The 56,301-nt window shown below is 71.7% G+C and carries 50 protein-coding genes and 3 pseudogenes (2 of these 53 cut by a window edge); 27 read left to right on the top strand and 26 right to left on the bottom strand.

Annotated elements, in window-relative coordinates; translation table 11 throughout:
- Window positions 1-90: the 3' end of an FAD-dependent monooxygenase gene (locus ACFY6S_RS25045; RefSeq protein WP_388814859.1), read on the top strand. 1,440 nt of this gene lie to the left of the window's left edge; the window shows 90 of its 1,530 coding nt (coding positions 1,441-1,530); its start codon lies off the left edge, out of view; the stop codon is at window positions 88-90.
- A gap of 119 nt (window positions 91-209) precedes the next feature.
- Here the strand turns inward: ACFY6S_RS25045 and ACFY6S_RS25040 are convergent, their stop codons facing one another.
- On the bottom strand, window positions 210-1,619 hold the full coding sequence (locus ACFY6S_RS25040; protein ID WP_388814861.1) for a cation:dicarboxylate symporter family transporter: 1,410 nt from the start codon (window positions 1,617-1,619) through the stop codon (window positions 210-212).
- Between the two features lie 135 nt (window positions 1,620-1,754).
- Between ACFY6S_RS25040 and ACFY6S_RS25035 the strand changes: the two genes are divergently transcribed.
- The 5 genes and pseudogenes from ACFY6S_RS25035 (at window position 1,755) to ACFY6S_RS25015 (ending at window position 5,585) form a co-directional block, all read left to right on the top strand.
- Window positions 1,755-3,365: an ATP-binding protein gene (locus tag ACFY6S_RS25035; RefSeq protein WP_388814863.1), complete on the top strand. Its 1,611-nt coding sequence runs from the start codon at window positions 1,755-1,757 to the stop codon at window positions 3,363-3,365.
- Window positions 3,362-4,063, top strand: a complete 702-nt coding sequence (locus tag ACFY6S_RS25030) for a response regulator (protein WP_388814865.1) — start codon at window positions 3,362-3,364, stop codon at window positions 4,061-4,063. Before ACFY6S_RS25035 ends, ACFY6S_RS25030 begins: the two co-directional genes overlap by 4 nt.
- A gap of 250 nt (window positions 4,064-4,313) precedes the next feature.
- The gene (locus tag ACFY6S_RS25025) at window positions 4,314-4,619 is read left to right on the top strand and encodes a hypothetical protein (RefSeq protein WP_388814867.1); all 306 of its coding nucleotides are present in this window, start codon (window positions 4,314-4,316) and stop codon (window positions 4,617-4,619) included.
- A 132-nt stretch (window positions 4,620-4,751) separates the two neighbouring features.
- Window positions 4,752-5,141 (top strand): annotated as a pseudogene (locus ACFY6S_RS25020) (peptidoglycan-binding protein); the annotation flags it as partial.
- A gap of 150 nt (window positions 5,142-5,291) precedes the next feature.
- On the top strand, window positions 5,292-5,585 hold the full coding sequence (locus ACFY6S_RS25015) for a YcbK family protein (RefSeq protein WP_389462596.1): 294 nt from the start codon (window positions 5,292-5,294) through the stop codon (window positions 5,583-5,585).
- A gap of 121 nt (window positions 5,586-5,706) precedes the next feature.
- Here the strand turns inward: ACFY6S_RS25015 and ACFY6S_RS25010 are convergent, their stop codons facing one another.
- On the bottom strand, window positions 5,707-6,732 hold the full coding sequence (locus tag ACFY6S_RS25010) for an ATP-dependent 6-phosphofructokinase (RefSeq protein ID WP_388814869.1): 1,026 nt from the start codon (window positions 6,730-6,732) through the stop codon (window positions 5,707-5,709).
- 351 nt (window positions 6,733-7,083) lie between these two features.
- Here ACFY6S_RS25010 and pta point away from each other — a divergent pair, with 351 nt between their 5' ends.
- From pta to pyk, 3 genes are all read left to right on the top strand, one after another.
- Window positions 7,084-9,162 (top strand): phosphate acetyltransferase, encoded by a 2,079-nt coding sequence (gene pta, locus ACFY6S_RS25005; RefSeq protein ID WP_388814871.1) that lies wholly within the window; start codon window positions 7,084-7,086, stop codon window positions 9,160-9,162.
- 101 nt (window positions 9,163-9,263) lie between these two features.
- On the top strand, window positions 9,264-10,517 hold the full coding sequence (locus ACFY6S_RS25000) for an acetate kinase (RefSeq protein WP_388817833.1): 1,254 nt from the start codon (window positions 9,264-9,266) through the stop codon (window positions 10,515-10,517).
- Between the two features lie 74 nt (window positions 10,518-10,591).
- Window positions 10,592-12,019 carry a pyruvate kinase gene (gene pyk / locus ACFY6S_RS24995; protein WP_388814873.1) on the top strand — a complete coding sequence of 476 codons (1,428 nt, stop codon included), beginning with the start codon at window positions 10,592-10,594 and terminating at the stop codon, window positions 12,017-12,019.
- A 102-nt stretch (window positions 12,020-12,121) separates the two neighbouring features.
- Here pyk and ACFY6S_RS24990 read toward each other — a convergent pair whose 3' ends face one another.
- The 4 genes from ACFY6S_RS24990 to ACFY6S_RS24975 form a co-directional block, all read right to left on the bottom strand.
- Window positions 12,122-13,579, bottom strand: coding sequence for a hypothetical protein (locus ACFY6S_RS24990; RefSeq protein WP_388814875.1), 1,458 nt, complete (start codon window positions 13,577-13,579; stop codon window positions 12,122-12,124).
- Complete coding sequence (locus ACFY6S_RS24985) at window positions 13,569-14,114, bottom strand: DUF6114 domain-containing protein (protein ID WP_388814877.1); 546 nt, start codon at window positions 14,112-14,114, stop codon at window positions 13,569-13,571. Before ACFY6S_RS24985 ends, ACFY6S_RS24990 begins: the two co-directional genes overlap by 11 nt.
- Before the next feature lie 181 nt (window positions 14,115-14,295).
- Window positions 14,296-14,934: a DUF6230 family protein gene (locus ACFY6S_RS24980; RefSeq protein ID WP_388814879.1), complete on the bottom strand. Its 639-nt coding sequence runs from the start codon at window positions 14,932-14,934 to the stop codon at window positions 14,296-14,298.
- 612 nt (window positions 14,935-15,546) lie between these two features.
- Complete coding sequence (locus ACFY6S_RS24975; RefSeq protein ID WP_388814881.1) at window positions 15,547-16,527, bottom strand: tetratricopeptide repeat protein; 981 nt, start codon at window positions 16,525-16,527, stop codon at window positions 15,547-15,549.
- Window positions 16,528-16,888: 361 nt separating this feature from the next.
- On the opposite strand from ACFY6S_RS24975, the pseudogene ACFY6S_RS24970 reads away from it, so the two are divergent.
- Window positions 16,889-17,446 (top strand): annotated as a pseudogene (locus ACFY6S_RS24970) (TetR/AcrR family transcriptional regulator); the annotation flags it as partial.
- Window positions 17,447-17,525: 79 nt separating this feature from the next.
- Here the strand turns inward: ACFY6S_RS24970 and ACFY6S_RS24965 are convergent.
- The 4 genes from ACFY6S_RS24965 to ACFY6S_RS24950 are packed head-to-tail and all read right to left on the bottom strand — an operon-like array spanning window position 17,526 to window position 20,156.
- A complete protein-coding gene (locus ACFY6S_RS24965; protein ID WP_388814883.1) occupies window positions 17,526-18,410 on the bottom strand; it encodes an ABC transporter permease in 885 nt (294 codons plus the stop codon).
- The gene (locus ACFY6S_RS24960) at window positions 18,370-19,269 is read right to left on the bottom strand and encodes an ATP-binding cassette domain-containing protein (RefSeq protein WP_388814885.1); all 900 of its coding nucleotides are present in this window, start codon (window positions 19,267-19,269) and stop codon (window positions 18,370-18,372) included. Before ACFY6S_RS24960 ends, ACFY6S_RS24965 begins: the two co-directional genes overlap by 41 nt.
- Complete coding sequence (locus ACFY6S_RS24955; RefSeq protein ID WP_388814887.1) at window positions 19,266-19,721, bottom strand: MarR family winged helix-turn-helix transcriptional regulator; 456 nt, start codon at window positions 19,719-19,721, stop codon at window positions 19,266-19,268. Before ACFY6S_RS24955 ends, ACFY6S_RS24960 begins: the two co-directional genes overlap by 4 nt.
- A gap of 30 nt (window positions 19,722-19,751) precedes the next feature.
- Entirely contained in the window at window positions 19,752-20,156 is a 405-nt protein-coding gene (locus ACFY6S_RS24950) for a VOC family protein (RefSeq protein WP_388814889.1), read from the bottom strand.
- Window positions 20,157-20,259: 103 nt separating this feature from the next.
- Here ACFY6S_RS24950 and ACFY6S_RS24945 point away from each other — a divergent pair, with 103 nt between their 5' ends.
- Window positions 20,260-21,312: a helix-turn-helix transcriptional regulator gene (locus tag ACFY6S_RS24945; RefSeq protein ID WP_388814891.1), complete on the top strand. Its 1,053-nt coding sequence runs from the start codon at window positions 20,260-20,262 to the stop codon at window positions 21,310-21,312.
- A 36-nt stretch (window positions 21,313-21,348) separates the two neighbouring features.
- On the opposite strand, the gene ACFY6S_RS24940 is transcribed toward ACFY6S_RS24945, so the two are convergent.
- Window positions 21,349-23,049: a methylmalonyl-CoA mutase gene (locus ACFY6S_RS24940; RefSeq protein ID WP_388814893.1), complete on the bottom strand. Its 1,701-nt coding sequence runs from the start codon at window positions 23,047-23,049 to the stop codon at window positions 21,349-21,351.
- Between the two features lie 570 nt (window positions 23,050-23,619).
- Window positions 23,620-24,321, bottom strand: coding sequence for an oxidoreductase (locus ACFY6S_RS24935; protein ID WP_388814895.1), 702 nt, complete (start codon window positions 24,319-24,321; stop codon window positions 23,620-23,622).
- On the opposite strand from ACFY6S_RS24935, the pseudogene ACFY6S_RS24930 reads away from it, so the two are divergent.
- Window positions 24,311-24,451 (top strand): annotated as a pseudogene (locus tag ACFY6S_RS24930) (transcriptional regulator); the annotation flags it as partial. The gene ACFY6S_RS24935 and the pseudogene ACFY6S_RS24930 sit on opposite strands and share 11 nt — an antisense overlap.
- A 142-nt stretch (window positions 24,452-24,593) precedes the next feature.
- On the opposite strand, the gene ACFY6S_RS24925 reads toward ACFY6S_RS24930, so the two are convergent.
- Both ACFY6S_RS24925 and ACFY6S_RS24920 read right to left on the bottom strand, forming a co-directional pair.
- Window positions 24,594-24,920, bottom strand: a complete 327-nt coding sequence (locus ACFY6S_RS24925; protein ID WP_388814896.1) for a DUF3817 domain-containing protein — start codon at window positions 24,918-24,920, stop codon at window positions 24,594-24,596.
- Between the two features lie 90 nt (window positions 24,921-25,010).
- A complete protein-coding gene (locus tag ACFY6S_RS24920; protein WP_388814898.1) occupies window positions 25,011-25,517 on the bottom strand; it encodes a MarR family winged helix-turn-helix transcriptional regulator in 507 nt (168 codons plus the stop codon).
- Between the two features lie 223 nt (window positions 25,518-25,740).
- On the opposite strand from ACFY6S_RS24920, the gene ACFY6S_RS24915 reads away from it, so the two are divergent.
- Window positions 25,741-26,787 (top strand): glycoside hydrolase family 6 protein, encoded by a 1,047-nt coding sequence (locus tag ACFY6S_RS24915; RefSeq protein ID WP_388814900.1) that lies wholly within the window; start codon window positions 25,741-25,743, stop codon window positions 26,785-26,787.
- Between the two features lie 40 nt (window positions 26,788-26,827).
- Here the strand turns inward: ACFY6S_RS24915 and ACFY6S_RS24910 are convergent, their stop codons facing one another.
- The 4 genes from ACFY6S_RS24910 to ACFY6S_RS24895 all read right to left on the bottom strand — a co-directional run bounded on the left by ACFY6S_RS24910 (window position 26,828) and on the right by ACFY6S_RS24895 (window position 31,537).
- A complete protein-coding gene (locus ACFY6S_RS24910) occupies window positions 26,828-28,822 on the bottom strand; it encodes a galactose oxidase-like domain-containing protein (protein ID WP_388814902.1) in 1,995 nt (664 codons plus the stop codon).
- Window positions 28,823-28,825: 3 nt separating this feature from the next.
- A complete protein-coding gene (locus tag ACFY6S_RS24905; protein WP_388817836.1) occupies window positions 28,826-30,628 on the bottom strand; it encodes a glycosyltransferase family 2 protein in 1,803 nt (600 codons plus the stop codon).
- A gap of 250 nt (window positions 30,629-30,878) precedes the next feature.
- Window positions 30,879-31,196 carry an MTH1187 family thiamine-binding protein gene (locus ACFY6S_RS24900; RefSeq protein ID WP_388814904.1) on the bottom strand — a complete coding sequence of 106 codons (318 nt, stop codon included), beginning with the start codon at window positions 31,194-31,196 and terminating at the stop codon, window positions 30,879-30,881.
- Window positions 31,193-31,537, bottom strand: coding sequence for a DUF3817 domain-containing protein (locus ACFY6S_RS24895; RefSeq protein ID WP_388814906.1), 345 nt, complete (start codon window positions 31,535-31,537; stop codon window positions 31,193-31,195). The genes ACFY6S_RS24900 and ACFY6S_RS24895 overlap by 4 nt, the downstream gene beginning before the upstream one ends.
- 303 nt (window positions 31,538-31,840) lie before the next feature.
- Between ACFY6S_RS24895 and ACFY6S_RS24890 the strand changes: the two genes are divergently transcribed.
- The 4 genes from ACFY6S_RS24890 to ACFY6S_RS24875 all read left to right on the top strand — a co-directional run bounded on the left by ACFY6S_RS24890 (window position 31,841) and on the right by ACFY6S_RS24875 (window position 34,466).
- Entirely contained in the window at window positions 31,841-32,434 is a 594-nt protein-coding gene (locus tag ACFY6S_RS24890; RefSeq protein WP_388817839.1) for an AIM24 family protein, read from the top strand.
- Window positions 32,434-33,084, top strand: a complete 651-nt coding sequence (locus ACFY6S_RS24885; protein ID WP_388814908.1) for an AIM24 family protein — start codon at window positions 32,434-32,436, stop codon at window positions 33,082-33,084. The genes ACFY6S_RS24890 and ACFY6S_RS24885 overlap by 1 nt, the downstream gene beginning before the upstream one ends.
- Entirely contained in the window at window positions 33,081-33,869 is a 789-nt protein-coding gene (locus tag ACFY6S_RS24880) for an AIM24 family protein (protein ID WP_388814910.1), read from the top strand. The genes ACFY6S_RS24885 and ACFY6S_RS24880 overlap by 4 nt, the downstream gene beginning before the upstream one ends.
- Window positions 33,870-33,989: 120 nt before the next feature.
- Complete coding sequence (locus ACFY6S_RS24875; RefSeq protein WP_388814912.1) at window positions 33,990-34,466, top strand: MarR family winged helix-turn-helix transcriptional regulator; 477 nt, start codon at window positions 33,990-33,992, stop codon at window positions 34,464-34,466.
- A gap of 5 nt (window positions 34,467-34,471) precedes the next feature.
- On the opposite strand, the gene ACFY6S_RS24870 is transcribed toward ACFY6S_RS24875, so the two are convergent.
- The gene (locus tag ACFY6S_RS24870; RefSeq protein ID WP_388814914.1) at window positions 34,472-36,007 is read right to left on the bottom strand and encodes an ATP-binding protein; all 1,536 of its coding nucleotides are present in this window, start codon (window positions 36,005-36,007) and stop codon (window positions 34,472-34,474) included.
- Entirely contained in the window at window positions 36,004-36,666 is a 663-nt protein-coding gene (locus tag ACFY6S_RS24865) for a response regulator transcription factor (RefSeq protein WP_388814916.1), read from the bottom strand. Before ACFY6S_RS24865 ends, ACFY6S_RS24870 begins: the two co-directional genes overlap by 4 nt.
- 128 nt (window positions 36,667-36,794) lie before the next feature.
- Between ACFY6S_RS24865 and ACFY6S_RS24860 the strand changes: the two genes are divergently transcribed.
- Entirely contained in the window at window positions 36,795-37,430 is a 636-nt protein-coding gene (locus ACFY6S_RS24860; RefSeq protein WP_388814918.1) for a PepSY domain-containing protein, read from the top strand.
- Window positions 37,431-37,521: 91 nt separating this feature from the next.
- Here ACFY6S_RS24860 and meaB read toward each other — a convergent pair whose 3' ends face one another.
- Window positions 37,522-38,481, bottom strand: coding sequence for a methylmalonyl Co-A mutase-associated GTPase MeaB (gene meaB, locus ACFY6S_RS24855; protein WP_388814920.1), 960 nt, complete (start codon window positions 38,479-38,481; stop codon window positions 37,522-37,524).
- A 49-nt stretch (window positions 38,482-38,530) separates the two neighbouring features.
- The gene (locus tag ACFY6S_RS24850; RefSeq protein WP_388814922.1) at window positions 38,531-39,730 is read right to left on the bottom strand and encodes an acetyl-CoA C-acetyltransferase; all 1,200 of its coding nucleotides are present in this window, start codon (window positions 39,728-39,730) and stop codon (window positions 38,531-38,533) included.
- A gap of 171 nt (window positions 39,731-39,901) precedes the next feature.
- On the opposite strand from ACFY6S_RS24850, the gene mce reads away from it, so the two are divergent.
- The 7 genes from mce to ACFY6S_RS24815 all read left to right on the top strand — a co-directional run bounded on the left by mce (window position 39,902) and on the right by ACFY6S_RS24815 (window position 49,418).
- Window positions 39,902-40,330, top strand: a complete 429-nt coding sequence (mce, locus tag ACFY6S_RS24845; protein WP_388814924.1) for a methylmalonyl-CoA epimerase — start codon at window positions 39,902-39,904, stop codon at window positions 40,328-40,330.
- 159 nt (window positions 40,331-40,489) lie between these two features.
- A complete protein-coding gene (gene scy / locus ACFY6S_RS24840) occupies window positions 40,490-44,206 on the top strand; it encodes a polarized growth protein Scy (protein ID WP_388814926.1) in 3,717 nt (1,238 codons plus the stop codon).
- 114 nt (window positions 44,207-44,320) lie between these two features.
- The gene (locus ACFY6S_RS24835; RefSeq protein ID WP_388814928.1) at window positions 44,321-45,259 is read left to right on the top strand and encodes a cellulose-binding protein; all 939 of its coding nucleotides are present in this window, start codon (window positions 44,321-44,323) and stop codon (window positions 45,257-45,259) included.
- A 149-nt stretch (window positions 45,260-45,408) separates the two neighbouring features.
- A complete protein-coding gene (locus ACFY6S_RS24830; protein ID WP_388814930.1) occupies window positions 45,409-46,410 on the top strand; it encodes an ABC transporter ATP-binding protein in 1,002 nt (333 codons plus the stop codon).
- Between the two features lie 3 nt (window positions 46,411-46,413).
- Window positions 46,414-47,193: an ABC transporter permease subunit gene (locus tag ACFY6S_RS24825; protein WP_388814932.1), complete on the top strand. Its 780-nt coding sequence runs from the start codon at window positions 46,414-46,416 to the stop codon at window positions 47,191-47,193.
- Between the two features lie 186 nt (window positions 47,194-47,379).
- Complete coding sequence (locus ACFY6S_RS24820; protein WP_388814934.1) at window positions 47,380-48,525, top strand: ABC transporter ATP-binding protein; 1,146 nt, start codon at window positions 47,380-47,382, stop codon at window positions 48,523-48,525.
- Window positions 48,522-49,418: an ABC transporter permease gene (locus ACFY6S_RS24815; RefSeq protein ID WP_388814935.1), complete on the top strand. Its 897-nt coding sequence runs from the start codon at window positions 48,522-48,524 to the stop codon at window positions 49,416-49,418. The genes ACFY6S_RS24820 and ACFY6S_RS24815 overlap by 4 nt, the downstream gene beginning before the upstream one ends.
- A 101-nt stretch (window positions 49,419-49,519) precedes the next feature.
- On the opposite strand, the gene ACFY6S_RS24810 is transcribed toward ACFY6S_RS24815, so the two are convergent.
- Window positions 49,520-49,852 carry an ATP/GTP-binding protein gene (locus ACFY6S_RS24810; protein WP_388814937.1) on the bottom strand — a complete coding sequence of 111 codons (333 nt, stop codon included), beginning with the start codon at window positions 49,850-49,852 and terminating at the stop codon, window positions 49,520-49,522.
- Between the two features lie 207 nt (window positions 49,853-50,059).
- Here ACFY6S_RS24810 and ACFY6S_RS24805 point away from each other — a divergent pair, with 207 nt between their 5' ends.
- A complete protein-coding gene (locus ACFY6S_RS24805) occupies window positions 50,060-51,121 on the top strand; it encodes an LLM class flavin-dependent oxidoreductase (RefSeq protein ID WP_388814939.1) in 1,062 nt (353 codons plus the stop codon).
- A gap of 183 nt (window positions 51,122-51,304) precedes the next feature.
- On the opposite strand, the gene ACFY6S_RS24800 is transcribed toward ACFY6S_RS24805, so the two are convergent.
- Complete coding sequence (locus ACFY6S_RS24800; RefSeq protein WP_329829506.1) at window positions 51,305-51,697, bottom strand: SCO5389 family protein; 393 nt, start codon at window positions 51,695-51,697, stop codon at window positions 51,305-51,307.
- 216 nt (window positions 51,698-51,913) lie between these two features.
- Here ACFY6S_RS24800 and nucS point away from each other — a divergent pair, with 216 nt between their 5' ends.
- On the top strand, window positions 51,914-52,585 hold the full coding sequence (gene nucS / locus ACFY6S_RS24795; protein ID WP_329063335.1) for an endonuclease NucS: 672 nt from the start codon (window positions 51,914-51,916) through the stop codon (window positions 52,583-52,585).
- Between the two features lie 333 nt (window positions 52,586-52,918).
- Here nucS and ACFY6S_RS24790 read toward each other — a convergent pair whose 3' ends face one another.
- Window positions 52,919-55,702 (bottom strand): ATP-binding protein, encoded by a 2,784-nt coding sequence (locus tag ACFY6S_RS24790; protein WP_388814942.1) that lies wholly within the window; start codon window positions 55,700-55,702, stop codon window positions 52,919-52,921.
- A 279-nt stretch (window positions 55,703-55,981) separates the two neighbouring features.
- Window positions 55,982-56,301 carry the 3' portion of an STAS domain-containing protein gene (locus ACFY6S_RS24785; protein WP_388814944.1) on the bottom strand. Its footprint extends 4 nt past the window's final position, so 320 of the gene's 324 nt are visible here — the last part of the coding sequence; the start codon falls outside the window, past its right edge; its stop codon occupies window positions 55,982-55,984.

Here is a 56,301-nt window from a genome sequence, read left to right as displayed (position 1 = left end):
GCGCTGATCACGGCTGCGCGAGCGGCGGTGAGCGGGGCCGTGTCCACAGGAGTGGGCACCATCGGCCGCGAAGCCGTGACGCACCCCTGAAACAGCGGACCGGCCCGCACGGAAGGCGTCTCCGTGCGGGCCGGTCTTGGGTGCCGCTCGCGGCGGGTGTCGCCGGTCGCGGCACCTTGGCAGGGCCGGGGGTGGGGGGTTGGGGTGTGTCAGACCCCGGCCTGGGTCCTGTCGGCGCCGGCCTTGTCCGTGCTCGCCGCGGGGGCCGCCGCGGGAACGGCCTCGGCGGCGCGGGCCGGCTCGCCCGCCCCGGGCTCTTCGGACGCGCCCCCGTGCTCGTCCACCAGCGTCTTCTCGTCGAACGGGAACTGTCCGGCCAGGACCTGGTCGACCCGGCCCTTGTCGATCTCCTTGGTCCACGTACCGATGAGGACCGTCGCGACCGCGTTGCCCGCGAAGTTCGTCATGGCACGCGCCTCGCTCATGAAGCGGTCGATGCCGACGATCAGGCCCACGCCGTCGACCAGTTCGGGCCGGTGCGACTGGAGACCGCCCGCGAGGGTCGCGAGGCCGGCGCCGGTGACGCCCGCCGCGCCCTTCGAGGCGACGATCATGAACAGGAGCAGGGAGATCTGTTCGCCGATCGCGAGCGGATCGCCCATGGACTCGGCGATGAACAGGGAGGCCATCGTGAGGTAGATGGCCGTGCCGTCCAGGTTGAAGGAGTAGCCGGTCGGCACGGTGATGCCGACGACGGGCTTGCTGACGCCCAGGTGCTCCATCTTCGCGATCAGGCGCGGCAGCGCCGACTCGGAGGACGAGGTGGACAGGATCAGCAGGAACTCGCGGCCCAGGTACTTCAGCAGCGAGAAGATGTTGACGCCCGCCACCAGCCGCAGCAGCGCGCCCAGGACCAGGAAGACGAAGAGGGCGCAGGTGACGTAGAAGCCGATCATGATCATCGCGAGGGACTTCAGGGCGTCGAGCCCCGTCTCGCCGACGACGGCCGCGATGGCGCCGAACGCACCGACCGGCGCCGCCCACATGATCATGGCGAGGATGCGGAAGACGAGCCGCTGGATGTGGCCGATGCCCCGGATGATGGGCTCGCCCGTCTTGCCCATCGCCTGGATGGCGAAGCCGGCGAGCAGCGCGATCAGCAGGGTCTGGAGGACCGATCCCTCGGTGAAGGCCGACACCATCGTCTTGGGGATGATCGAGAGCAGGAAGTCGGCGGTGGACTCGCTCGCGCCCTCCGCCTGGGCCGCGCCCGCGCCCTTGGTGGCCTCGGTGATGTGCAGTCCGGCGCCGGGCTGGAGGATGTTGCCGACGAGGAGGCCGACGGCCAGGGCCACGGTCGACATCGCCATGAAGTAGACGAGGGCGAGCCCGCCGACGGCACCGACCTTCGCGGCCTTCCTGACCGAACCGACACCCAGCACGATGGTGCAGAAGATGACCGGCGAGATCATCATCTTGATGAGATTCACGAAGCCGGTCCCGAGCGGCTTCAGTTCCACGGCCACGCCAGGAGCCGCGAAGCCCACCAGAATGCCGAGCGCGACGGCTGCGATCACCGCGATGTACAGATAGTGGGTACGGTCCCGCCTTGCGGCCACGGGTCCTCCTTGACTCGTCCCTGCAAATCCCCCGTCCCTGTCCCGAGGGGTCCCGAGGACTATCCATCACACTGTGACGCCGGTCACCCTTACGTTCATTTCGTTCATATGAATCAGGCCAGGCATTCTTGTTTCATGCGCCTGCCCCGCCCCCGCTCCCTCGCCGCCCAGCTGTTCGCCATGCAGGTCGTGCTGGTCGCCGCCGTCGTCGCGGGGTGCGCGCTGTTCGCGTACGTCACCGGGCGGGCCCACACCGACGAGACCGCGCGCAAGCAGGTTCTGGCCACCGCGCACGCGCTGGCCGACTCGCCCTCGGTGCGGGAGGCCATCCGTACGTCCGACCCGAGCGCCGCGCTCCAGCCGTACGCGGAGCGGGTGCGGCTGGACACCGGGATCGACTTCATCACGATCATGAATCCGCGGGGCATCCGCTGGACGCATCCCGATCCCACGCAGATCGGGATGCCGTTCCTCGGGCGTACGGAACCGGCGCTGAAGGGCGGAACCTTCACCGAGACGTACACCGGCACGCTGGGCCCCTCGGTCCGGGCGGTCACCCCCGTCAAGGACGGCGACCGGATCACCGGGCTGGTCAGCGTGGGCATCACGGTGGACCGGATCTCCTCCGAAGTGACCCAGCAGGTCAAGGTGCTGGCCGTGGCGGCGGGCGCGGCACTGGTCCTCGGCGGCCTCGGCACGTACGTGATCAACGCGCGGCTGCGCCGTCACACCCACGGGATGAACGCGGCCGAGCTGAGCCGGATGCACGACTACCACCAGGCCACACTGCACGCCGTGCGGGAGGGGCTGCTGATGCTCGACGGCGGACGCAGGATCGCCCTGATGAACGACGGCGGCCGGGAGCTGCTGGGCCTCGACGAGTCGGCCGTGGGCCGCCCGGTCTCCGGACTCGGGCTGCCGGCCCCGCTCACCGGGGCGCTCCTCGCCGCCGAACCCCGGGTGGACGAGGTCCATATGACCGACGACCGGATCGTGGTGGTCAACACCCGGCCGGTGGTCGGCGGTGAGCAGCGCGGTACGGTCGTCACCCTGCGCGATCACACCGAACTCCAGGCGCTTTCCGGCGAGTTGGACTCGGAGCGCGGCTTCACCCAGGCACTGCGCTCGCAGGCGCACGAGGCCGCCAACCGGTTGCACACCGTGGTCTCCCTGATCGAGCTGGGCCGGGTGGAGCAGGCGGTGGAGTTCGCGACGGCCGAACTGGAGCTGGCGCAGGCGCTGACGGATCGGGTGGTCGGGGCGGTCGGCGAGCCGGTGCTCGCGGCGCTGCTGCTGGGCAAGGCGGCGCAGGCCAACGAGCGGGGGGTGGAGCTGGTGCTCGCCGAGGACAGCCGGATCGACGACGGGGTGCTGCCCGCGACGCTGCCCGCCCGCGACCTGGTGACCATCCTCGGCAATCTGATCGACAACGCCGTGGACGCGGCGCAGGGCGGCGAGGGCGCGCGGGTCACCGTGACGGCGCTGGTGGAGAACGGGGAGCTGCTGCTCGGCGTGCGGGACACCGGGGCCGGGGTCGACCCCGGCGACCGGGACGAGGTCTTCAGGCGCGGCTGGTCGACGCGGGGCCCCGGCCGGGGGCTCGGGCTGGCCCTCGTCCGGCAGGCCGTCCACAGGGCGCACGGCACGGTGGAGCTGACGCGAACTCAGGAGCCGCCGGGTGGAGCGGAGTTCGTCGTACGGCTGCCACTGGGCGCGCGGCTCGCGGGCGCCGAGGTGTCCTCATGAGCGCGGCAGGGCCCACGGGTCCCGACATCCGGGTCCTGGTGGTCGAGGACGACCCCGTCGCGGCCGACGCGCACCAGCTGTACGTGGGGCGGGTGCCCGGCTTCACGACGGTGGGCGTCGCGCACTCGCGGGTCGCGGCCGCCAGGCTGCTGGAGCGTACGGAGACGGACCTGATCCTGCTCGACCTGTACCTCCCGGACGGCCACGGGCTCCAGTTGCTGCGCAGCCTGCGGGCCGCCGGGCACCAGGCGGACGTCATCGCCGTGACCTCGGCACGCGATCTCACGGTCGTACGGGAGGGGGTGTCGCTCGGCGTCGTCCAGTACGTGCTGAAGCCCTTCACCTTCGCCACCCTGCGCGACCGGCTCACCCGCTACGCGGAGTTCCGCGCGGCGGCCGGGGAGGCGAGCGGCCAGGAGGAGGTGGACCGGGCGCTGGGCGCGCTGCGGGCGCCGCAGCCGTCGTCGTTGCCCAAAGGTCTGAGCGCGCCGACGCTGGAGGCGGTGACCCGCACCCTGCGCGCCTCCGCCGACGGGCTGACCGCCGCCGAGGCGGGCGTGGAGGTGGGGATCTCCCGGATCACCGCGCGCCGCTATCTGGAGCACCTGGTCACCAACGGCAGAGCGGCGCGCAGCCCGCAGTACGGGCACGTGGGACGGCCGGAGCTGCAGTACCGGTGGGTGCCGGCCTCCCGCTGAAACGCGCCCGCGCGCGCCGAGCCCTCCGGCGGAACGGCGACTCCGGGACGGTTACGACGTAGACGCACCGGGGTCTTCGCTGCCGTCGCTCCGGAGCCCGGTGCCGCGACCGCCCGGCCGGAGAGCCGACCTCGCGCGGCACCTGAAAGGGATGCGCTGTCACGCACCCGATGGGGCAGCCGCGATGACGCGGCTCCGCAACCGCCCGGTTCGCACGCCTGATCCGTGAGACCGGGTGGAGTGTGCGGCCGTGCCCGCGGGGCTGTTCTCCGTGGCGCCGACCAGCCTCCGCGAGGCGGAACGCGCGGCGGACAAAGCGGAGAGCCGGATCGGCACCTTCGGTGGGTTCAGCTCGGTCACCTCGGCGTACGCCACAGTGGCGGCGGCCTGCGCCACCTGGGGCAAGGTGCTGGACTGTTGTCCGGCGGTCCATTCCGGACGGATCGACGGACACGTCATGGGAATCCCGGCCCTGCTCGCTCCCTACCGCTCGACCCCGGCCGCACGGCACCTCCTTGAGCGCACACGCGTCGCGGTGCGCAGCCGCACGGCGTAGCCCGGCGGCCGGCACCGTCCGCCCTGCGCTTCACGCGCCGCCCGTCCCGCGCTCCCCGTTCCGTCGCGTCCTCCACATGTCACCTCCGGGCCCTTCCCCGCCCGGCTCTATGCGCATAGAGTCCGCGCTGTCATGGACGCATCAATTGGTCCGGTACGACCGTGGGGCGTCATTCGAGGAGGAAGCGTGAACACAGCAGGGAATCCGGGACGCGGCATGGACCGCCGCACACTGCTCCGGAGCGTGACCGGGCTGGCCGCCGCGGCCGGTGTGGCGTCCGTCGTCGACCTGGCCGCCGCCGGGCCCGCCTCGGCCTACGGATGGAGCCGCACCCTCCAGCAGGGCGCGAGCGGCGCCGACGTGGCCGAGTTGCAGATCCGCGTGGGCGGCTGGGCGGCCCCGAGCGCCCAGCGCGTCCTCATCGCCTGGGACGGCTCGTTCGGCCCGGCCACGGAGGGCGCGGTCAAACGGTTCCAAGCGGCGTACGGCCTGCCGGCCGACGGCGTCGCCGGTCCGCAGACCCACGCCGCGCTCAACGCCCTGGAGGCGTCGGACGGTTCGACGGCGCACTTCAACTGGACGGAGTTCCACTCCAAGGACGGAGCCGGGTTCAACAGCGGCAAGGTCGGCGCGGCGGAGGTCAAGGAGAATGTCCGCCGCCTCATGTACAAGCTGGAGGCGCTGCGCAAGAAGGCGGGCGGCAGCTCCGTCACCGTCAACTCCGGCTTCCGCAGCATCGCGCACAACGCCGCGTCGGGCGGCGCGTCCAACAGCATGCACGTCTACGGTGTCGCCGGGGACATCGTGGTCTCCGGCCACAGCACGCTCCAGACGTACCGGATCGCCGAGACCTGCGGATTCTCCGGCCTGGAGGCGTACACCCACTCCTGGCAGCACGTCGACAGCCGGGTGCAGTACCCGTCGTACGGGTCGGGCTCCTGGTGGTGGGAGAGCGGCACGGTCTGAGCCGCGCCGCCCCCGTCGCGGCTGTCCGGCCCCGGACAGGGCCCGTTCCCCGGCCCGGACAGCCGTGCGGCGGATGGGCCCTACCAAAGGAAAGGATGGGCCCTACTGAAGGAATGGGCTCCTAGAAGACCGACTCCGCCTCGAACATGCGCTCCTCCGGCACCGTCTTCAGCTGCGTGACCGCCTCCGCCAGCGGCACCATCTCGATACGCGTCCCGCGCAGCGCCGTCATCCGCCCGAACTCGCCCCGGTGCGCCGCCTCGACCGCGTGCCAGCCGAAGCGGGTGGCCAGCACCCGGTCGTACGCGGTCGGGGTACCGCCGCGCTGGACGTGGCCGAGAATGACCGGCCTGGCCTCCTTGCCGAGGCGCCGCTCCAGCTCGGCGGCGAGGACGTTGCCGATGCCCCGGAAGCGCTCGTGCCCGAACTGATCGATCTCGCCCTTGCCGTACTCCATGGAGCCCTGCGCCGGGTGCGCGCCCTCGGCCACGCAGATGACGGCGAACTTCTTGCCCCGGGAGAACCGGGCCTCGACCATCTTGACCAGGCTGTCGACCTCGAAGGGCCGCTCGGGCAGACAGATCCCGTGCGCGCCGCCGGCCATGCCGGACTCCAGCGCGATCCAGCCCGCGTGCCGGCCCATGACCTCGACCACCATCACCCGCTGGTGGGACTCGGCGGTGGTCTTCAGCCGGTCGATGGCCTCGGTGGCGACGGTGACCGCCGTATCGAAACCGAACGTGCGGTCGGTGGAGTAGATATCGTTGTCAATGGTCTTCGGCACCCCCACCACGGGCATTCCCGCGTCCGAAAGCAGCCGTGCCGCCGTCAGCGTGCCCTCGCCGCCGATCGGGATCAGCGCGTCGATCCCGTAGCGCTGGGCCAACTCGGCGCAGTTCTCGGCCGCTTCGCGCAGCCGCCCGCGCTCCAGCCGGGCCGAGCCGAGGATGGTGCCGCCGCGCGCGAGGATGCCGCTGACCGCGTCGAGGTCGAGCGGGCGGAAGTGGCCGTCGAGGAGGCCCTTGAAGCCGTCCTCGAAACCGACGACTTCGTCTCCGTGCCCGGTCATGGCGCGGTGTACGACCGAGCGGATCACTGCGTTCAGGCCAGGACAGTCGCCGCCTGCGGTGAGAACTCCGATACGCATCGTGCTGTGTCTCCTGCTCGCTCGTACTCGCCACTGGGGTGCTTCCCCGGGGAAGGGCGGGCCCACTGCCCCCGGTCATGCGCCGGGTCCGATCCTCCCACGGTTCCTTCCCCCGCTGACCGGGCCCACTCGCCCCGCACCCCGCCACCGCTCCGCCGGGCGCCTAAACCAGCCGCAGAGGTATTGTCAAGAGGTATTACCGCCCGAACGGGCTTCGCCCACGGGACCCGAACGGGCATCGCTCAGGGGAATCGTTGTTCACAGCAGCCGGGACATCCCACGGGCCTCGGGGACGACCCCTCGGTGGCCCGGCTCGGGGATGTCCCACGAGCAGGGACGGGAGAGTACGGCGTGACGCGCAGCGTGTACGTGACGGGGATCGACCGAGGGGACGGCCGTCAGGTCGTGGAGCTGGGAGTCATGGAGCTCCTGACCCGCCAGGTGGACCGGGTGGGGGTCTTCCGCCCGCTGGTGCACGACGGCCCCGACCGCCTCTTCGACCTGCTGCGGGCACGCTACCGGCTGTCGCAGGACCCGTCGGCGGTGTACGGGCTCGACTACCACGAGGCCGCCGCGATCCAGGCCGAGCAGGGCACCGACGAGCTGGTCTCGCGGCTGGTGGAGCGCTTCCACCGGGTGGCGCGGGAGTACGAGGTGGTGCTCGTCCTCGGCACGGACTACGCCGACACCCAGCTCCCGGACGAGCTGTCGCTGAACGCCCGGCTGGCCAACGAGTTCGGCGCCTCGGTGATACCCGTGGTGGGCGGCAAGGGCCAGACCGCCGAGTCGGTACGGGCCGAGGCGCGCAACGCCCACCGCGCCTACGAGGTGCTGGGCTGCGATGTCCTGGCCATGGTCGTCAACAGGGTCGCCGCCGAGGACCGGGCCGCGATAGCCGGGCAGCTCACCGCCCAGCTCCCGACGCCCTGCTACGTCCTGCCCGACGAGCCCGCGCTGGCCGCCCCCACCGTCGCGCAGATCACCCAGACACTGGGCGGCACGGTGCTGCTCGGGGACGACTCGGGGCTGGCCAGGGACGCGCTGGACTTCGTCTTCGGCGGCGCGATGCTGCCGAACTTCCTGAGCGCGCTGACGCCCGGCTGCATGGTGGTCACCCCCGGCGACCGCGCCGATCTGGTGGTCGGCGCGCTGGCCGCGCACTCGGCCGGCACACCGCCGATCGCGGGCGTCCTGCTCACCCTGGACGAGCGGCCCGACGACTCCGTGCTGACGCTGGCCGCCCGGCTGGCGCCCGGCACACCGGTCGTCTCCGTGCCCGGCAGGTCCTTCCCCACCGCCACCGAACTCTTCGGCATGGAAGGGAAGTTGAACGCGGCCACGCCACGCAAGGCGGAGACCGCGCTCGGCCTCTTCGAGCGCCACGTGGACACCGCGGGACTGCTGGCGCGGCTGTCGGTGGCGCGCAGCGGACGGGTCACCCCGATGATGTTCGAGCACGAGCTGCTGGAGCAGGCCCGCGCCCACCGCCGCCGGGTGGTGCTGCCCGAGGGCGCCGAGGAGCGCGTGCTGCGCGCCACCGACGTACTGCTGCGCCGTGACGTGTGCGATCTGACGCTGCTCGGCGATGTCGACGTCATCCGCAAGAAGGCCGCCGACCTCGGTATCGACCTGACCGCGACGCAGCTGATCGACCCGGCCACCTCCGAGCTGCGCCAGGGCTTCGCCGAGAGCTACGCGCAGCTGCGCGCCCACAAGGGCGTGACCGTGGAGCTGGCGTACGACGTGGTGGCGGACGCGAACTACTTTGGCACGCTGATGGTGCAGGGCGGGCTGGCCGACGGCATGGTGTCGGGCTCGGTCCACTCGACGGCGGCGACCATCCGCCCCGCCTTCGAGATCATCAAGACGAAGCCGGAGGCGTCGATCGTCTCCTCGGTCTTCTTCATGTGCCTCGCCGAGAAGGTGCTGGTGTACGGGGACTGCGCGGTCAACCCGGACCCGAACGCGGAACAGCTCGCCGACATCGCCGTGCAGTCCGCCGCCACCGCCGCCCGCTTCGGCGTCGAGCCGCGCATCGCGATGCTCTCGTACTCCACGGGCACCTCGGGCTCCGGCGCGGACGTCGACAAGGTGCGCGAGGCGACCGGGCTGGTGCGCGACGCCAGGCCCGATCTGCTGATCGAGGGGCCGGTCCAGTACGACGCGGCGGTCGACCCGTCCGTCGCCGCGACCAAGCTCCCCGAATCCGAGGTCGCCGGCCGGGCCACGGTGCTGATCTTCCCGGACCTGAACACCGGCAACAACACCTACAAGGCCGTGCAGCGATCCGCCGGAGCCGTGGCCGTGGGCCCGGTGCTCCAGGGGCTGCGCAAGCCGGTCAACGACCTGTCGCGCGGGGCCCTGGTGCAGGACATCGTCACCACGGTCGCCATCACGGCGATCCAGGCGCAGCAGGACGGAACCGCGTGACATCCCCCACCGCCACCGCCGCCGGCACAGCCACCGCCACCGCCGCCGGCACAGCCATCCCCACCACCACCGGCTCCACGACGACAGAAAGCTCCCCTCCCGTGACTTCGCATGGCACCCACGTCCTCGTGCTCAACTCCGGTTCCTCGTCGCTGAAGTACCAGCTGCTGGACATGCGGGACAGCTCGCGGCTCGCGGTCGGGCTGGTGGAGCGGATCGGCGAGAACACCTCCCGCCTGGTGCACACCCCCCGCCCCGGCGGCGCCGAGGGCGACGGCGGGGACGGGGGCGGGAAGCGGGAGCGCACCGGCCCGATCGCCGACCACACGGCGGCGCTGGAAGCGGTCTCGGCCGAGCTGGCGCGCGACGGGCTCGGCCTCGACTCCCCGGAACTGGCGGCCATCGGCCACCGGGTCGTCCACGGCGGGCTGAAGTTCTCCGCGCCGGCCCTCGTCGACGACGCGGTGCTGGCCGAGATCGAGCGGCTCGTACCGGTGGCGCCGCTGCACAACCCGGCGAACCTCACCGGCATCCGCACCGCCCAGCGGCTGCGCCCGGACCTGCCGCAGGTCGCGGTCTTCGACACCGCCTTCCACACGACGATGCCGGAGCACGCCGCCCGGTACGCGATCGACGTGGCGACGGCCGACGCGCACCGCATCCGCCGCTACGGCTTCCACGGCACCTCGCACGCCTACGTCTCGCGGAAGACGGCCGAGCTGCTCGGCAAGGACCCCTCCGAGGTGAACGTCATCGTGCTGCACCTGGGCAACGGCGCCTCGGCGTCGGCGATCGCGGGCGGGCGCTGCGTGGACACCTCGATGGGGCTGACCCCGCTGGAGGGGCTGGTGATGGGCACGCGCTCGGGGGACATCGATCCGGCGGTCACCTTCCACCTCAAGCGGGTGGCGGGCATGTCCGTGGACGAGATCGATGAACTTCTGAACAAGAGGAGCGGTCTGGTCGGCCTCTGCGGGGACAACGACATGCGGGAGATCCGCCGCCGGGTGGACGAGGGGGACGAGCGGGCGCGGCTCGCCTTCGACATCTACGTCCACCGGCTGAAGAAGTACATCGGCGCCTACAGCGCGGTGCTCGGCCGGGTGGACGCGGTGGCGTTCACGGCGGGTGTGGGGGAAAACGCGGCCCCGGTACGGGAAGCTGCGGTGGCGGGCCTGGAGAACCTCGGCCTGGCGGTGGACGCCGGACTCAATGCCGTACGTTCCGACAAGCCGCGGGTCGTCTCGCCGCAGGGCGCCCGGGTGACGGTGGCCGTTGTCCCGACCGACGAGGAGCTGGAGATCGCGCAGCAGACTTTCGCGCTGGTGAACGAAGGTCGAACAGCTATCGCCTGAGCGGGCCCCCGCCCATTTGTACTTTCCACCAGACGGAATATTCCGCGACGAAACAAACCGATAGGATCCGCCTCATGCGCCGTTCCAAAATCGTCTGCACACTGGGCCCAGCCGTTGACTCGTACGAGCAGCTGAAGTCGCTCATCGAGGCCGGTATGAATGTGGCCCGCCTCAACATGAGCCACGGAAGCCACCCGGAGCACGAGGAGCGGTACCACCGCGTCCGCAGGGCGGCGGCCGACACCGGCCGCGCCGTGGGCGTGCTCGTGGACCTCCAGGGCCCCAAGATCCGCCTGGAGACCTTCGCCGAGGGCCCCGTCGAGCTGGTGCGCGGTGACGAGTTCACCATCACCACCGAGGACGTCGCCGGCGACAAGTCGATCTGCGGCACCACGTACAAGGGCCTGCCCGGCGATGTCTCCAAGGGCGACCAGATCCTGATCAACGACGGCAACGTGGAGCTGCGGGTCGTCTCGGTCGAGGGCCCGCAGGTCAAGTCCATCGTCATCGAGGGCGGTGTGATCTCCGACCACAAGGGCATCAACCTGCCCGGCGCGGCCGTCAACGTCCCCGCCCTGTCGGAGAAGGACATCGAGGACCTGCGCTTCGGGCTGCGGATGGGCTGCGACATGGTCGCGCTCTCGTTCGTGCGCGACGCGAGCGACGTGCTCGACGTCCACAAGATCATGGACGAGGAGGGCCGCCGGGTCCCCATCATCGCCAAGGTCGAGAAGCCGCAGGCGGTGGCCAACATGGAGGCCGTCGTCGCGGCCTTCGACAGCGTCATGGTGGCCCGCGGTGACCTGGCCGTCGAGTATCCGCTCGAAAAGGTCCCGATGGTGCAGAAGCGGCTCATCGAGCTGTGCCGCCGCAACGCCAAGCCGGTGATCGTGGCGACCCAGATGATGGAGTCGATGATCACCAACTCCCGGCCGACCCGCGCCGAGGCGTCCGACGTCGCGAACGCGATCCTGGACGGCGCGGACGCGGTCATGCTCTCCGCGGAGTCCTCGGTCGGCGCGTACCCGATCGAGACCGTCAAGACGATGTCGAAGATCGTGGTCGCCGCGGAGGAGGAGCTGCTCTCCAAGGGCCTCCAGCCGCTGGTCCCCGGCAAGAAGCCGCGCACGCAGGGCGGTTCGGTCGCCCGCGCGGCCTGCGAGATCGCGGACTTCCTGGGCGGCAAGGCGCTGGTCGCCTTCACCCAGTCCGGCGACACGGCCCGCCGGCTCTCCCGCTACCGCACGGAACAGCCCATCCTGGCCTTCACCACGGACGAGTCGACCCGTAACCAGCTCGCGCTGAGCTGGGGCGTGGAGTCCTTCATCGTGCGCTGGGTGAGCAGTACGGACGAGATGGTCGACCTGGTCGACGAGGAGTTGCTGAAGCTCCAGCGCTACAACGAGGGCGACGCCATGATCATCACGGCGGGCTCCCCTCCCGGCGTCCCCGGCACGACGAACATGGTCCGCGTGCACCACCTGGGCGGCGACAAGGGCTGACGCCTCCCTCGCCCCGGCAGTCACGGCTGTGGCCCGCACCGAACTGATCGGTGCGGGCCACAGCTTTTTCCCCGCGGCTCCCGGGGGTCGGTGGGGCCGGCGTCACTCCGTGAGGTAGTTCTGGAGACCGGGGATGGTGAGCGTGCCGCCGAACTGGCCGGCCTGGACCACCTGCGCGTCGGTGAAGAACGCGAAGGGGATGTTCAGCGGGGGCGGGGTCCCCGGGCTGAAGGTGACCGGGATGAGGCCGAAGAGGTTGCCCTTCAGCTCCTCCGTGTACATGGTCACCTCGCCGTCGCGGATCGTGGAGGTGGAACCGGTACGGGCCTTGACGTGCGCCGTCCTGCCCGCGGGGTAGACGACTGTCTGGTGCAGGTCCTTGATGTCCAGCGAGGAGGCGGTGAACTTGAGCGCCTTCTTGACCTCGCCGCCGCCGGTCTCGACCTCGACGATGCCTTTGTAGTCGAGGCCGTTCAGGGTCAGCAGCGAGCTGTTGAGCCGCCACGGGTCGTCGGGCAGCAGCGGGATTCCCGGCTCGCGCTGCGCTGCGGCCAGCGCCTCGGGGTCGGCGGTCGGGCAGGGGAAGGGCTCCTTGCCGTCCGCGCCCGCCGGAATGGCGTCGTCCGGGTGGGCGTCGAGGCCCTGGGCGGCCTCGTCCAGCTCCTCGACCGTGAGGCCGGCCCGCTCGGCGGCTTCCTTGATCGCGTCCTTGACGGGGTCGCCGGGCTCGTCGGTGGCACCGTCGCCCTTCCCCCCGTCGTGCTTCCCGCCGTCGCCCCCGTCGTCCTTCCCGCCGTCGTCCTTCCCGCCGTCGCCGCCGGTGTCCGGCTTCGGGGGAGTCGGCCCGCCGGAGGGCACGGTGGACGGGCCCCCGGAGGGAGCGGAGTCTTCCGGCTCCGGCCTCCCGGTGGCCGTGGCGGAGGGGCTCGGTCCCGGCTCCTCCGTCGCGCCCTTGCCGCCGCCGAGGAGCCCGCCCAGGACGTCGCCCAGGCCCAGCGGGTCCAGCGGGTCGGCCGACTTCGTCGGGGTCGGCGTCGGGGTCGGCGTGGGGGTGGGGGACGCCGTCGGGTCCGGGGACGTCGAGGTCGCGGGCTCCCGGTCCCCCACCGTCCGCCGGCCGTCCTCCGTACCCGTACCGTCGTCCGTGCCCGCGTCGGCCTCCGAACTCCCGGACGGAGACCCCTCCTTGGAGTCCGAGTCCGAGCCCGAATCCGAGCCCGACGGCGACGCCCCGTCCGGACTCCCGGACTCCGAGGCGGAGGAGGACGGCGAAGGCGACGAGGACGGCGAAGGCGACTCGGAGGCGTCCGGCTCGTCCGAGCGCGTGACGCACGGACCGGGCGCGAAGGGTATGTCCTTGCCGTCGGCCAGGGCGAGCCTGGGTGTGAGCCCTATGCCCACGAAGACGGCCGTCGGCATCGCGGCCAGGGCCATCGCCTTGCCAGCGGGGATCTGAAACTTCGTCAGGAGCGACTTCCTGGGGGCCGCGTGGCGTGGCCCCTTCCTCACCCCGTCCCCATCGCCTCCGGCCGCGATACGCCGCGCGTCGTCACCCCGCACTGTTCCTCCCGCCGTTGGCGTGGGCAGTCTCATCGGTCACGTTCAGGTCCTCCCCGTCTCGCGGACCGGGGAGGTGGGAGGCACCGGCGCTGTCGGGCTCCGGCTTCGTGTGGGGGGTGTCGTGCTCGGCGGCGGGCCCGGCCGGCTGTCCCGGCGCCCAGGAGATGGAGAGCGCGCCACCGATCAGGGCGAGCAGGAAACCCATCAGAAAGCCGCCGATGTTGGAGACCGGGATCGACACGAGCGCCAGCAGGATCGCGGCGACTCCGGCGAAGACCCGGACCACGCTCTGGAACCACATCGTCAGCCCCAGGGTCACCAGCAGGACGCCGATGATCAGCGAACCCGCACCGGCCGTGGTGGACATGGCCAGCGTGAGATTGCCGAAGTGCAGCTGCGCGTAGGGGAAATAGGCGATCGGCAGTCCGCTGAGGAGAGTGAGCAGTCCGGCCCAGAATGGCCGGGTGCCACGCCAGGCACGGAACCTCAGCCGCCAGTAGGTGAATCCGCGGGAACCTGTGGACTCGGCGCTCATGGAAAACAGCTCCCTGGAAAGCGGTATGCGGTCTTGCGATCAGATGGCGGGGCCGGATGGGCCGAACGGTCCTGGAACCGCCCGGCCCGCCCACCGGAAGCACCAAGGCCCCCGGCGGCCGGACTCGCCGGCCGCCGGGCGAGGGCCGGTACCCCTCCCGGCACCAGGGCCGGATGGGACCCTAGTAGCACTCGTACTTCTTGGGGTCACCGACCTTGAGCCTGAGATTCAGGTCCGGCAGCCGGAAGGTGCCCGCCGTGGTGGCCCACGCCGTCTGCTTCACCTTCGTCAGCGTGGCCGTCTCGGCCTGCTGCCCGAAGCCGTTCGGGTTGGCCGTCGTCCCCTTCTGAATTCCCGGGGACTTGTTCTGGCCGGCCGCGATACCGATGTCCATCTTCTCGAACACCGCGTCGGCCTCAAGGGACTCGACATCGAGGTAGAGGTTCTCCGCCGTGATGTCCTTGCCCTTGTCACCGGCGTTGAGCACCAGCGTCACGCTTGTGCCGAGCAGTGGCACCGGAGTGACGACGGACTGGCACATGGACGTGATCTCGGCGGTCTTGAAACCGGACACGGCCACGGGGTGGTACGACTTCTTGCCGTCGAGGTCGGTCCCCTCGGCGACACCCCCGTACTGGACGAAATCGTGGCCGACCAGCTTGTCCGCGCTCACCTTGAAACTCTGGCCCGACACACTGAACGACGCCGCCAGTGCCCCCTGCGCGAGAGCCACACCTACCGCCGCCGTCGCGGCCACACTTGGCACCATGACGACGGCGAACCGCTTCCATCTGGTCCCGCCACGAATCTGGGACTCCATGAATGTCCTCCTTCTCGGACGTACATCTCCGGATCGGGTGGAAGCCCGTCCTGGGATGGGAGAAGTGCTACGTCCTCGGGAAGGAGAGCGCCCGTCCCGGAGGCGCTAACCGCGTCCGAAGCACCGGCGATCACCCCCGAGCGACAACCACTGGCCACGCGTTCGCGCAACCTCTGGACAGGCCCTGCCCGTTGTGGCAGGAACCCCCCTGTCCGGACCGGCGGCAGCGCCACCGGACCGCCCGGTGGGGACCCGACTCCGCTGGGCACGGCCGGCTGCCGCGCCGGTACGGAATTGGACCGAGCGTGGCCGATCGTCGTGCATTCACGCCCGTGACACAAGGGGGTTCGTTACTGGCTAGTAACGCCCAGATAACCGATAAACGACCCGGCGGCGCCAATCGGACACACAGGGTGCCTCATACCGGGACGGCACATGCGGCGATTGCCCCCCATAGCGGGACAGGGCAAGGTGGTTGATTTACTGCCAGTAACAGTGGCCGCGTTTATCAAGATTTGGTAAAGCGCGGCCACTGTTGTCGTCCAGTCGCCAAATCCGCGCGGACGCAACGGAGTCGGCCGCACCGGCACCGGCCAGCACGTCAACTGATTTTCAGAAGAGCACCCTGGCGAGCGCCGAACGCGCGCCCGTCACCCGGGGGTCGTCACCACCGATGACCTCGAACAGCTCCAGCAGCCGCACCCGCGCGGCCTCCCGGTCGTCGCCGAACGTCCGGCGCACGACATCGACCAGCCGCCCGAAGGCGTCGTCCACATGACCGCCGACCAGATCGAGGTCGGCGGCGGCGAACTGCGCGGCGAGGTCGGCCGGCCGCTCCGCCGCCTCCTTCCGCACCGCCGCCGGGTCGAGTCCCTGCACCCGCGCGAGCAGTTCGGCCTGGGCGAGGCCGAGCTTGGCCTCCGTGTTGCCGGGGTCCTGGGACAGGACCTCGCCGTACGCGGCGGAGGCGCCCGCGAAGTCGTTGGCGTCCAGCGCCTCCACGGCCGCGGCCAGCAGGGCGTCGTACGGACCGGCCGGTACGGGAGCCTCCTCGACCGCGGCGTCAGCGCCCTCGTCGGCCGCAGCGTCGACCGCGATGCCGGTGAGTCCGAAGCGCTCCTCGCCGACCTGGATCAGCTGGTCGAGGGTCTGCCGGATCTGGGTCTCCGGCGCCGCGCCCTGGAAGAGGGGCAGCGCCTGGCCGGCCACCACCGCGAAGACGGCGGGGATGCCCTGGATACCGAACTGCTGCATCAGCATCTGATTGGCGTCGACATCGATCTTGGCGAGCACGAACCGGCCGGCGTACTCGCGGGCCAGCCGCTCCAGTACGGGGCTCAGCTGCTTGCACGGCTCGCACCACTCGGCCCAGAAGTCGATGACGACCGGGACCTCGGTGGAGAGCTGGAGGACTTCGCGCTCGAAGCCCGCCTCGTCGACGTCGATCACCAGACGGGACGGGGGCACGGCGGCGGTGCCGCCCTGACGGGCCGCCTCGGCCCTGGCCTGCTCGGCCTTCACCTTGGCCTCGCCGGCCGCCTTCACCGCGGCGAGGTCGACGACGCCGCTCATGGACATGTTCCTAGGCTGCATGAGTACATCCTCCCCCCTCCGCGCGTCCTGGAGAAAAGCGGTGGGCGCGCCCCCGGTCGTACGCCGCTTTCGCTACGCGTCGTAGCGTAACCGTCGCGTCCGTCGGCTGTACAGAGCGCCCTCCCCGCGCCCGGGGCCCACCGGGCGTACCGACCGGTATGGTCCGGGCATGCGCAGCGACGGCCGTTCCCGCGACGGCGGCTCCCCCACCGGCGAAAGCCGTCCCCCCGACGGCCCTTCCCACCACGGCCCTTCCGGCGGCGGACCTTCCCGCGACGCGTCCTCCCCCGCCGGCCGTCCCCACGACGAGCGCCCCGGGTCACGCGGCGGCCGCCCCCGCAGCGCCGAGGCCGACTCGGCGATCCTGGAGGCGACCCGCGCCGCGCTCGGCGAACTCGGCTGGTCCAAGCTGACGTTGGGCGACGTGGCGGCGCGGGCGGGCGTCGCCAAGACGACGCTCTACCGGCGGTGGCCGGGCAAGAGCGAGCTGGTGGTGGACGCGGTCGCGGTCCTCTTCGACGAGTTGCGACTGCCCGACAGCGGCAGCCTGTCCGCCGACGTGACGGGCGTGGTGCTCCAGTTCGGCGCGCTGCTGGAACGGCCGGAGGCCAGGACCTCGCTCATGGCGGTGGTCGCGGAGTCCACCCGGGACCGCGCGCTGCGCCGCCGGATCCGCGACTCGATCGTGGCGCGGCAGCGACAGCTGGTGCTGCTGGGCCGGGAGCGGGCGCAGGAGCGCGGTGAACTGCCCCGCGAGCGGGACGCGGCGAGCGCGGACCGTACCGCGGATCTGGTCTTCGACGTGATCGCCGGCGCGGTGGTGCATCGCGCGCTGGTCAGCGCGGAGCCGGTGGACGAGGAGTGGGCCCGCGCGTTCACGGCGCTGCTGCTGGGCGGGCTGGCCGCCGCTTCGGCCCCGCCCGCACCGACCGGCCCCACGCCGCCGCCCGGTACCGCGCCGCCCGCCCCCGGGGCCGGCAGCCGCGCGGGGGACGGCGTCATCGCGCCAGCCGTCCCAGCAGGGACGACGCCGCGGCGATCCCCAGCAGAGCCGCCACCAGCAGGACGCCGAAGTCCAGCAAGAGATGCGACGGGGTGCCGAGAAGCAGCCCGCGCAGCGCGTCGACCTGATAGCTCAGCGGATTGATCTTGCTGACGACCTGGAGCCAGCCGGGCATGATCGCCACGGGATAGAGCGCGTTCGAGGCGAAGAACAGCGGCATGGTGATGGCCTGTCCGATGCCCATCAGCCGGTCGCGGGTGAGCACGATGCCCGCGATCGTCATCGACAGGCAGGAGAAGAAGGCCGAGCCGAGGATCACCGCGACGGCCACGCCGAGCAGCCGCAGCGGGTTCCAGGTCAGCCCCACCCCGAGGGCCGCCGCGATGACGATCACCACCACCGCCTGGATCAGCGCCTTGACCCCGGAGGCGAACGCCTTGCCGCTGATCAGGGCGGCCCTGGGGGTCGGGGTGACCAGCAGTTTGGTCAGAATCCCGGCGTCACGCTCCCAGATGATCATGATGCCGTAGAAGATCGCGATGAACATCGCGGACTGGGCGATGATGCCGGGCGCGAGAAAGTCGATGTACGGGATGCCGCCGGTCGGGATGGCCTTGATCCTGGTGAAGGTCTCACCGAAGATCAGCAGCCACAGCGCGGGCTGCACGGCCCTCGTGTACAGCTCGGTCCGGTCGTGGCGCAGCTTCTGGAGCTCCACCACGCACATCGCCACGACCCGCGCGGGCAGCACCCGCCAGCCCGTGCGGGCTTTCGGCGGTACGAGCAGCAGGTTCGGCCGGCCGGATCCGGCGAACCGGGCGTTCGTGGCGCCGCCCGCCTCAGCCGACCCGGGAGGCCGTCGTGCGGGTGCTCCTGACATCGCGGAAGCCGCCTCCCTCCTCGTCGAGGCCGCTGCCCGCCACGTCCCGGAAGACGTCCTCCAGGGTCGGCGGCGGGTCCTTGTCCCCGGCGGTCCCGGCGGCCACGCGGCGCGCCCCCAGCTCGGTCCGCAACTCGCCGGGGGTGCCGAGGGCGTGGACGCGGCCCCGGTGCATCAGGCCGACCCGGTCGCAGTACTGGTCGGCCTCGTCCATGTAGTGGGTGGTGACCAGGACGGTCATACCGGTGGCCTCCCGTACGGAGTTGATGTGCTCCCACACGCTCGTCCGGGCGATCGGGTCCAGGCCGATGGTCGGCTCGTCCAGCATCAGCAGCCGGGGGGCGCTGACGAGCGCCTGCGCGAGTTCGAGCCGCCGGATCATGCCGCCGGAGTACGTGTTGGCCATCCGGTCGGCGGCGTCGGTCAGATCGACGGCCGCCAGCGCCTGGGCGACGCGCTCGGCGCGCTCGCGGCGCGGTACGTCGAAGACGCGGGCGAACAGCGTGACGTTCTCGCGGCCGGTCAGCGCGGCGTCGGCGGACAGCTGCTGCGGTACGTAGCCGAGCAGGCGGCGGACGGCCATCTTCTCCCTGGCCGCGTCGTGTCCGAAGACCCGCACCATGCCGGCCGGAACGGGCAGCAGTGTGGTGACGCAGCGGATGGCGGTGGTCTTGCCCGCGCCGTTGGGGCCGAGGAGGCCGAAGACCTCGCCGGGGACCACCGTCAGGTCGAGGCCGTCGACCGCCTTGGTGTCTCCGAAGGCGTACGTCAGTCCGCCGCACCTGACCGCGTCGGCGTCCGCGTCGGCGCCCCCTCCCGGATCAGCCGCACCGCCGGTGCCGGCCGGTGCCCGGGTCATGGCCCCTCCCCTTCCTCGCGCAGGTTCCGGGCGAGCCGACGCAGCGCGGGCAGGGCCGCCGCGAGAGCCGCCCTGTCCTCGTCGGTCAGCCTCGCCACCCGCTCCCGTACGAGAGCGGAACGGCGCGCCTCCCAGTCGCTCAGCCGGGACGCGGCGGCCTGCGTCGGCAGGAGCAGGGTGGAGCGCCGGTCGTCCGGATCGCTCTCGCGGCGCAGATAGCCGGCCCGGCTGAGCTGATGGGCCAGGGTGGAGACGGAGTTCCCCGCGAGGTACAGCTCCTTGGCGGCGTCCGACACCCGTATTCCGGGGCGGGCCGCGACCAGCCGCAACAGCTCGACCTGCGCGCCCCGCAGCGGCGGGGTGGCCAGGGTGCCGCGCAGCCGCCGCCGGATGGTGCGCTGGACGCCCGCCAGCGCGGCGGCCAGTGAGTCGGGAAACTCATCTGTGGCCATACGCCCGATTTTATCTCTCAATGAGAGGTTTCAGCGAGGGGAGGCGAACTTCTCGATGGCGGCCGGGGTGACGGGGGTGAAGAAGTTGACGAGATTGCCGTCGGGGTCGCGGAACAGGAGCGAACGGTTGCCCCAGGGCATGGTGGTGGGCTCGTTGACGAAGTCCACGACGAAGCCGCCGAGGTTCCGGTGGACGCTGTCCACGTCCTCGACCAGGAACTCCAGGATGACGCTCTGGTTGGCGCCCGGAAGGGAGGACCCGGGCGCGAACAGCGGGACCGTACGGGTACTGGCGATGGCGAGGGTGCCCGAGGCGGTGCGCAGTTCGGCGAAGTCCTCGGTGACGCGGTCGGCCCGCAGGCCGGTGGCGCGCTCGTAGAAGTCGACGAGGCGGTCGACATCGTCGGTGATGACGCGGATCGAGACGAAGTCCATGGGGGATCTCTCCAGTCGGTCGGTCGGTGCTCTGTGCCTGCGTCCACACGCTACGGCGGATACCGGACATGATCCGCCCGGTATCCACGGCAGACTTGGAGGTATGTCCCGACCCGCCCGACCCATCGCCCGGGTGCTCGCCCTGCTGGAGCTGCTCCAGTCCGGCGGCACCAGGACCGTGGCCGACCTCGCCGGCCGGCTCGGCGTCGACGAGCGCACGGTGCGCCGGTACGTCGGCCATCTCCTCGACCTCGACGTGCCCGTCGAGTCGGTGCGCGGCCGCTACGGCGGCTACCGGCTCGCCCCCGGCTTCCGTATGCCCCCGCTCATGCTCAGCGACGACGAGGCGCTCGCCGTGCTGCTCGGCCTGGTCGCGGGCCGGCGGGCCGGCCTGATGACGGCCACGGGCACGGCGAGCGGGACGGCGGCGGCGAAGATCCGGCGGGTGCTGCCCGAACGGCTCGGCGGCAGGCTCGACGCCGTGCTCGGCTCCCTCGCCTTCACCGCTCCGCCGCAGGAGGCGGCGGCCCCGGAGACGGCGGTCCTGCTCGCCATCGCCGACGCGGTGCGCCATCAGCGGCCGCTCTCGATCCGGTACACGTCCGCCGACGGCCGGAGCGGCGAACGCGCGCTGCGTCCGTACGGGCTGGTCGCCCATGCGGGCAGGTGGTACGTGACGGGTCAGGATTCCGCGAGCGGCGAGGACCGGACGTTCCGGCTGGACCGTATCGCCGACGCGAGGATCCTGCCCGGTTCGTTCGAACCGCCCGCCGATGTCGATCCGGTGGAGCGCGTCCTGACGGGGCTCGCCACGGCTCCGTACCGGTACGAGGTCACGCTGCGCGTCCAGGGGACGGCCGCGCAGATCCGCACCCGGCTTCCCGCGAGCGTCGCGCTCGTGGAGGAGGAAGCGGCGGAGACGGGGGCCGGGGAGGCGGCGCCGCCGTCCACGAGCGGCACGGCCCGGGGCACTGGGCCGTGGTCGCGCGTCGAGCTGCGGGTGGAGCGGCTCGACTGGCTGCCGGGCGTGCTCGCCTCGCTGGACCGGCCGTTCGTCATCGAGCGACCGGACGAGCTGCGCGGCCTGGTCGCGGCGCTCGCCGCCCGGCTCGCGCGCTCGGCACGGGCGGGCGGGGCCGGTGGGGGCGGGGAGTGACCGTCCGGGCGGACGGCGCTCCTTCGAGGACAGGCCCTAGAAGCCGGGCGGCTCCGTGTACGTCCCCCATTCCTCCCGCAGCGCGTCGCAGATCTCGCCGAGCGTCGCCTCGGCCCGTACCGCCTCCAGCATGGGGCCGATCATGTTCGAGCCGTCGCGGGCGGCCGTCAGCATCGCCGCGAGGGAGCGCCGGACGCGGGCGTCGTCGCGGGCGTCCCTGCGCCCACCGAGCGCCCGCACCTGATCGCGCTCCACCTCGTGGCTGACCCGCAGGATCTCCAGATCGCCGGTGACCGAGCCGTGGTGCGCGTTGACCCCGACGACCCTCTTGTCGCCCTTCTCCAGCGCGCGCTGGTACTGGAACGCCGACTCGGCGATCTCGCCGGTGAACCAGCCGTCCTCGATCCCGCGCAGAATCCCGGAGGTGAGGGGGCCGATCGGGTGCAGCCCGTCCGGGTGGGCCCGCATCCCCCGTTCCCTGATCTGCTCGAAGATTTTCTCGGCGTCGGCCTCGATCCGGTCGGTGAGCTGCTCGACGTACCAGGAACCGCCGAGCGGGTCGGCGACATTGGCGACGCCGGTCTCCTCCATCAGCACCTGCTGGGTGCGCAGCGCGATCTCGGCGGCCTGTTCGCTGGGCAGGGCGAGGGTCTCGTCCAGGGCGTTGGTGTGCAGCGAGTTCGTACCGCCCAGGACGGCCGACAGCGCCTCCACCGCCGTCCTGACGACGTTGTTGTACGGCTGCTGGGCGGTGAGCGAGACACCTGCGGTCTGGGTGTGGAAGCGCAGCCACTGGGCCTTGTCGCTCCGCGCCCCGTACACGTCGCGCATCCAGCGCGCCCAGATCCGCCGGGCCGCGCGGAACTTGGCGATCTCCTCGAAGAAGTCGAGGTGCGCGTCGAAGAAGAAGGAGAGGCCGGACGCGAAGACGTCGACGTTCATCCCCCGGCTGAGGCCCAGCTCCACGTAGCCGAAGCCGTCCGCGAGGGTGTACGCCAGCTCCTGCGCGGCCGTCGAGCCGGCCTCGCGGATGTGGTAGCCGGAGACCGAGAGGGGTTTGTACGCGGGGATGGCGACGGCGCAGTGTTCCATCAGGTCGCCGATCAGCCGCAGATGGGGCTCGGGCTGGAACAGCCACTCCTTCTGCGCGATGTACTCCTTGAAGATGTCGGTCTGGAGCGTGCCGTTGAGCACGGCGGGGTCGACGCCCTGGCGCTCCGCGGCGACGAGGTACATGCAGAAGACGGGCACCGCAGGGCCGCTGATCGTCATGGAGGTGGTGACGTCCCCGAGCGGGATGCCGTCGAAGAGGACCTCCATGTCGGCCGCCGAGTCGATGGCGACCCCGCAGTGGCCGACCTCGCCGAGCGCGCGGGGGTCGTCGGAGTCACGGCCCATGAGCGTGGGCATGTCGAAGGCGACGGAGAGCCCGCCGCCGCCGTTGGCCAGGATCGTCTTGTAGCGCTCGTTGGTCTGCCGCGCGTTGCCGAAGCCGGCGAACTGGCGGATGGTCCAGGTCCTGCCCCGGTAGCCGGTCGGGTGGAGTCCCCGGGTGAACGGGTACTCGCCGGGCCAGCCGATCCGCTCGAATCCCTCGTACGTGTCACCGGGCCGGGGCCCGTAGACCGGCTCCACCGGGTCGCCGGAGAGCGTGCTGAAGTCCGCGTCGCGCTTGCGGGCCTTGTCGTAGCGGGCCTGCCAGCGCCGGCGGCCTTCCTCGATCGCGTCAGCGTTCATACCTTCAAATTTACTAGGACGTCCAAGTAAATGTCGATGGAGAACCGCCCGCACATCGTGCGGGCCGGGGGGAGGCGCGCCTAGGCGGTTTCGTCTGGATCAGTCGGCCGTTGGTCTGGGTGCGCCGTTGACTGACGCGCGGTGGCGCGAATCGAGCCGCTGCTTCCGGACCGGATGCCGAAGCGGGGTGGCCGCCGGCGCGATCACCGTGAGGTGATCGACGCGATTGCCCACAAGTTCCCAACCGGTACCCCGTGGGGTGGGTGCGTCCGCCGGAGAAGTACGGCAACTGGCGAGGCGTCTGCAACCGGCCGCGGATGTGGGCCGTCGACGGCACCTGGGAGCGCGTGTTCAACGCCCTGGCAGCCCAGGCCGACGCGGACGAGGGCCTGGCCTGGGCCGTGTCGGTGGACTCCACCACGGTGCGGCATCAACCGCTTGAGGCAGTGGCGCGACAGCGCCACCCGCTACGAGAGGACCGCCAGCATCTATCTGGCCGGCCTCCACATCGCGGGCACCTTCCTCTGGTCCGCCCGACAGCGCGGTCTCGGTTGGTGACCTGTGTGTTGTTCAGTGGCCGATGCCGTCCAGTTCGGCCACATCCTCGTCCGAGAGGGAGAGACCGGCGCCTGCGATGTTCTCGCGCAGGTGGGCGGTGGACGAAGTACCGGGGATGAGCAGGATGTTCGGCGAGCGCTGGATCAGCCAGGCCAGCGCGACCGACATGGGCGTCGCCCCCAGTCGGTTCGCGACCTGTGAGAGGGCCTCGGACTGTAGCGGCGTGAAGCCTCCCAGCGGGAAGAACGGCACGTAGGCGATGCCATCGGCGGCGAGATGGTCTACGAGGTCGTCGTCGTGGCGGTGGGCGAGGTTGTACATGTTCTGCACGCACACGATCGGGGCGATGCCGCGCGCCTCAGCGACCTGCTCTCCGGTGACATTGCTGACGCCGAGGTGGCGGATCAGTCCCTCTTGCTGGAGGTCGACGAGCGTCTCGAATGCTTCGGCGATCGAGCCGGCCTGCGTGCCCTGAGCGTTGCCCATGCGCATGTTGACCAGGTCGAGGGTGTCGACGCCGAGGGATCCGAGGTTTTCATGGACCTGCTTGCGCAGGTCTTCGGGGCGCCGGGCCGTGGGCCAGCCGCCCTGCGCGTCGCGGGTCGCACCCACTTTGGTGGCGATGAACAGCGGCTCCGGGTAGGGGTGCAGCGCTGCACGGATCAGCTCATTCGTGAAGCGCGGTCCGTAGGCGTCGCTGGTGGTCCCTGTCACCGTCACCTATGAGCTGACCGACCTCGGCCTCTCACTCCACCACCTGACACGCGGGCTCAGGCAGTGGGCCCAGACCCACATGGATCAAGTCCTCGCCCATCGCGAGAGCCACGACGCACGAGCTTCCTAGCGTGGCGGCGTTCTCCGTCTCTGCTACCGGCTGGGATCGGTCTGACCATGAGGGTGGTGCAGCGGACGCGGGTCAAGCGCGGATCGCTGCCACCACCGGACCTATGACCGGAAGAACGAGCGGATGATCCGAACGAAGCAGCCTACGCCTCGGCGGTCGCGGGCTCACGGTCCGTGAGCAGCGGCCGGACCTCGCGCGTGATCTTCGGCTCGACGAAGAACGACGCGGCCGGGATGCAGCCGGCGGCCAGCACCCAGAGGAGCTTGCCGAAGGGCCACTTCGCCTTGGAGCCCAGATCGAAGGCGAAGACGACGTAGACAATGAACAGCACGCCGTGGATCTGGGAGATCAGCATCGTGTCGCCGGTGTCGAACCCGTACTTCATGACGATCGCGACGGTGAAGACCAGCAGCCAGACGGCGGTGATGTACGCCATCACCCGGTAGCGCGACAGCACATTTGACTTCATGGAACGAGCCTAACCGGGCGCATCGGGAGATCTTCGCGCGCCCCCGCGTGCGCCCCGGGCGCACGCCCCGCCGGTCCGCCGCCCCCCGTACTACTCTTCGAAGTCCCGCGCCGCGACGCGCAGCGGTCGCAGCATCGCGAAGATCTCCGCGCACTCCTCGGCGTCGTACGCGCCCAGGCCGAAGTCCATCTCCATCAGGTCCTCGGTGGCCGCCTCCACCACTTCCCGCCCCTTGTCCGTGATGGAGGCGAGGGTGCCCCGGCCGTCGGCGGGGTTGGGGCGCTTGTCGACCAGACCGGAGGTGACGAGCCGGTCCACCGTGTTGGTGACCGAGGTCGGGTGGACCATCAGCCGCTCACCGATCTTCGACATCGGCAGCTCGCCCGCCTGGGAGAAGGTGAGCAGCACCAGCGCCTCGTACCGGGCGAAGGTCAGTCCGTACGGTTTGACCACCGCGTCCACCCCGGCGAGCAGGATCTGATGGGCGCGCATGATCGAGGTGATCGCGCCCATGGAGGGGACGGGGCCCCAGCGCTGCTTCCAGAGTTCGTCGGCGCGGGCGATGGGGTCGAAGGGGAGACCGAGCGGCTTTGACACGCCGTCGACCTTACCCATTGGCCCCAGGGCGTTCAGCCCCGTCTCGCACTTCGGTCCGGCGCCCGGCGGAGGCCGGGTCCGGCGCCCCGGTCCTACGCCCCGATCCGACCGCCGCGTGGCGACGGACGGCGTTCCCTCGGTGTCGCAACCGGACACCGGCCGTTCGTTATGTCACGCTGTGCCGGTCTTGCGATTCCCCAGTCGGCTTCCGAGGGGACTGGATGTGTCCGGCAGCAGATCTCTCCGCGCGTACCGAAACGCCGTCGTCGCCCTTCTCGGGCTGGCCGTGACCGGCTGCTCGGCCTTCTCGTCCGGCCCGTCGTCCTCCTCCGCGTCCGCCCCCGGGCAGACCGGCCCCGCGTCGGTCCTGGGCGAGGCGGCCCCCTCCGTCGCGTCACCCTTCTGGGTCGATCCGGACAGCGACGCGGCGCGGCAGGTCAGGACGTGGGAGAAGCAGGGGCGCGCGGACGACGCCAAAATCCTCAAACGTATCTCGGAACGCGCGGTGGCCGAGTGGCCGGCCGGCGACAACCCCGAACCGCAGATCCGCAGGACCGTACGGGGAGCGAAGGCCGACAAGCGCACCGCGGTCCTCGTCGCGTACAACATCCCGCACCGCGACTGCGGCCTCTACTCCGCCGGCGGCGCCCACGACGGTGACGCCTACCGCTCCTGGATCGGCGCCTTCGCCGACGCGATCGGCGACGCCGACGCCATCGTGATCCTGGAGCCGGACGCCGTACCCCACCTCGCGGACGGCTGCACCCCGGAACAGCACCAGGGCGAGCGGTACGAGCTGCTCTCCGAGGCCATCGGCACGCTCAAGCGCAAGCCGCACACCCGCGTCTACCTGGACGCGGGCAACCCGGCCTGGGTCACCGACCCCGGCAAGCTCGCCGACACACTCCGGCGCGCCGGGGTCGAGGCGGCCGACGGCTTCTCCCTCAACGTGTCCAACTTCCAGACCGACGACGCGGTCAAGACGTACGGCACCCGGCTCTCCGGCCTGCTGGGCGACGCCCACTTCACGGTGGACACCAGCAGGAACGGCGCGGGCCCCCTGTCCGGCGACCGCGACCAGGCGTGGTGCAACCCGCCGGGCCGGGCCCTGGGCACCCCGCCCACCACCAACACCGGCAACGAACTCCTCGACGCCTTCCTCTGGATCAAACGCCCCGGCGACTCCGACGGCCCCTGCCGGGGCGGCCCGGCCGCCGGGACCTGGTGGCCGGAGTACGCGGTCGGGCTGGCCCGCCGGGCGAAGGGCTGACCCTCCGCCGGGCGGGGCGCCTCCCGGTCGCCCGCGTGTCCTAGTCCACCCGCACCCACTTCGCCTCCGACGGCACCCCCTCCTTGTCGGTCGCGAAGAGCATGTACCAGCCGGGCGGGACCACGGCCCGGTCGTTCGGGGCCTCGACGGTCACCGCGTTCTTCGACTTGCTGAGCTTGAGCTCCACGGAGCGCTGCTCCACGTCCGTCGTATGGGTGACGGCGCTCGGACGCATCAGGCGGGCCTTGGCGATGCGGTCGGGGTGGGGGACGCGGAAGGTGGCGCGGCCCTTGGCGTCGAGTCTGCCGGGGCCCGTGCCGAGGGACGGCCGGTTCTCCTTCTTCCCCTTGTCGCCCTGGAGGTAGGGCGGCGTGTAGATCTCCACGCGCTGTTCGAAAGTGCCGAGTTTGGTGTTGTCGGCGTCGTTGAACAGCGGGTCGGAGCCGAAGGTGACGACCCGGCCGTCGGGGAGCAGCAGCGCCTCCGAGTGGTAGTTGCGGCCGACCGTGGGGTCGGCCGCCGGGCGGAACGAGTTGGTCGCGGGCTCGTAGAACTGCGCCTTCAGGATGTCGCTGGCGCTGCGGCCCCGGTAGTCGGAGGAGCCGCCGGTGGTGAAGACCGTGTCGTCGGGCAGCAGCACGCTGCTCAGATAGCGGGTGCCCTGCGGCAGTCTCGGCCCTTCGCGGAAGGCCGGGCTGTCCTTGTTCAGGTCGACGATGGCGGTGCGCGCGGTGGCCTTGGAGGACTCGCCGACGCCGCCGCCGCCCAGCAGCATCACGCGCTGGTCCTGGACCGGGGGGAGCATCAGGGAGGCGGAGGTCTCCGTCTGGTCGGCGTCGGTGAGGCCGTCGACCTTGGTGAAGGTGTTGTTCTTCAGGTCCCACAGTCCCGGCTGCCGGCCCTTGTCGGCGGGTCCGTACCCGGCGTTGGAGCCCGAGTAGAAGAGTTTGCCGCCCTTGGTGAGGAAGAGCGCGGGGTAGGTGGGGAAGTAGCGGGTGGGGCCCTGGGACCACTTCTTGGTCTTCGGGTCGTACAGCTCGTTGTCCCCGGTGACCACGGCGCCGACGTCGTCGAGGCCGGAGACGGCGAGGACCTTGCCGTCGTCCAGGGTGACCAGGGTGGGGTACCAGCGGGCCTCCTTCATCGGGTCGACGCGGACGTACTTCTCGGTCGCCGGGTCGAACTCGTAGGCCGACTTGATGCCCTGGAAGTCCTGCTTCTCGGTGGTGAGCTTCTGCGCGAGGCCGTAGAGGTTGTCCGCGTCCTTGCCCTTCAGCCCGAGGATCTCGTACTGCGCGGCCTGGGTGGTCAGCGCCTGTGGGCCCTTGTCGACCGCCTCCACGAAGACGCGGGCCTCCCCCGCGGTGACCTTGGTCCGCCAGGGGAGCATCCGGCCGCTCTTGCCGTAGCCGACCTTGAACTGCTTCTTCGCCCGGGGGACGGTGACGTCGGAGGTGCTGACGTACTCGACACCCGACGGGGAGCGGAAGCGGGTGCCCTTCTTGAACGTGTGGGCCCGGTCCGGGTTCTCGTTCTTGACGCGCATCCCGCCGCCCGCCCGGCTGACCTCGCCGTCGAGGACCTCGTAGCGCGCGGTGCCGCCCGCCACCAGCAGCCGGCCGTCGGGGAGCTGGGAGTGGCCGGCGCAGAAGAAGTCCTCGGGGGTGGGGATCTTCTTGAAGGAGTCGTCGGCCGGGTTCCAGAGGATGGTGTCGAAGGAGCCCTCGTCGAACTTCTTCTGGTTGTTGCCCGACCCGGCGATGATCAGCACCTTGCCGCTGTGCAGCAGGGCCGCGTGGATCGCGTTCGTGCGGTACTGCTTGGGGACGTCGAGCATGGCCCACGAGCCGTACTGCCGCTTGTAGCCGGGCTGGGCGATCTTGTAGGCGTGGTACTTCTCGGCGGCGAAGGAGTAGGCCGCGGGGGCGTTGAGGCCGACGAGCACCAGCACCGCCCCGCCGCCCAGCAGCGTTTTCCTGAACTTGTCGGACGGCCTGTACCGCGACTTCCCGCCCTTCCGGTGGCGCTGGGACATGGTTCAGTTCCTTCCTGACGTCGATACGGTCGCGGTCGTGACGGACTTCACGGTCGTCACGGCCGTCTGCGCCGCCGTGGTCCTGACGGTGAACGCGGGCTCGGGCTCCTCGCCCGTCCGCGGCGCCGTCGTCACGGCTGTGACGCCGGCCGGTACGCGCACGGCGCGGGCGTCCGCACGCTCCGCGCGCTCGCGCCGCAGCGTCCAGCCCCAGACCCCGACCGGGGCGAGCGCGATCACTAGCGCCAGTACGGCCCAGGTGCGCATCGCCACATGGGTGTGGCCGAGGAAGACGGACGCGACGAGCGAGACGGCCAGGACCGCGGCCCAGAAGAGATGGAGCCGGAACGTCATCAGCCGGTCGGGGCTGGCCTGGCCGCCCTTGGGGGTGACGACGAAGCGGCCGTCGGTGCGCAGCAGCGCCGCGCCGAGCGACTTGAGGTAGACGGGCGCCGAGAGCGCGGACATGGCCATCCCGGCGAGTCCGCCCGAGCCGGTCGGCTCGTGGGGCGAGACGTTGTGGCGCCTGTTCCAGAGGTAGAGCCCGATCTGGAGGGCGGCGGCGTCGCTGTAGAGCATCAGCAGGACCGCGGAGGAGACCTGGGTGCCGGAGGCGCCGAGCCACAGGAAGAGGACGCAACTGAGGATGCCGAGCAGCCAGTTGACGGCCGTCATCGGGTAGTACACGAGCATCAGCGTGTAGCTGAGCAGCCGCCCCGGCGGCACCCGGAAGGGCGCCTTCCAGAACTGCTTGATGAGCGTCTCGTAGGTGCCCCTGGACCAGCGCAGCTGCTGGGTGAAGAAGTCGGTCCAGGAGGCGGGCCCCTCCCCCACGGCCAGCACGTCGGGGGTGTAGACGGAGCGCCAGAACCGGCCGGTGAGCGGGTTTCTCGTGCGGTGCAGTTCGAAACCGGTGGCCATGTCCTCGGTGATCGAGTCGTACAGCCCGCCTATCTGCTTCAGCGCCTTGATCCGTACGACGTTGTTGGTGCCGACGAACATCGGGGCGTGGTAGCGGTTGCCGGCCCGCTGGATCAGCGCGTGGAAGAGGAACTGCTGCGACTCGGCGGCCTTGGTGACGGGTGAGGTGTAGTTGCCGTACACCTGGGGTCCGACGACGAAGGCGACGTCCGGGTCGCGGAAGTAACCCGCCATCCGCTCCAGGAAGTTGGGGAGCGGCACATGGTCGGTGTCGACGGAGGCGAAGAAGTCGTAGTCGTCTCCGTGCATGGCGAGCCAGGCGTTGTAGTTGCCGTGCTTGGTGCGCGCCTTGTGGACGCCCTTCGCCCGGTTCCACTCGGGGACGCCCTTACGGGTGAAGTGGCGTACCCCCAGCTCCGCGCAGAGCGCGCGGGCGGCGGCGTCGTCGCCCTCGTCGAGCAGCCAGATGTCGAGCGGGCCGTTGTGGCGCAGCCGTACGGCTCCTTCGAGCGTGGCCCGCACCATGGCGAGCGGCTCCTTGCCGGGGACGTACGTGGTGAGGAAGGCGAGGCGGGTGCCGACCTCGGCGGGGACCGGTATCGGGTCCCTGGCGACCATGGTGGCGTGTGCCACCGAGGCGACGTTGACCAGCATGAACAGGGCGATGAGCCCGATCGAGCCGAGCATCACGTGGTCGAAGGCGATGAGCCAGCGGTCGCCGCCCTCACGGTCGGTGCGGTGGCTGGGCCAGACCAGATAGACCAGCAGGCATCCGGAGAGGACCGGTGCCAGGGCCATCAGCAGGACGGCCCGTATTCGGCGGGGCTCCCGCGCGAGCAGACTGCGGTACTCCACCCGGTAGGGCGCCGCCGGGTCCGGCTCCATGAGCGGGCCGGCCAGTCGGCTGTGGAGTTCGTAGTCGTAGTCGGGTTCGTCGTCGGGATCGAGGTCGTGGTCGTAGCCCTCGGGCCGCACGGTGCCTCCAGCTGAGTCGCGAGGTCGATATCCCCACAGAAGGGGACATTGACCGGCGTGTCGACTGGAGGCGTCCGTGCGAGGGGTTTTACGCTCGCGGGTTACTGCGTACGGGTTCCCCGCGCGCCGCCGCGGCGGGCGCGGCTACGGCAACGGGGCGTCAGGCGGGGCTCGAAGGCGGGCCCTGGGGTGCGAGGTGGCGCTCCACGGTCTCGACCTTCGAGGTGAGGCCGTCCGTGACACCGGGCCTGATGTCGGCCTTGAGGACCAGCGAGACCCGCCCGGCCCGGGCCTCCACGGCGGCGACGGCGCGCTTGACGACGTCCATCACCTCGTCCCACTCGCCCTCGACGGAGGTGAACATGGCGTCCGTACGGTTCGGCAGACCGGACTCACGGACGACCCTGACGGCGTCGGCGACATACTCGCCGACGTCCTCCCCCACGCCGAGGGGAGAGACGGAGAAGGCGACGATCATGCGTTCACCGTACCTTCGCGGCGGGCGCGGGAGGCGATGACGGCGTCGTCGGCGGCGCGCTTGAGCCTGCGGTCGGCGTAGAAGCCGCCCAGCGGCAGGACGGAGAGGACGAGGTAGAGGGCGGCCGTCCCGATGGACCACTTGGCGCGGTTCCAGGCGTCGGCCCAGAAGACCACGTAGAGGATGAAGAGGATGCCGTGGATGGCGCCCATCACGGGGACCGCGTTGAACTCCGTCGTGCGCTTCAGGACCGAGCAGACGAGGAGCAGCAGGAAGGAGACGGCCTCCGGGGCGGAGACCAGGCGGAGGCGGTGGAGGGCGGAAGCGGTCTTGATGTCCACGAGGCAGGCACCTTCGTCTTCGGGGGTTACGTGATCTCGCGCGCCGCGATCTTGTGAACGCGTGCACAAGCGCTCGGATCATTGTGACAGTTCCGCGCGCGGCGACCGCTGCCAGGGTCGGCGCGCGGCTGTCGGGGTCGGCGCGCGGCTGTCGGGGTCGGCGCGCGGCCGGGACCGGGGTCCGGTCAGGGGCGGCTCAGGGAGGGATCGGGGGCGGGGGACCTGTTTTCCACGGGTGGCGCCGGATACCTTCGAGCTGTGGCTCAGTTCCGACTGCAAGGCAGCAAGGTGCTCGCCGTCGAGATGACCGGCGACGCCGTCAAAGCGAAGAACGGCTCGATGGTCGCCTACGACGGCCGGATGACCTTCAAGAAGTTGACGGGTGGCGGTGAGGGGCTGCGCGGGATGGTGACGCGCCGGCTCACCGGTGAACAGATGACCGTGATGGAGGTGAAGGGAGAGGGCACCTGCTATTTCGCCGACCGCGCGAGCGAGATCAACCTCGTCTCGCTGCACGGCGACAAGCTCTACGTCGAGTCGAGCAATCTGCTCTGCACGGACGCGGGACTGCGTACGGGCACGACCTTCACCGGCCTGCGCGGCGGGGCGTCGGGAAACGGCCTGTTCACCACCACCGTGGAGGGCACCGGGCAGGCGGCGATCATGTCGGACGGCGAGGCGGTGGTCCTGCGGGTGTCGCCGCAGTACCCGCTGCACGTGGACCCGGGGGCGTACATCGCGCACCAGGGCAGACTTCAGCAGAAGCTCCAGTCCGGGGTGAACTTCCGGACGCTCATCGGCGAGGGCTCCGGGGAGTCCTTCCAGATCCGCTTCGAGGGCGAGGGGCTCGTGTACGTGCAGCCGAGCGAGCGGAACACGGTCGGGGGCGATCTCTGATGCCGTTCCGCGAGATCAACTCAAGGATGGTCGAGGCCACGGTGGTCCCCGGCCAGAAGCTGTTCAGCCAGCGCGGCGCGATGCTCGCGTACCGGGGGGAGGTCAGCTTCACGCCGAACATCCAGGGCGGCCAGGGCGGCCTCATGTCGATGATCGGCCGGCGCGTGGCCAATGAGGCGACCCCGCTCATGACGGTGGAGGGCAGCGGCACGGTGATGTTCGGCCACGGCGGTCATCACATCCAGGTCATCAACCTCGCCGGGGACACGCTGTACGTCGAGGCGGACCGGCTGCTCGCCTTCGACGGGTCGCTCCGGCAGTCCACGATGTTCCTGGGCTCACAGGGCGGGGTGATGGGCATGGTGCGGGGACAGGTCTCCGGCCAGGGCCTGTTCACCACCACCCTCACGGGCCACGGCGCGGTCGCGGTGATGGCACACGGCGGGGTGATCGAGCTGCCGATCACCCCGGGCGCCGAGATCCGGGTGGACCCGCAGGCGTACGTGGCGCACCACGGGGACGTGCGGAACAAGCTCTCCGCCGCGCTCGGCTGGCGCGAGATGGTGGGGCGCGGTTCGGGCGAGGCGTTCCAGCTGGAGCTGAGCGGCAGCGGTGCGGTGTACGTCCAGGCGTCGGAGGAGAAACTGTGAGCGCAGGAGCCACGCGCGCCGGTCGGGGCGCCCCCGGACCCGGGGCCGCCCTCGATCCGACGACGCTGCCGAGCGACGACAACGTCAACGCGTACACCTTCTGCGTGGACCTGAAGGGGAGCCGGTGGTTCCTCCAGCGGGGGAAGATGATCGCCTATTACGGGCAGATCGGCTTCGACGGGATCGGTCACGGGCGCTTCGAGGGGCTGGTGCGCAGCAGCTTCCACTCGCCGCTGCACGCCGCCGACTGGGTGGTGGCGGAGGGCAGCGGGAAGATGCTGCTGGCCGACCGGGCGTTCGACGTCAACTCCTTCGACCTGGAGGACGGGAATCTGACGATCCGGTCCGGGAATCTGCTGGCGTACCAGCCGTCGCTGGCGCTCAAGCAGTCGATCGTGCCGGGCTTTCTGACCCTGCTCGGCACGGGGAAGTTCGTCGCCGCGTCGAACGGTCCCGTGGTGTTCATGGAGCCGCCGCTGCGGGTGGACCCGCAGGCGCTGGTGGGCTGGGCGGACTGCCCGTCCCCCTGCCACCACTACGATCACGGCTACATGTCCGGTGTACTCGGCGGGATCCGGTCGCTGACGGGCATCGGGGGCGCCTCCGGCGAGGAGCACCAGTTCGAGTTCGTCGGGGCGGGGACGGTACTCCTCCAGTCGACGGAGGAGCTGATGGCGGAGCGGGCGACGGGCGCGGTCACCCCCGAGGCGGGAGTGCCGGGCCCCGGCGCCCCGGCGGCGGGCTCGGGACAGCTCGGCGACCTCCAGCGTCGCTTCGGGCTGTGAGCGGTAGTCTGCGGAGTGTGACGTCGAACGCGTGGTCCCTCTTCGCGCGCGTGGCTGGCGTCACACTCCCCACGGACCAGCGTTTCGTCCAAAATTCAACTTCTTAGGTAGAATAGATACATGGAGACCGAGACGGCCACCCGCTGGCTGAGCGACGCGGAGCAGTGCGCATGGCGCACGCATCTGGATGTCAGCAAACTGCTGACACATCAGTTGGAGAAGGATCTCCAGCCGTTCGGCCTGACCATGAACGACTACGAGATCCTGGTGAATCTCTCCGAGTCGGAGGAGCGGCGGATGCGGATGAGCGACCTCGCCGCCACCACCCTCCAGTCCAAGAGCCGCCTCTCGCACCAGGTCACCCGGATGGAGGCCGCAGGTCTGGTCCGCAGGGAGCACTGCGAGTCGGACCGGCGCGGCCTCTTCGCGGTGCTGACGGACAGCGGCATGGAGACCATGCGGAAGGTCGCGCCGCACCACGTCGAGTCCGTGCGTCGGCATTTCATCGATCTGCTCTCGCCCGAGGCGCTCGCGGAGCTGCGGGCGTCACTGACACCGGTCGCCGAGCATCTGCACGGACAGCGCGGCAAGATCTGACCCGGTCACGGTCCGGGCTCGGGCCGGCGGTCCGTGACCACCGGGCCGGACCGGGCCGGGCCGCCGTCGGCCGGGGGCAGACGCAGTTCGAACAGGGCGCCGCCGCACTCGGCGCGGCCGACCGTGAGCGTACCGCCGTGCCGCTCGGCCACATCGCGGGCGATGGCCAGACCGAGTCCCGCGCCGCCGTCGTCGCGGCTGCGGGCGTCGTCGAGCCGTACGAACCGTTCGAAGATCCGCTCGCGCTCCGCCTCCGGCACCCCGGGCCCGTCGTCGGCGACCGCGAGCACGACCGCCTGGCCCTCCCGCCGTACGGACGCGGTGACCGAACCGGCGGCGTGGCGCTGCGCGTTGTCCAGCAGATTGCCCAGCACCCGGGCCAACTGCCCGCGCGACCCGGCCACTTCCGCACCCGCCCGTACGTCGAGCGCGACCGGGACACGGTCCGTGGCCCGCTGTGACACCTCCTCGTGCGCCAGCGCGCCCAGATCGAACCGGGCGGGCCTGGCGGGCCGCTCCCCCGCGTCCAGCCGGGCCAGCAGCAGCAGATCGGCCGCGAGCCGCTGGAGCCGTACGGTGTCCGCGACCGCGCCGGGCACGTCCAGCAGCGCCGGATGCGCCTCGCCCACCTCCAGCTGGGTACGGAGCGAGGCGATGGGGCTGCGCAGCTCGTGCGAGGCGTCCGCGACAAAGCGGCGCTGCCGCTCCACGGACGCCTCCAGCGCGCCGAGCGTCTCGTTGGTCGTACGGGCCAGCCGCGCCACCTCGTCGTGCGTGGCGGGCTCCGGCACCCGCCTGGACAGGTCCTGGGAGGCGGTGATGGCCGCCATCTCGCGCCGGATGCCCTCCACCGGCCCGAGCGCCCGCCGGGTCATCAGCCAGGTCACTCCCCCGACGACCAGCAGCAGGACGGGCAGGCCCGCCAGCATGGAGAGCGCGGTGGTGCGGACGGCGCTCTGCCGGTCGGCGAGCGAGGCGCCCGCGTGGACGAGGACCGTGCGTCCCGCGCGGTCGGTCGCCTCGACGGTCGCGAACCGGTAGTCGGCGGTGTCGCCGTCCACGGTGGCGCTGCCCGAGCTGTACGAGGTGGTGTCACCGATCTCGCCGACGGCGGGGTCGTCGTCGCTCCCGCCCCGGCCGTCGTCGTCATCACGGTCGTCGTCGGAGTCGTCCCCGTCGGCGTCGCCGTTGGAGTCGTCGGCGGCCCTCTCCCGTACCGCGCGGACCGCTGTACCGCCGATCCGTTCCAGCCCCTCGCCGGCCGCCAGCAGCCGGCCGTTCTCGTCGGTCACCCGCACCGGGTGGTCCTCCCCCTCGGGCAGTTCGAGGTCCGCGTACCCGGCCCGGCCCTGGATCCGGGCGGCGATGTCCAGCGCCACCTGGCGGGCCGCCCTGTCGGCCTGCCGGTCCGCCTGGTCCGTCAGGTTCGAGCGCAGCGGGAGGAGCACGGCGAGACCGGCGGCCACCAGCGCGACCGCCACCACGGCCGTCGCGCCCAGGGACGCCCTGGCCCGTACGGAGCCGAACCGGCGGCGCCTCACGACGCGACCAGCCGGTAGCCGGCGCCGCGCACCGTCTGGATCGCCGCCGCGCCGAGCTTGCGCCGCAGCGCGCTGATGTAGACCTCGATGATGTTCGGGTCGCCGTCGTAGGCGAAGTCCCAGACGTGCTCCAGGATCCGCTGCTTGCCGACCACCTCGCCCGCCCGCACCGCCAGCTGCTCCAGCACGGCGAACTCCTTCGCGGTCAGGGCCACTTCGGTCTCGTCCCGGAAGACGCGGCGGGCCGCCGTGTCGACGCTCAGCGCGCCGATCCGCAGCACGGGCGAGGCCCCGGCCGCACCGCGTCTGCGCAGCAGCGCCTTGACCCGGGCGACGAGCACGACGTACGAGAACGGCTTCGTCAGATAGTCGTCGGCGCCCGTGTCGAGCCCCTCCGCCTCGTCGTACTCGCCGTCCTTCGCGGTCAGCATCAGGATCGGTACGTCGTGCCCGGCGGCGCGCAGGGCCGCGCAGACCCGGTAGCCGTTCATGCCGGGCAGCATGATGTCGAGCACGACCAGGTCGTGGACGCCCTCGCTCGCGCGGTGCAGCCCTTCGAGGCCGTCGTGGACGACATCGACGGCGAAACCCTCGGCCCGCAGCCCCGCGGCGAGGGAGACCGCGAGCCGCCTTTCGTCCTCCACGATCAGCAAGCGCATGGCCCCAGCCTGCCAAACCGGACCTGAAGATCCCTTCAGCCGGCTTCAGGCTGCCTTCAGCTTCCGTGGGACACATTGAGAACCGGATCGACACGGATCACCACCCCACCGACTCGGGAGGACCTCTCATGAAGCTGAAGCTCGCCATCACCGCGATCACCGCGGCGGCGCTGATCGGCGGCGGCACCTACACGGCACTGGCCGGCACGCCCGGCGCGGACAGCGCGGACACCGCACGGTCGCAGCAGTCGTCATCGGGCCGGGGAACCACGACGACGGCCGCGGCCGGAGACCGTACGGAACTCACCGCGAGCGAGGCGGTGGCCGCGGCGCTCAAGGAGTTCCCCGGCGCCGTGTCCTCCGTCGAGCGGGACGACGACCGCGCGGGCCGCTGGGAGATCGACCTGTTCGGCTCGGACCGGGTCCCGCGCGAGCTGACGGTGGAGGCGGCGGGCGGCGCGGTACGGGTGGACCGCGCGGGCCGGGACGACGACGGGGACGACGCCGAGGACCGGGCCGCGCTGCGCGCCGCCACCGTGGACGTCCGGCAGGCGGCGGCCGCCGCCCTCGCCTCCGTACCCGGCAGCGTGACCTCCGCCGAGATCGACGACGCCCCGGGCACCCGCTGGGAGGTCGAGGTGCGCGGCGAGGACGGCCGTGAGCACGAGCTGAACGTCGACGCCAGGACCGCCGAGGTCACGCCGGACCGCGACGACGACCACCACGACCGCCACGACGACGACCACGACCGCGACGACGACTGAGCGCGGGGACGCCCGGGTGTCCGGGACGCCACGACGGCGGTCCGGCCGGCCCGCCGGGAAGCGCCCGGCGGTCCGGCCGGCCGAAGGCCCGTCAGCTCCCGCCCGTGATCCCCGCGACCAGTTCGTCGGCCGCCGCGTACGGGTCGAGCGCGCCCGCCACGATCCGCTCCGCCAGCGCGTCCAGCCTGCGGTCGCCGTGGAGGTCGCCGATGCGCTCGCGCAGCGCGGTGACGGCGAGGGTCTCCACCTCGTGGGCGGCGCGCCGGGTGCGGCGGGCGGCCAGGACGCCGTGCTCCTCCATCCAGGCCCGGTGCTTCTCCAGGGCCTGGACGACCTCGTCGATGCCCTCGCCGCGCGAGGCCACGGTCTTGACGATGGGCGGGCGCCAGTCGCCGGGGGCGCGCGACTCACCGAGGGCCAGCATGTGGTTCAGCTCGCGGACCGCGGCGTCGGCGCCGTCGCGGTCCGCCTTGTTGACCACGTAGACGTCCCCGATCTCCAGGATGCCCGCCTTGGCCGCCTGGATGGAGTCGCCCATGCCCGGGGCCAGCAGGACCACCGAGGTGTCGGCCTGGGAGGCGATCTCGACCTCCGACTGGCCGACCCCGACGGTCTCCACCACGATCACGTCGCACCCCGCAGCGTCCAGCACCCGGATCGCCTGCGGCGCCGACCTGGCCAGACCGCCCAGATGCCCCCGGGTGGCCATGGAGCGGATGTAGACACCGGGGTCGGAGGCGTGCTCCGACATCCGGACCCGGTCGCCGAGGAGCGCCCCGCCGGAGAACGGCGAGGAGGGGTCAACGGCCAGCACCGCGACCCGCTTGCCCGCGCGCCGGTACGCGGAGATCAGCGCCGAGGTCGAGGTCGACTTGCCCGCGCCCGGCGGCCCGGTCAGCCCGACGACGTACGCGTTGCCCGCGAAGGGCGCGAGCGCGGCCATCACCTCGCGCAGCCGCGGGGACGCCCCCTCCACCAGTGAGATCAGCCGGGCCACGGCGCGCGGCCGGCCCGCACGTGCCTGAGCCACCAGCTCGGGGACGTCCTGCATCACAGCTCCCGTCGGTTCGTTGCGTACCGTATGCGCTGCCCGGTACGGGTTATCCGGCCACCCGTACGATCAGCGCGTCGCCCTGCCCGCCGCCGCCGCACAGCGCGGCGGCGCCGGTCCCGCCGCCGCGCCGCTTCAGCTCCAGCGCCAGATGCAGCACGATCCGGGCGCCGGACATGCCGATCGGATGGCCGAGAGCGATCGCCCCGCCGTTCACGTTCACCCTTTCCGGGGACACCCCGAGGTCCTTCATCGACTGCACGGCGACCGCGGCGAACGCCTCGTTGATCTCGATGAGGTCGAGGTCCTCGACGCCGATGCCCTCCTTCTCCAGCGCGTGCCGGATCGCGTTCGACGGCTGGGACTGGAGCGAGTTGTCCGGGCCCGCGACATTGCCGTGCGCGCCGATCTCGGCGATCCAGTCGAGCCCCAGCTCGACCGCCCTGGCCTTGCTCATCACCACGACCGCCGCCGCGCCGTCGGAGATCTGCGAGGCCGTGCCGGCCGTGATCGTGCCGTCCTCGGCGAACGCGGGCCGCAGCCGGCCCAGGGACTCCGCGGTCGTCTCGGGACGGATCCCCTCGTCCTCGTCGAAGATCACCGGGTCGCCCTTGCGCTGCGGGATCTCGACGGGGGTGATCTCCGCCTCGAAGACGCCGTTCTTCCGCGCGGCGGCGGCCCGCTGGTGGGAGAGCGCGCCGAACTCGTCCTGCGGGAGCCGCTCGATGCCCAGGCGCGCGTTGTGGTGCTCGGTGGAGGCGCCCATCGCGATGTTCTCGAAGGAGTCGGTCAGCCCGTCGTGCGCCATCGAGTCGAGCATCTCGACCGCGCCGTACTTGTAGCCCGCGCGGGACCTGGGCAGCAGATGCGGCGCGTTGGTCATGGATTCCTGGCCGCCGGCCACGATCACGTCGAACTCGCCCGCGCGGATCAGCTGGTCGGCCAGCGCGATCGCGTCGAGCCCGGAGAGGCAGACCTTGTTGACGGTGAGCGCGGGGACGTTCATCGGGATGCCGGCCTTGACGGCGGCCTGGCGGGCCGGGATCTGCCCGGCGCCCGCCTGGAGCACCTGCCCCATGATCACGTACTGCACCTGGTCGCCGCCGATCCCGGCCCGCTCCAGCGCCGCCTTGATGGCGAAACCGCCCAGGTCGGCGCCGCTGAAGGGGGTGAGTGAGCCGAGGAGCCGCCCCATCGGGGTACGGGCGCCCGCGACGATCACAGAGGTGGTGGTGTTCGATCCGGTCATGAGACGCGATCCCCTTTGCGTGGAGCGTGCGGGTGAGGGTGATGCGGCACTGCCGCCGTGTGAACGGTGGTTCACTTCAAATGTACTGACCGGTACCGCTCCGGGTCACCCGGCGGTGCGTGTGACGGCGCGCACGTTGCGTAATCGCCCCCGTGCCGCTGCACTGTCCCCATGCTGACGCGAATCGACCACATCGGAATCGCCTGTTTCGACCTCGATGCGACCGTCGAGTTCTACCGGGCCACGTACGGCTTCGAGGTGTTCCACACCGAGGTCAACGAGGAGCAGGGCGTACGCGAGGCCATGCTCAAGATCAACGAGACGTCCGACGGCGGGGCTTCCTATCTCCAGCTCCTCGAATCCGTAAGGGAGGATTCGGCCGTGGGGAAGTGGCTGGCGAAGAACGGCGAGGGGGTCCATCACATCGCGTTCGGCACCGCCGACGTGGACGGGGACGCCCGGGCGGTGCGTGACAAGGGCGTACGGGTCCTCTACGAGGAGCCGCGCACCGGTTCCATGGGCTCGCGCATCACCTTCCTCCATCCCAAGGACTGCCACGGCGTGCTCACGGAACTCGTCACCTCCCGTCCGGAGCACTGACCTTAAGGATTCCCGGCCCGGTAGAGTGGGGCGCTCCGGGCCGGGGCCGGGCCGGGGCCGCGCCCCTGTCGATGATCTGTCACCATTCCCCGGGGGACCGTTCGCCGAGAGCGGTGCTCAATTGGGCAGTTGCGACCAGGGGACGGATGGGACCGCGCAGTGCGGGGCTACGAACGCCAGGAGAGCCACCGAGCTGACGACGACCACCTTTCGCGGTTCGAAGCCGAGATGGACCGGCTGAAGACAGCGCGGGAGAAGGCCGTCCAGCACGCCGAGGACCTCGGTTACCAGGTCGAGGTCTTGCGCGCCAAGCTGCACGAGGCGCGCCGCAGTCTGGCGACCCGTCCGTCCTACGACAGCGGCGACCTCGGCTATCAGGCCGAACAGCACCTGCGCAACGCCCAGATGCAGGCGGAGCAGATGCGCGCGGACGCCGAGCGCGAGCTGCGCGAGGCACGCGCCCAGACGCAGCGCATCCTCCAGGAGCACGCCGAGCACCAGGCGCGGCTCCAGGCCGAGCTGCACAACGAGGCCGTCCAGCGGCGCCAGCGGCTCGACCAGGAGCTGGCCGAGCGCCGGCAGACCGTCGAGTCGCACGTCAACGAGAACGTGGCGTGGGCCGAGCAGCTGAGGGCCCGTACGGAGGCACAGGCGCGGCGGCTGCTCGACGAGTCCCGCGCCGAGGCCGAGCAGGCGCTGTCCGCCGCCCGCTCCGAGGCCGCCCGGGTCGCCGAGGAGGCGCGCCGGCGGCTGGGCTCCGAGGCGGAGGCGTCCCGCGCCGAGGCCGAGTCGATCCTGCTGCGGGCCCGCAAGGACGCCGAGCGGCTGCTGAACGCCGCCTCGGCGCAGGCGCAGGAGGCCGCGGGCCACGCCGAGCAGCTGCGCTCGTCCACGGCCGCCGAGGCGGAGCAGGCCCGCCAGCAGGCCGCCGAGCTGAGCCGGGCCGCCGAGCAGCGGATGCAGCAGGCGACGGAGCGGCTGCGCGAGGCGCGGGCCGAGGCCGAGAAGGTCGTCGGGGAGGCGAAGGAGGCCGCAGCCAAGCGGCTGTCCGGCGTCGAGTCGCAGAACGAGCAGCGCACCCGTACGGCCAAGTCCGAGATCGCCCGGATGGTCGGCGAGGCGACGAAGGAGGCGGAGGCCACCAAGTCCGAGGCCGAGCAGGCCCTCGCCGACGCCCGCGCCGAGGGCGAGAAGCTGGTCGCCGAGGCCGCCGAGAAGGCCCGTACGGTCGCGGCCGAGGACGCCGCCGCGCAGCTCGCGAAGGCGGCCCGGACCGCCGAGGAGGTGCTCACCAAGGCGTCCGAGGACGCGCGGGACACCACCAGGTCCGCGAGCGAGGAGGCCGAGCGGATCCGCCGCGAGGCCGAGGCGGAGGCGGACCGGCTGCGCGGCGAGGCCGCCGAGCAGGCCGACCAGCTCAAGGGCGCGGCCAAGGACGACACGAAGGAGTACCGCGCCAAGACCGTCGAGCTCCAGGAGGAGGCCCGCCGGCTGCGCGGTGAGGCCGAGCAGCTGCGCTCCGAGGCGGTCGCCGAGGGCGAGCGGATCCGCGGCGAGGCGCGTCGCGAGGCCGTCCAGAAGATCGAGGAGGCGGCGAAGACCGCCGAGGAGCTGCTCGCCAAGGCCAAGGCGGACGCGGACGAACTGCGTTCCGGTGCCACGGCCGAGAGCGAGCGGGTACGCACCGAGGCCATCGAGCGCGCCACCACGCTGCGCCGCCAGGCCGAGGAGACCCTGGAGCGCACCCGCGCCGAGGCCGAGCGGCTGCGCGCGGAGAGCGAGGAGCAGGCGGAGGCCACCACGGCCGCCGCCGAGAAGGCCGCCGCCGAGCTGCGCGAGGAGACCGAGCGCGGCGTCGCGTCACGCAAGGACGAGGCCGCGGACGAGCTGACCCGGCTGCACACCGAGGCGGAGCAGCGGCTGGCCTCCGCCGAGGAGGCGCTGGGCGAGGCCCGCGCCGAGGGCGAGCGGATCCGCCGTGAGGCCGCCGAGGAGACGGACCGGCTGCGCACCGAGGCGGCCGAGCGGGTGCGCACGCTCCAGGCGCAGGCCGAGGAGGAGGCGGAGCGGCTGCGTACCGAGGCCGCCTCCGACGCCGCGCAGACGCGCGCGGAGGCGGAGAGCGCTGCGGTGCGGCTGCGGTCGGAGGCCGCGGCCGAGGCGGAGCGGCTCAAGAGCGAGGCGCAGGAGAGCGCCGACCGCACCAGGTCGGAGGCGTCCGCGGCCGCCGAGCGGGTCGAGACCGAGGCCGCCGAGGCGCTGGCCGCCGCGCAGGAGGAGGCGGCGCGCCGCCGCCGCGAGGCCGAGGAGACGCTGGCCGCCGCCCGCGCTGAGGCGGACCAGGAGCGCGAGCGGGCCCGCGAGCAGAGCGAGGAGTTGCTGGCGTCGGCCCGTAAACGGGTGGAGGACGCGCAGACCGAGGCGCAGCGGCTGGTCTCCGAGGCGGACTACCGGGCCACCGAGCTGGTGGCGGCCGGGGAGCAGACCGCCCAGCAGGTGCGGGACGCGGTCGCCGGTCTCCAGGAGCAGGCCGAGCAGGAGATCGCCGAGCGGCAGACCGCCGCCGAGCAGGCCGCTGACCGGGTGCGGACCGAGGCGCAGGAGGAGTCCGACCGGGTACGGGCCGACGCGTTCGCGGAGCGGGAGCGCGCCGCCGAGGACGCGGGCCGGCTGCTCGTCAAGGCCCAGGAGGAGACGGACGCCGCGCAGGCGCTGGCCGAACGCACCGTCAACGAGGCGATCGCGGAGGCGGAGCGCTCGCGCTCCGAGACCGCGGAGTACGTGCGGCGGGTACGGACCGAGGCGTCGGACTCGCTCGCCTCGGCCGAGCAGGACGCCTCCCGCGCCCGTGCGGAGGCCCGCGAGGACGCCAACCGCATCAGGGGCGAGGCGGCGGCGCAGGCCGACCGGCTCGTCGCGGAGGCCACCGGCGAGGCCGAGCGGCTGCGCGCCGAGGCCGCCGAGACGGTGGGCTCCGCCCAACAGGCCGCCGAGCGGCTGCGGTCGGAGGCCGCGCGGCTCACCTCGGAGGCGGAGGCGGCGGCCGAGCGGGTCAGGAACGAGGCGCAGGAGGAGACGGACTGGCTGCTCGACGAGGCGCGCAAGGACGCGGCCAAGCGCCGTTCCGACGCGGCCGAGCAGGCCGACCAGCTCATCAACAAGGCCCAGGAGGAGGCGCTCAACGTCGCCACCGAGGCCGAGACGCAGGCCGACCGGATGGTGGCGGCGGCCCGCAAGGAGGCCGGCCGTATCTCGGCGGACGCGACGGTCGAGGGCAACTCCCTGGTGGAGAAGGCCCGTACGGACGCGGACGAGCTGCTGGTGGGCGCGCGCCGGGACGCCACGGCCATACGGGAGCGGGCCGAGGAGCTGCGGGTCAGGACCGAGAGCGAGGTCGAGCAGCTCCACGAGCGGGCCCGCCGGGAGACGGCCGAGCAGCTGAGAACCGCGGGCGAGCGCGTCGACAATCTGATGAAGGCGGCGACCGAGCAGCGGACCGAGGCCGAGGAGAAGGCCAAGGAGCTGCTCGCGGAAGCCAATTCGGAGGCGAGCAAGGTCCGGATCGCCGCCGTCCGCAAGGCCGAGGGGTTGCTCAAGGAGGCCGAGCAGAAGAAGGCCGATCTCACCCGGCAGGGCGAGAAGTTGCGCGCCGACGCCGACCAGGAGGCGACACGGATGGTCGAGGAGGGCAAACGCGAACTCGACATCCTGGTACGCAGAAGGGAGGACATCCAGGCCGAGATCTCCCGGGTCCAGGACGTGCTGGAGGCGCTGGAATCGTTCGAATCGCCCGCCGCTCCCGCGAAGGACGGCCCCGTCAAGGCGGGTGCCGCGGCGGGGACAACCCGTTCGAGTGGCAAGTCCTCTGACGGCTAGCCACTCAAAAGGCTGGACATTCTCCAGATCGAACCCGTATCCGCTCGATGACACGCCGCTTAGGCCCCTAGGATTCCCCCTATCACCTCACCGGTCTCATTCGACAGGAACCCCATGAGCGACACTTCCTCCCCATTCGGCTTCGAGCTCGTGCGGCGTGGTTACGACCGCGGTCAGGTGGACGACCGCATTACCAAACTCGTCGCCGACCGTGACAGCGCACTGTCCCGTATCACCGCACTCGAGAAGCGCATCGAGGAACTCCACCTCGAAACGCAGAACGCCCAGGCCCAGGTGACCGACGCGGAGCCGTCGTACGCCGGCCTCGGTGCCCGTGTCGAGAAGATCCTCCGTCTCGCCGAGGAGGAGGCGAAGGACCTGCGCGAGGAGGCCCGCCGCGCGTCCGAGCAGCACCGCGAGCTGGCCGAGTCCGCGGCCCAGCAGGTGCGCAACGACGCCGAGGCGTACGCCACCGAGCGCAAGGCGAAGGCCGAGGACGAGGGCGTCCGCATCGTCGACAAGGCGAAGGGCGACGCCGCCACGCTCCGTTCGGACGCGCAGAAGGACGCGCAGTCCAAGCGTGAGGAGGCGGACGCGCTCTTCGAGGAGACCCGCGCCAAGGCCGCCCAGGCCGCGGCGGACTTCGAGACGAACCTCGCCAAGCGGCGTGAGCAGTCGGAGCGCGACCTGGCGTCGCGTCAGGCGAAGGCCGAGAAGCGGCTGGCGGAGATCGAGCACCGCGCCGAGCAGCTGCGCCTGGAGGCCGAGAAGCTGCGCACCGACGCGGAGCGCCGGGCCCGGCAGACCGTCGAGACGGCCCAGCGCCAGTCCGAGGACATCGTGGCCGACGCGAACGCCAAGGCCGACCGGATCCGCAGCGAATCGGAGCGCGAGCTGGCGGCGCTCACCAACCGCCGCGACTCGATCAACGCGCAGCTGACCAACGTCCGCGAGATGCTGGCCACGCTGACCGGAGCCGCGGTGGCCGCCGCCGGCACCCCCGCCGACGACGAACCGATCTCGCGCGGTGTCCCGGCTCAGCAGTCCCGCTGAACCGACGGCCCCGTTCGTTACGGACGCGCAGGTCCCGGCCGCGGGATGGTCGTACGATCCGCGATCAGATCGTACGATTACGTAACGATCGCGCAAGCCCCTCGTCACTCCGGTGGCGGGGGGCTTTGCGCGCCTTTAGGTTGGGCCGCATGATCGAGGTAACGGGGCTCACCAAACGTTTCGGCCGCAAGGTAGCCGTGAGTGATCTCTCCTTCACGGTGAGACCCGGTGTCGTGACAGGGTTCCTGGGACCCAACGGCGCCGGCAAGTCGACGACGATGCGGATGATGCTCGATCTGGACAACCCGACCAGCGGAACGGTCAGGATCGACGGGAAGCACTACCGCGAACTCTCCGAGCCCCTCAAGCACATCGGCGCGCTGCTGGAGGCCAAGGCCATGCACGGCGGGCGCAGCGCCTACAACAATCTCCTCTGTCTGGCCCAGAGCAACCGCATTCCGACGAACCGGATCTCCGAGGTCCTCGACATGGTCGGGCTGACATCGGTGGCGAAGGGTAAATCGAAAGGCTTCTCCATGGGGATGGGGCAGCGGCTCGGTATCGCCTCCGCGCTGCTCGGTGACCCCGAGATCCTGATGTTCGACGAGCCGGTGAACGGTCTGGACCCCGAGGGAATCCACTGGATCCGCAATCTGATGAAGGGGCTCGCGGCCGAGGGCCGCACGGTCTTCGTCTCCAGCCATCTGATGAGTGAAATGGCCCTGACGGCAGATCATTTGATCGTGATCGGGCAGGGCAGGCTGCTGGCGAACACATCGATGGCCGACTTCATCCACGAGAATTCGCGCAGTTACACGCGGCTGCGCTCCCCGGACCGCGAGCGGCTGAAGGACGCCCTGAGCGAGGCCGGTCTCACCGCGGTCGAGGGGGCGGGCGGGGTGCTGGAGATCGACGGGGCCGAGCCCGAGCGGCTCGGTGAACTGGCCGCCCGCCACGGCATCGTGCTGCACGAGCTGAGCTCCCAGCGCGCCTCGCTGGAAGAAGCGTTCATGCAGATGACGGCGGAGTCGGTCGAGTACCACGCCCACGCGGGCCCGGACGGCGGCGGCGCCCCGCCCGCGACCGGGTGGGGCTCGCCGGGATGGGGGACGCCCGGCCGGGGCGGGAACGACCAGGGCAAGGGAGCCTGAACGATGGCATCGGTACCGGCGGTCCTCCAGTCGGAGTGGACCAAGATCCGTACGGTCTCCTCCACGACCTGGACCCTGATCAGCGCCCTGGTGGTGACCGTGGCCATGGGCGCGGCGCTCTCCGCGCTGCTCAACTCACAGTTCGGCGATCTGAGCACGGCCCAGCAGATGACCTTCGACCCGACGTACACCAGCTTCTCCGGGATGGTCCTCGGGCAGCTGGCGATGGTGGTCTTCGGGGTGCTGGTGGTCGGCTCCGAGTACAGCTCCGGCATGATCCGCACCTCGCTGGCCGCGGTACCGCAGCGCGCCACGTTCCTCTTCTGCAAGATCCTGGTGGCCGGGGTGCTGGCGCTGGTGGTCGGGCTCGCGACCGGGTTCCTGTCGTTCTTCCTCGGCCAGGCGCTGCTGGGCGACCACAGTACGGGCATCGGCGAGCCGAACGTGCTGCGCGCGGTGATCGGCAGCGGGCTCTACATGGCGCTGATCGCCGTGTTCTCGATGGGCGTCGCGGCGATGCTGCGCAGCTCGATGCTGTCGCTCGGCATCCTCATGCCGTTCTTCTTCCTGGTCTCCGGAATCCTCTCGGCGGTGCCGGGCGCCAAAGATGTCGCCCGCTACTTCCCCGACCAGGCCGGATCACGGATCCTCCAGGTGGTGCCGGACGCGATGAACGCGACCGACCGGCCGTACGGGCCGTGGGGCGGCCTGGGGATCATGGCGCTCTGGGTGGTGGCGGCGCTGATCGGCGGGTACGTGGTGATGCGCAAGCGGGACGCCTAGCGGGGCGCCCGGCGCGGCCGCGTGCCGTCGGCGGGCCGGAAGGTCCGTACCGGCGGCTCGGCGACGCTCCGTCGTAACGGCTTGGCCGGAACCGTCAACGCCCGGATATCCTCCTAACTCTTACGGGGGCCTTCGGCCGGTCATGGCCAGGGCCCCGACGACCTGACCTGTCGATGGGGCTGGAGAATGATCGAGGCGATCGGCCTGACCAAGCGCTACGGCGCCAGGACGGCCGTGCACAACCTTTCCTTCCAGGTGCGGCCCGGGCATGTCACGGGATTCCTCGGCCCCAACGGTTCCGGCAAGTCGACGACGATGCGCATGATCCTCGGGCTGGACCGGCCCACCTCGGGGCACGTGAACGTCGGCGGACACCCGTTCCGCGGGCTGCCGAACGCACCGCGCCAGGTCGGCGCGCTGCTCGACGCCAAGGCGCTGCACGGCGGGCGCAGCGCGCGCAACCATCTGCTGTCGCTGGCGCAGCTCTCCGGCATCCCGGCCACCAGGGTGGACGAGGTGCTCGGTGTCGTCGGCCTCCAGGATGTCGCGAGGAAGCGAACCAAGGGCTTCTCGCTCGGCATGGGGCAGCGGCTGGGCATCGCGGCGGCGCTGCTCGGCGACCCGCAGGTGCTTCTGTTCGACGAGCCGGTCAACGGTCTCGACCCGGAGGGGATCCTCTGGGTGCGCCGTCTGATGAAGCAGCTCGCGAGCGAGGGCAGGACGGTCTTCGTCTCCTCGCACCTGATGAGCGAGATGGCGCTGACCGCCGACCATCTGATCGTGATCGGCCGGGGCCGGCTTCTCTCCGACATGAGCGTCAAGGACTTCATCTCCGCGAACTCGGCGGACTTCGCCCGGGCCCGCACCCCGGACACCGACCCGGGGCTGCGCGAGAAGCTGACGGTGGTGCTGGCCGAGGCCGGCGGGCAGGTGCTGACCGAGCCGGGCGGCGCGCTGCGGGTCACGGGGCTGGCACTGCCGCGCATCAGCGATCTGGCGCACGAGGCCGGAGTACGGCTCTGGGAGCTGTCGCCGCACCAGGCGTCGCTGGAGGAGGCGTACATGCGGATGACGCAGAGCGCGGTGGACTACCGTTCGACGGCCGATGAATTGGCCGGATTCGAGCCCCCGCACCAGGGTTATGGGGCCGGTCAGCACGGGTACCCGGTGCCGGTCGTGCCCGAGGTGCCGCAGCAGGGCTGGTACGTCCCGCCGCCGCCCGGACAGAACCCGCACGCCGCGCCCGTAACACCGGCCCCGCCCGCCGCGGCCCCCGCCCCGGCGCCGGCCGCCGGACCCACCACGAGCGACACCGACGAGGACGCCCGATGACGACCCCGTACCAGCAGGCCCCGCAGCCGGGCCCCCCGGCACCGCAGGGCGCCCCGCCGCAGCACGGTCACGGGCCGGACCTCATCGGATACACCTCGCCGATCCCGGCCCGGCGCGCTCATCTCGGCGACGCCGTGGCCTCGGAGTGGACCAAGATCCGCTCCGTACGGTCCACGATGTGGACCCTCGGCACGATGGTCGCGCTGATGGTCGGCGTGGGGCTGCTGACAGCGGCGGCGATCGGCGCGACCAGCGGGAACGTCGGCAGCGCGAACGTACTCGTGCTCGGTTTCTTCGGGGTGCTGCTCGGCACGATGTGCGTGATCACGCTGGGGGTGCTGGTCATCGCCTCCGAGTACGGCACCGGCATGATCCGCACGACCCTGACCGCGTGCCCCGGCCGGGGCCGGGTGCTGGGAGCGAAATCGCTGGTCTTCTTCGTGCTGGTCTTCGTGGTCTCGACCGTGACCACGCTGGTCGTGGGCGCGCTCCAGGTCGCGCTCCTGGACGGGCGCTCGCCCAGCGGCTACGAGTGGTTCCGCTCGACCGTCGGCATCAGCCTCTACCTGGCCCTGCTGGGCCTGCTCTCGCTGGCGGTCGGCACGATGATCCGGCACTCGGCCGGCGCGATCACCATCATGATCGGGGTGGTGCTGCTGCCGCTGGTCATGGCCATGTTCATGTTCTCGGAATCGCTCGACGGCGTGCGCGAGGCCCTGTTCACCTACAGCATCCCGGCCCAGCTGGCCGTGTTCTACGGCAGCGATGTCTCCTTCGACCCCGCCAGCTCCGTCGGCGGCTCGCAGAGCTGGCAGCCACTGTGGATCATGCTCGGGCTGACGGTGGTCGCGATGGCGGGCGCGTACCTCTCGCTCGACCGCCGCGACGCGTGAGCGGACGCCGGGCCGGACCGGCCTCCGACCCCGCGGGCGCCGCGCCGGCGGGTGCGCCGGCCGGGTGGACCGGCCCGCGGGCCCGGCGGGCGGCGGGCCGCTCAGTACCTCGGCGCGTTACGGGACCGCTGCACCCGCGAGGTGCGGCGGTCCTTCGCCTTCCAGCACGCCTGGTGCCAGTGGCGCCGTTCGTCCACGCCGCTGTACTCGGGCCAGGCCACCACATGGGCCACCGACGAGGGGATCTCCTGGTCGCAGCCCGGGCAGCGGTACCGCTTGCCGGCGGCACTTGCCCCGGCCACATGGCGGACTGACCAGTTCTCGCCCTGCCATGTTTCGGATCTCTGGAAGCCGCCGTACCTCTCCCCCGCCTCACCGGCGGCGCGCTCGGTCGGACTCTCGCCGCCTCGGGGGCGGTTGCGGCGCGGGGACACAGGACACCTCACGGGACGGACGGCACGATCCGTCCAGCCTACGGCTCCTCGCGGCGGGTACACGTCCCGCGCGACGCGAACCCACGGATACGCAGAAGGCACTTACCGGACAATCGCAAGACTTTTACGTCCGGCCGTGCCTTTGGCACGTGTCAGACGTTGTTGCCAGTAGGGGGAGTCGCGTCGGCCGCAAGGAGGCAGAAGGCGATGCGTGTTGGAGTTTTTGTACTGGCCGCCCAGTTCCCGGGCCAGGGACAGGGGGAAGCACTGCACCGGGCGGTGCGCACCACCGAGCTGGCGGAGGAGTCCGGGCTCGACTCGGTCTGGCTGGCCGAACACCATTTCGTGCCGTACGGCGTCTGCCCGTCGGCCGTGACCCTGGCGGGGCTGCTCCTCGGCCGCACCCGACACATCCGGGTGGGTACGGCGGTCAGCGTGTTGCCGAACGTACATCCGGTGGCGCTCGGCGAGCAGGCGGCGCTGCTGCATCTGCTGTCCGGTGGACGGTTCACCCTCGGGGTGGGCAGGGGCGGCCCCTGGGTGGACCTGGAGGTGTTCGGGACCGGGCTGAGCGCCTATGAGCGGGACTTCCCCGAGTCCCTCGGTCTCCTGCTGCGCTGGCTGCGCGAGCCGCGCGTATCGGCCGACGGGGAGCGCTTCCGCTTCCGCGAGGTGCCGGTCGTCCCCCGGCCCGACGAGCTGATCGCCCCGGACCCGGCGCGGGACACCGATCGCGCGGACGGCCCGGCCGGCCCCGAGACGATCATGGCCTGTACCTCACCGAGGAGCGTGAAGCTGGCCGCGGAACACGGCCTGCCGATGCTGCTGGGGATGCACTGCGGCGACGAGGAGAAGGCGGAGATGGTCGAGCTCTGGCGCACCCACGCACGCGCGGCGGGCCGCCCGTCGGCGGAGATCGCGGGCGCGGCGCATGTGTCGGCCGGGGTGGCGCAGATCGCGGACCACCGGACCGAGGCGACGGAGACCCTGGTCAAGGCGATGCCCGGCTGGCTGCGCCAGGGGCTCGGGGCGCATGTGACCGTCGACGGCAGGCAGCGCACGATGCGCGACCCCGTCGCGTACACGGAGCTGCTGTGCGGTCTGCACCCGGTGGGCGGGCCCCGGCTGGCGGCGGACCGGCTGGCGGCGACGGCGGAGCGCACGGGCATCACCCGGTTCGCGCTGCTCGTGGAGGGCTCCGGCGACCTGGCGGCGACGGAGGAGAACGTACGGCGCCTGGGCACCGACGTACTGCCGCTCCTCGTCTGACCCGAACCAGGCCCGGGAAGGCGGGGAGCCCGGCGCCGGGGCGGTGGGCATGACCTGGCGCGCGGTGGTACGGATGTGTGCGGCGGCAGCGACCGGGGCGACGGCCCCGGCGGACCGCGTTCCGGCCGGCTGCCGCTCCGGCCCCGTATCGGCGTTCACGGCGCGGAGCGGCAGCAAGAGGCTTCAGCAGTCCCGGAGTTCGGGTGACTGGTTGAGCAACTGGCCCCTCACCGAGGTGAAGCGGGCCAGCCGCTCGTCGACCGAGGGGTCCAGCGGAAACACCGCGACACGGTGGCAGTTCTGGAATGCGAGACGCACTCCGAAATGTCGCTGAAGCGCGCCACGAATGGCGTCACTGGCAAGCGCGCGCAGCAGCTGCCCGCGTGCCTGCTCGTCCGGCGGAGGCGTCTGGTTGTCGGCGAACTGTCCACCGTCCACCTTCAGCTGAGCCACCAGAGAACTGATCATCTCCCATGCGTAGGGCAGGGAGGTCCGGACGCAGTCGACGAAAGCCGCTTCGTCAACCTCGCCTCGCTCGGCCTGATCCAACAGCGCCGGTGAGACGTCGAGCGACATGGGTTCTCCTCTCGCGACCCCGGAAGGAAGCCGGGGCCTTACGGGCAGGGAAGGAGGCGACGACGACGCAGCGTGCACGACCGGCGACCTCCTGCTTCCACGTTAGGCGCGCCGCCCCGCCCGCACCAGGAGAATGGGACCACAACCGGCCAATAACGAACGGGGCTTCCGGGGCGAATCGCGCGCGGCGCCGCCGGTCGAGTAGCGTTGCCGACCATGCGTCTCGTCATCGCCCGCTGCTCCGTCGACTACGCGGGCCGCCTCACCGCCCACCTGCCCTCTTCCCCCCGCCTCATCCTGGTCAAGGCCGACGGCAGTGTGTCGATCCACGCCGACGACCGGGCGTACAAACCGCTCAACTGGATGTCTCCCCCGTGCACGCTGAAGGAGGGTGTGGACGACGAGGCCGGCGTGTGGACCGTCGTGAACAAAGCGGGCGAGAAATTGATCATCACCATGGAAGAGGTCCTGCACGACTCCTCCCATGAGCTGGGTGTCGACCCCGGTCTCATCAAGGACGGCGTGGAGGCACACCTCCAGGAACTGCTCGCCGACCGGATCGAGACACTGGGCGAGGGATACACCCTGATCCGCCGCGAGTACCCGACGGCGATCGGCCCCGTGGACATCCTGTGCCGCGACGCGGACGGCGCGACGGTGGCCGTGGAGATCAAGCGGCGCGGCGAGATCGACGGGGTCGAACAGCTCACCCGCTATCTCGAACTGCTCAACCGCGACCCGCATCTGGCCCCGGTCAGAGGGGTGTTCGCGGCCCAGGAGATCAAGCCGCAGGCCCGGGTGCTGGCGACGGACCGGGGCATCGGCTGCGTCGTCCTGGACTACAACGGCATGCGCGGCATCGAGGACGACAAGCTGCGGCTGTTCTGAGATCTCGGCGCCGCCGGGCGGCCCCTCGGGGGGGGCGCCGGCGGCGTATCGCTCCGGTCCCGGCGCGCGACGCCGGGGCCGGAGCTTTTCCCACGGGCCTTCGCGGGCCGGTCCGCGCCCGCGCGGGTCGTCCCCGCCCGGTCGCCGCGCCCCGTGCCGCTGGGGCCTGTCCTCGAACTCCCGTCGGCGCCCGAAGGGCGGCCCCGCGGCGTCCGGTGCGTGCTCTCGGCGTGCCGGTGCACTGCCTCGTACCGGGTGTACGTGGCATTGAGCCCGGTGCGGCGAGAGTGCGTGCCAGGCGGCGCGGGGCAGCCGGGAGTTCGCAGACAGGTCCTAGAGCACCGCGGGGCCGGTGTCCGCCGCACCCGTGTCCGGCTCGTCCTCCGAGGCCGTCACAGCCGGCTGCTCCCCGGCACCGACCGTCGCGCTCGGCATCGGGCCGCTCAGCGTCGTCTGGGGTGACGACGGCGGCGGGTCGGACTCCGTGTCCGTGGGCTCCTCCGGGGACGGTTCCTCGGTCGGCGGATCCGTCGACGGGGGCGCGGGGGACGAGGAACTGCTCGGCGGCGGCGTGGAGTGCGAGGTCGAGGGCTCCGACGGAGTGCCGGGGGACTCCTCCGGCTCGGACGGATCCTCGTCGTCGGGGGAGGTGGCGCTGTCCGACGGGCTCGCCTCGGAGGGGGACGCCGTCCCGGAGGGACTCACGCTGCCCGTCGGGTCCGGGGAGGCCGGGGCGTTCTGCTCGGTCCACGGCCCGCCGGGGTCGTTGTTCGCGTTGTCGGCGGGCTGTTCGGCGGGGGTGGTGTCGTCGTCGCTGTCCGGGTCCGCGGTCTGTTCCGTACGGAGATCGTCCGCCGGTGCGTCCTTGTTGCCGGAGGTCGCGCCCAGCGTCACCACCGTGCCCAGGACGGCGGCGAGCACGGCGCCCGCGCCGGCCGCGACCAGGTTGCGCCTGGCTCCGCCGAAGGGCGGTCGGCGGCGGCCCCGCGCGCCGGACGCGGAGACGACGGTGGCGGGGCCGGACGCGTCGGTCCGGACGGGCTGTGCGACGTTCCCGGCGGGGGCGGCGCCGGTGGCGGGGCCGCCCCCGGAACCGGTACCGGGGCCCGGCGCCACGGGCAGCCCGGCTCCGTGAGCGGCGTCCGTGCCGTACGCCGGGGTCGAGGTGAGAGGCGGGGGCGGCGGCGTTCCCTCGTACCGCACGGTCGGCGCGTCCGTGCCCGCCGGTCGGACCTCGCGGTCCGTGACCAGCGCCAGCGCCCTGCGGCCCGCGATCGTGCCGATCTTGTCGGCGACGGCGCCACGCATCCCGATGGACGCCTCCAGCTCGGCGCGGGCGCGGTCGAGGTTGCCGAGGCAGAGCGCGAGGACGCCCAGTTCGTGATGGAAGTACGCCTCCTCGGCGACCTCTCCGGCGAGCCGCGCGGCCTCGGAGCCGGAGCGCAGGACCCGCTCCCAGGCGCCCCAGTGCAGCCCGGCCAGGAAGGCGGGCGCGGCGCTGCGGGCCAGCAGTACGGCGGCGCTGGGGTGGACGGCCTCCTCGCCGGGCACCAGGGGGCCCATCGCGGCGAGGATGGCGTCGGCCTCGGCGGCGACGCGCTCGGGGGTGACGGAGGGGTGCCCGGCCCACCAGGCGTAGTGCTGGGCGGCCGTGTGGGCGTGGGTGGTCGCGTCGTCCGCGTAACCCCGCTCGGTCAGCTGCGCGGCGACACCGGGGGCGAGCCGGTAGCGCGGGCCGACGGGGGTGAGAAGGCCGCAGCTCGTGAGTTCGCCGAGGGCCGCGTCGGCGTGCGTGTCGCCGACCAGGGCCGGCAGATGCGCCTGGTGCGGGACCTCACCGCCGAGCGCGACGGCGAACCGCAGGGTCGCGCGGGCGGCCTCGCTCAGCCGGGAGGCGAGCAGCGCGGCGGGCGCGGCGCCCTCGCCGAGGGTGGGCAGCGGGATGTCGTTGCCGTCGGTCCCGTCCGCGCCCTCACGGGGCGTGCCGCCGGTGCCGCGTGGGAAGGAGCGCGCGGAGACGGCGTCCTGGGCGGGGTCGGCGGGGCGCTCGAAGGGCTCGAACTCGTCGGACGCCTCGGCCCCGGCGCGCAGCCGGTCGCGCTGGCGCAGCAACGCCCCCGCCTGGACGAAGCGCAGCGGCAGGCCCTCGGACTCGAACCAGAGGTCGCCCGCCCAGTTGGCTTCCTCGTCGGTGAGCGCCCGCTCCACGACGCGCTCCAGCAGTTCGAGCGAGGAGCCCCGGCCGAGCCCGCCGAGCGGGACCTCCTCCAGGCGCACGTCCGCCGGGGGCGGTTCGGCGCCGGGGGTGGCGGCCAGCAGATAGGCGCATTCAGGGGTGGCGGTGAGGAGTTCGTCCAGCGCCTCCGTGCCCAGTTCCAGATCGTCGAGGACGACCACCGCGCCGATGTCCCGGACCAGTTCGCGCAGCGCGGCGCGGTCGGGTCGCACGAGCGGGGCCCGGTGGACGGCCGCGTACAGCTCGTACAGCAGCTCGGTGGCGGTGCGGCGGTGACCGGAGAGGCGGACCACACCGTCGGGCGCGAGGTCGGCGCAGTCGGCCGCGACGGCTTCGAGCAGCGCGGTACGGCCGGAGCCGGGCGCGCCGGTGAGGCGTACGGACCGGCCGCGTCCCAGCAGCTCCGTCAGGCGCTCGCGCTCCGGGCCGCGTTCGAGCAGCGGCAGCGGTGGCCCGGCGGGTCCCGGGGGCACCGGCGGGCGGCCCGCGCGCTGGAGCGCCGCGCGCTCCTCGGCGGTGCGCCGGGCGGGGGCGGCGGTGCGGTGGCCGGGCGGGCAGTGTTCGATCTCGCTGCCGTCGACGGGGTTGACGGTCAGCAGGAGGTCGCCGGAGATGAGCTGGACGGTGCGTACGGGCGGCGGGGTGACGGGGCCGCCGCCCTGGATGTGCGCGACGGCGCCCGAGGAGGCGGTGGAGCCCCCGGGGCGCGCGGGCGGACGCCCGGAAGCCTGTGCGGGTGCCGACGCGTCACGCGGCGTGCCGGGTGTCGCGTCCCGGGCGGCGTCGTGCCCCATGGGTGTGCTCCCGCCGGGGTGTTCGCCACCGCCGTCGTGTTCTCCGTCGTGACCGTACTCTTCCGGTCCCCGGTGTATCGGGTCCATGGTGAAAGCCCCCCAGATCGTGGCGTGCCGTTGCCCCCGGCCTCACACGCCCATCTGTCGCTTCTGGTCCGGTGCCTGCTCTTCGGGTCGGTCAATGCGCAGACGGCCGAACCCTAGACCTCGGACCAGTATCTACGATCGGCCGGGGTGGCACGCAGTCCAAGACATCACGGTCTTATGAGGATTGCGCGCTGTGACCGCTCCGGTCCGCCATGTCCGGTCCGACCTGTGCGGCCCCTGTGCGGTCCGCGGATCCGGTCCGCACGGACGGGGCGCAGGTCAGACCCGAGGAAGCGATTCAGCGACGATGCCGCCCTCGATGGCGAGGATGCGGTGCAGCCGGGTGGCCACCAGCAGACGCTGCATCTGCGGGGGGACACCCCTCAGCACAAGCCTCCGGCCGCACCGCCCCGCGCGTCGGTGGGCTCCCATGATGACGCCGAGTCCGGTGGCGTCCCAGGAGTCCAGTCCGGTCAGGTCGAGCACCAGATCGCCGGCTCCGTCGTCGACGGCCGAGTGCAGGACCGTTCGGGCGTCCGCCGCGCTGCGGACGTCGAGGCGGCCCCCGACGACCAGCTCGGCGTGGTCGCCCCTGATGT

Source organism: Streptomyces sp. NPDC012835 (genome assembly GCF_042900885.1).
Classification (GTDB): Bacteria; Actinomycetota; Actinomycetes; order Streptomycetales; family Streptomycetaceae; genus Streptomyces.
The sequence above is the reverse complement of the archived record's forward strand: the minus strand, read 5'-3'. Positions and strand labels throughout refer to the sequence as shown.

Coding starts and splice junctions, on each gene's coding strand:
- mce (WP_388814924.1), top strand. CDS start 39,902: ATGCTGACGCGAATCGACCACATCGGAATCGCCTGTTTCGACCTCGAT.
- ACFY6S_RS24800 (WP_329829506.1), bottom strand. CDS start 51,697: ATGTCGCTCGACGTCTCACCGGCGCTGTTGGATCAGGCCGAGCGAGGC.
- ACFY6S_RS25030 (WP_388814865.1), top strand. CDS start 3,362: ATGAGCGCGGCAGGGCCCACGGGTCCCGACATCCGGGTCCTGGTGGTC.
- ACFY6S_RS25010 (WP_388814869.1), bottom strand. CDS start 6,732: ATGCGTATCGGAGTTCTCACCGCAGGCGGCGACTGTCCTGGCCTGAAC.
- ACFY6S_RS25035 (WP_388814863.1), top strand. CDS start 1,755: ATGCGCCTGCCCCGCCCCCGCTCCCTCGCCGCCCAGCTGTTCGCCATG.
- ACFY6S_RS24790 (WP_388814942.1), bottom strand. CDS start 55,702: ATGGACCCGATACACCGGGGACCGGAAGAGTACGGTCACGACGGAGAA.
- ACFY6S_RS24815 (WP_388814935.1), top strand. CDS start 48,522: ATGACGACCCCGTACCAGCAGGCCCCGCAGCCGGGCCCCCCGGCACCG.
- ACFY6S_RS24850 (WP_388814922.1), bottom strand. CDS start 39,730: ATGACCGGATCGAACACCACCACCTCTGTGATCGTCGCGGGCGCCCGT.
- ACFY6S_RS24980 (WP_388814879.1), bottom strand. CDS start 14,934: ATGGAGTCCCAGATTCGTGGCGGGACCAGATGGAAGCGGTTCGCCGTC.
- ACFY6S_RS24875 (WP_388814912.1), top strand. CDS start 33,990: ATGGAGACCGAGACGGCCACCCGCTGGCTGAGCGACGCGGAGCAGTGC.
- ACFY6S_RS24975 (WP_388814881.1), bottom strand. CDS start 16,527: ATGCAGCCTAGGAACATGTCCATGAGCGGCGTCGTCGACCTCGCCGCG.
- nucS (WP_329063335.1), top strand. CDS start 51,914: ATGCGTCTCGTCATCGCCCGCTGCTCCGTCGACTACGCGGGCCGCCTC.
- ACFY6S_RS24960 (WP_388814885.1), bottom strand. CDS start 19,269: ATGACCCGGGCACCGGCCGGCACCGGCGGTGCGGCTGATCCGGGAGGG.
- ACFY6S_RS24910 (WP_388814902.1), bottom strand. CDS start 28,822: ATGTCCCAGCGCCACCGGAAGGGCGGGAAGTCGCGGTACAGGCCGTCC.
- ACFY6S_RS24885 (WP_388814908.1), top strand. CDS start 32,434: ATGCCGTTCCGCGAGATCAACTCAAGGATGGTCGAGGCCACGGTGGTC.
- ACFY6S_RS24905 (WP_388817836.1), bottom strand. CDS start 30,628: ATGGAGCCGGACCCGGCGGCGCCCTACCGGGTGGAGTACCGCAGTCTG.
- ACFY6S_RS24835 (WP_388814928.1), top strand. CDS start 44,321: ATGAGCGACACTTCCTCCCCATTCGGCTTCGAGCTCGTGCGGCGTGGT.
- ACFY6S_RS24805 (WP_388814939.1), top strand. CDS start 50,060: ATGCGTGTTGGAGTTTTTGTACTGGCCGCCCAGTTCCCGGGCCAGGGA.
- ACFY6S_RS24825 (WP_388814932.1), top strand. CDS start 46,414: ATGGCATCGGTACCGGCGGTCCTCCAGTCGGAGTGGACCAAGATCCGT.
- ACFY6S_RS24945 (WP_388814891.1), top strand. CDS start 20,260: ATGTCCCGACCCGCCCGACCCATCGCCCGGGTGCTCGCCCTGCTGGAG.
- ACFY6S_RS24865 (WP_388814916.1), bottom strand. CDS start 36,666: ATGCGCTTGCTGATCGTGGAGGACGAAAGGCGGCTCGCGGTCTCCCTC.
- ACFY6S_RS24940 (WP_388814893.1), bottom strand. CDS start 23,049: ATGAACGCTGACGCGATCGAGGAAGGCCGCCGGCGCTGGCAGGCCCGC.
- pyk (WP_388814873.1), top strand. CDS start 10,592: ATGCGCCGTTCCAAAATCGTCTGCACACTGGGCCCAGCCGTTGACTCG.
- ACFY6S_RS24925 (WP_388814896.1), bottom strand. CDS start 24,920: ATGAAGTCAAATGTGCTGTCGCGCTACCGGGTGATGGCGTACATCACC.
- ACFY6S_RS24860 (WP_388814918.1), top strand. CDS start 36,795: ATGAAGCTGAAGCTCGCCATCACCGCGATCACCGCGGCGGCGCTGATC.
- ACFY6S_RS24890 (WP_388817839.1), top strand. CDS start 31,841: ATGACCGGCGACGCCGTCAAAGCGAAGAACGGCTCGATGGTCGCCTAC.
- ACFY6S_RS24950 (WP_388814889.1), bottom strand. CDS start 20,156: ATGGACTTCGTCTCGATCCGCGTCATCACCGACGATGTCGACCGCCTC.
- ACFY6S_RS24955 (WP_388814887.1), bottom strand. CDS start 19,721: ATGGCCACAGATGAGTTTCCCGACTCACTGGCCGCCGCGCTGGCGGGC.
- ACFY6S_RS24820 (WP_388814934.1), top strand. CDS start 47,380: ATGATCGAGGCGATCGGCCTGACCAAGCGCTACGGCGCCAGGACGGCC.
- ACFY6S_RS24965 (WP_388814883.1), bottom strand. CDS start 18,410: ATGTCAGGAGCACCCGCACGACGGCCTCCCGGGTCGGCTGAGGCGGGC.
- meaB (WP_388814920.1), bottom strand. CDS start 38,481: ATGCAGGACGTCCCCGAGCTGGTGGCTCAGGCACGTGCGGGCCGGCCG.
- ACFY6S_RS24900 (WP_388814904.1), bottom strand. CDS start 31,196: ATGATCGTCGCCTTCTCCGTCTCTCCCCTCGGCGTGGGGGAGGACGTC.
- ACFY6S_RS24985 (WP_388814877.1), bottom strand. CDS start 14,114: ATGAGCGCCGAGTCCACAGGTTCCCGCGGATTCACCTACTGGCGGCTG.
- ACFY6S_RS24830 (WP_388814930.1), top strand. CDS start 45,409: ATGATCGAGGTAACGGGGCTCACCAAACGTTTCGGCCGCAAGGTAGCC.